Source organism: Acinetobacter sp. YH12105, from assembly GCF_013419095.1.
In the GTDB taxonomy this organism is placed as follows: Bacteria; Pseudomonadota; Gammaproteobacteria; order Pseudomonadales; family Moraxellaceae; genus Acinetobacter; species Acinetobacter pseudolwoffii.
Genome location: NZ_VPAU01000002.1, coordinates 115,343 through 173,013, shown reverse-complemented (window position 1 = coordinate 173,013; position 57,671 = coordinate 115,343). Strand labels below are relative to the sequence as shown.

General features: G+C 43.8%; 47 protein-coding genes (2 of these 47 running past the window's edge). 10 read left to right on the top strand and 37 right to left on the bottom strand.

The genetic code is table 11. From position 1 onward, the window contains the following. The 4 genes in view from FTU44_RS02755 to FTU44_RS02740 are tightly spaced (at most 37 nt apart) and all read right to left on the bottom strand, a layout consistent with a single transcriptional unit that may run on beyond the window. A protein-coding gene (locus FTU44_RS02755; RefSeq protein WP_180049431.1) for a nitronate monooxygenase family protein crosses the window boundary here: on the bottom strand, window positions 1-705 show its 5' portion. The gene continues 276 nt to the left of window position 1, outside the view; 705 of the gene's 981 nt are visible here — the first part of the coding sequence; its start codon is at window positions 703-705; the stop codon falls past the left edge of the window. A gap of 11 nt (window positions 706-716) precedes the next feature. Beyond that, window positions 717-1,505: an enoyl-CoA hydratase-related protein gene (locus tag FTU44_RS02750; protein ID WP_180049429.1), complete on the bottom strand. Its 789-nt coding sequence runs from the start codon at window positions 1,503-1,505 to the stop codon at window positions 717-719. Between the two features lie 37 nt (window positions 1,506-1,542). After that, the gene (locus FTU44_RS02745) at window positions 1,543-2,466 is read right to left on the bottom strand and encodes a glyoxylate/hydroxypyruvate reductase A (RefSeq protein ID WP_180049427.1); all 924 of its coding nucleotides are present in this window, start codon (window positions 2,464-2,466) and stop codon (window positions 1,543-1,545) included. Then, on the bottom strand, window positions 2,463-3,218 hold the full coding sequence (locus tag FTU44_RS02740) for a class II aldolase/adducin family protein (RefSeq protein WP_180049425.1): 756 nt from the start codon (window positions 3,216-3,218) through the stop codon (window positions 2,463-2,465). The genes FTU44_RS02745 and FTU44_RS02740 overlap by 4 nt, the downstream gene beginning before the upstream one ends. Before the next feature lie 110 nt (window positions 3,219-3,328). Between FTU44_RS02740 and FTU44_RS02735 the strand changes: the two genes are divergently transcribed. Beyond that, complete coding sequence (locus FTU44_RS02735) at window positions 3,329-3,766, top strand: PaaI family thioesterase (RefSeq protein ID WP_180049424.1); 438 nt, start codon at window positions 3,329-3,331, stop codon at window positions 3,764-3,766. A 114-nt stretch (window positions 3,767-3,880) separates the two neighbouring features. Here the strand turns inward: FTU44_RS02735 and FTU44_RS02730 are convergent, their stop codons facing one another. The 3 genes from FTU44_RS02730 to FTU44_RS02720 are packed head-to-tail and all read right to left on the bottom strand — an operon-like array spanning window position 3,881 to window position 7,420. Continuing rightward, window positions 3,881-5,098 (bottom strand): 3-oxoadipyl-CoA thiolase, encoded by a 1,218-nt coding sequence (locus FTU44_RS02730; RefSeq protein ID WP_180049422.1) that lies wholly within the window; start codon window positions 5,096-5,098, stop codon window positions 3,881-3,883. 25 nt (window positions 5,099-5,123) lie between these two features. Further along, the gene (locus FTU44_RS02725; RefSeq protein WP_100357185.1) at window positions 5,124-6,644 is read right to left on the bottom strand and encodes a 3-hydroxyacyl-CoA dehydrogenase; all 1,521 of its coding nucleotides are present in this window, start codon (window positions 6,642-6,644) and stop codon (window positions 5,124-5,126) included. Between the two features lie 2 nt (window positions 6,645-6,646). After that, on the bottom strand, window positions 6,647-7,420 hold the full coding sequence (locus FTU44_RS02720; RefSeq protein ID WP_005096905.1) for an enoyl-CoA hydratase: 774 nt from the start codon (window positions 7,418-7,420) through the stop codon (window positions 6,647-6,649). A gap of 454 nt (window positions 7,421-7,874) precedes the next feature. On the opposite strand from FTU44_RS02720, the gene FTU44_RS02715 reads away from it, so the two are divergent. From FTU44_RS02715 to FTU44_RS02705, 3 genes are all read left to right on the top strand, one after another. After that, entirely contained in the window at window positions 7,875-9,173 is a 1,299-nt protein-coding gene (locus FTU44_RS02715) for an MFS transporter (protein ID WP_005096906.1), read from the top strand. A 117-nt stretch (window positions 9,174-9,290) separates the two neighbouring features. Continuing rightward, window positions 9,291-10,556, top strand: a complete 1,266-nt coding sequence (locus FTU44_RS02710) for a DcaP family trimeric outer membrane transporter (protein ID WP_004646966.1) — start codon at window positions 9,291-9,293, stop codon at window positions 10,554-10,556. Between the two features lie 17 nt (window positions 10,557-10,573). Continuing rightward, window positions 10,574-11,773: an MFS transporter gene (locus FTU44_RS02705; RefSeq protein ID WP_004646967.1), complete on the top strand. Its 1,200-nt coding sequence runs from the start codon at window positions 10,574-10,576 to the stop codon at window positions 11,771-11,773. A gap of 172 nt (window positions 11,774-11,945) precedes the next feature. Here the strand turns inward: FTU44_RS02705 and FTU44_RS02700 are convergent, their stop codons facing one another. The 6 genes from FTU44_RS02700 to FTU44_RS02675 form a co-directional block, all read right to left on the bottom strand. Next, window positions 11,946-14,525 (bottom strand): EAL domain-containing protein, encoded by a 2,580-nt coding sequence (locus tag FTU44_RS02700; RefSeq protein WP_180049420.1) that lies wholly within the window; start codon window positions 14,523-14,525, stop codon window positions 11,946-11,948. A 262-nt stretch (window positions 14,526-14,787) separates the two neighbouring features. Then, the gene (locus FTU44_RS02695) at window positions 14,788-15,447 is read right to left on the bottom strand and encodes a 3-oxoacid CoA-transferase subunit B (protein ID WP_005096908.1); all 660 of its coding nucleotides are present in this window, start codon (window positions 15,445-15,447) and stop codon (window positions 14,788-14,790) included. Next, window positions 15,447-16,118, bottom strand: a complete 672-nt coding sequence (locus tag FTU44_RS02690) for a 3-oxoacid CoA-transferase subunit A (RefSeq protein ID WP_180049418.1) — start codon at window positions 16,116-16,118, stop codon at window positions 15,447-15,449. Before FTU44_RS02690 ends, FTU44_RS02695 begins: the two co-directional genes overlap by 1 nt. A 40-nt stretch (window positions 16,119-16,158) precedes the next feature. After that, the gene (locus tag FTU44_RS02685; RefSeq protein WP_004646972.1) at window positions 16,159-17,439 is read right to left on the bottom strand and encodes an MFS transporter; all 1,281 of its coding nucleotides are present in this window, start codon (window positions 17,437-17,439) and stop codon (window positions 16,159-16,161) included. 255 nt (window positions 17,440-17,694) lie between these two features. Next, window positions 17,695-18,894, bottom strand: coding sequence for an acyl-CoA dehydrogenase (locus FTU44_RS02680; RefSeq protein WP_005096909.1), 1,200 nt, complete (start codon window positions 18,892-18,894; stop codon window positions 17,695-17,697). A gap of 31 nt (window positions 18,895-18,925) precedes the next feature. After that, entirely contained in the window at window positions 18,926-20,080 is a 1,155-nt protein-coding gene (locus FTU44_RS02675; RefSeq protein WP_005096910.1) for an acyl-CoA dehydrogenase family protein, read from the bottom strand. Window positions 20,081-20,584: 504 nt separating this feature from the next. Here FTU44_RS02675 and FTU44_RS02670 point away from each other — a divergent pair. Both FTU44_RS02670 and FTU44_RS02665 read left to right on the top strand, forming a co-directional pair. Next, window positions 20,585-21,421 carry an IclR family transcriptional regulator gene (locus FTU44_RS02670; protein WP_005096911.1) on the top strand — a complete coding sequence of 279 codons (837 nt, stop codon included), beginning with the start codon at window positions 20,585-20,587 and terminating at the stop codon, window positions 21,419-21,421. A gap of 209 nt (window positions 21,422-21,630) precedes the next feature. Continuing rightward, entirely contained in the window at window positions 21,631-23,343 is a 1,713-nt protein-coding gene (locus FTU44_RS02665) for an electron transfer flavoprotein-ubiquinone oxidoreductase (protein WP_180049416.1), read from the top strand. Between the two features lie 275 nt (window positions 23,344-23,618). On the opposite strand, the gene FTU44_RS02660 is transcribed toward FTU44_RS02665, so the two are convergent. The 5 genes from FTU44_RS02660 to betI all read right to left on the bottom strand — a co-directional run bounded on the left by FTU44_RS02660 (window position 23,619) and on the right by betI (window position 30,858). Continuing rightward, a complete protein-coding gene (locus FTU44_RS02660; protein ID WP_180049415.1) occupies window positions 23,619-25,820 on the bottom strand; it encodes an OsmC domain/YcaO domain-containing protein in 2,202 nt (733 codons plus the stop codon). A 365-nt stretch (window positions 25,821-26,185) separates the two neighbouring features. Beyond that, window positions 26,186-26,956 carry a hypothetical protein gene (locus FTU44_RS02655; protein WP_100354825.1) on the bottom strand — a complete coding sequence of 257 codons (771 nt, stop codon included), beginning with the start codon at window positions 26,954-26,956 and terminating at the stop codon, window positions 26,186-26,188. A 147-nt stretch (window positions 26,957-27,103) separates the two neighbouring features. Beyond that, a complete protein-coding gene (gene betA / locus FTU44_RS02650; RefSeq protein WP_180049414.1) occupies window positions 27,104-28,771 on the bottom strand; it encodes a choline dehydrogenase in 1,668 nt (555 codons plus the stop codon). An 11-nt stretch (window positions 28,772-28,782) separates the two neighbouring features. Further along, a complete protein-coding gene (betB, locus tag FTU44_RS02645) occupies window positions 28,783-30,258 on the bottom strand; it encodes a betaine-aldehyde dehydrogenase (protein WP_005096916.1) in 1,476 nt (491 codons plus the stop codon). Window positions 30,259-30,279: 21 nt separating this feature from the next. Then, a complete protein-coding gene (gene betI / locus FTU44_RS02640) occupies window positions 30,280-30,858 on the bottom strand; it encodes a transcriptional regulator BetI (RefSeq protein ID WP_005096918.1) in 579 nt (192 codons plus the stop codon). A 270-nt stretch (window positions 30,859-31,128) separates the two neighbouring features. Here betI and FTU44_RS02635 point away from each other — a divergent pair, with 270 nt between their 5' ends. Both FTU44_RS02635 and FTU44_RS02630 read left to right on the top strand, forming a co-directional pair. After that, the gene (locus FTU44_RS02635) at window positions 31,129-33,165 is read left to right on the top strand and encodes a choline transporter (protein ID WP_005096920.1); all 2,037 of its coding nucleotides are present in this window, start codon (window positions 31,129-31,131) and stop codon (window positions 33,163-33,165) included. A gap of 28 nt (window positions 33,166-33,193) precedes the next feature. Continuing rightward, the gene (locus FTU44_RS02630) at window positions 33,194-33,802 is read left to right on the top strand and encodes a MarC family protein (RefSeq protein ID WP_180049409.1); all 609 of its coding nucleotides are present in this window, start codon (window positions 33,194-33,196) and stop codon (window positions 33,800-33,802) included. 67 nt (window positions 33,803-33,869) lie between these two features. Here the strand turns inward: FTU44_RS02630 and FTU44_RS02625 are convergent, their stop codons facing one another. Next, window positions 33,870-36,077, bottom strand: coding sequence for a TonB-dependent receptor domain-containing protein (locus FTU44_RS02625; protein ID WP_180049407.1), 2,208 nt, complete (start codon window positions 36,075-36,077; stop codon window positions 33,870-33,872). A 501-nt stretch (window positions 36,078-36,578) separates the two neighbouring features. Next, window positions 36,579-37,496 carry a LysR family transcriptional regulator gene (locus FTU44_RS02620; RefSeq protein WP_005096924.1) on the bottom strand — a complete coding sequence of 306 codons (918 nt, stop codon included), beginning with the start codon at window positions 37,494-37,496 and terminating at the stop codon, window positions 36,579-36,581. Between the two features lie 330 nt (window positions 37,497-37,826). Between FTU44_RS02620 and FTU44_RS02615 the strand changes: the two genes are divergently transcribed. Beyond that, the gene (locus FTU44_RS02615; RefSeq protein ID WP_180049398.1) at window positions 37,827-37,994 is read left to right on the top strand and encodes a hypothetical protein; all 168 of its coding nucleotides are present in this window, start codon (window positions 37,827-37,829) and stop codon (window positions 37,992-37,994) included. A gap of 165 nt (window positions 37,995-38,159) precedes the next feature. On the opposite strand, the gene FTU44_RS02610 is transcribed toward FTU44_RS02615, so the two are convergent. From FTU44_RS02610 to FTU44_RS02600, 3 genes are all read right to left on the bottom strand, one after another. Continuing rightward, complete coding sequence (locus FTU44_RS02610) at window positions 38,160-38,357, bottom strand: hypothetical protein (RefSeq protein ID WP_180049396.1); 198 nt, start codon at window positions 38,355-38,357, stop codon at window positions 38,160-38,162. 253 nt (window positions 38,358-38,610) lie between these two features. Continuing rightward, window positions 38,611-40,341 (bottom strand): bifunctional protein-serine/threonine kinase/phosphatase, encoded by a 1,731-nt coding sequence (locus tag FTU44_RS02605; protein ID WP_180049394.1) that lies wholly within the window; start codon window positions 40,339-40,341, stop codon window positions 38,611-38,613. 66 nt (window positions 40,342-40,407) lie between these two features. Beyond that, complete coding sequence (locus tag FTU44_RS02600; RefSeq protein WP_004280337.1) at window positions 40,408-41,217, bottom strand: formate/nitrite transporter family protein; 810 nt, start codon at window positions 41,215-41,217, stop codon at window positions 40,408-40,410. Window positions 41,218-41,503: 286 nt separating this feature from the next. Between FTU44_RS02600 and cynS the strand changes: the two genes are divergently transcribed. After that, the gene (gene cynS, locus FTU44_RS02595; protein WP_004646988.1) at window positions 41,504-41,953 is read left to right on the top strand and encodes a cyanase; all 450 of its coding nucleotides are present in this window, start codon (window positions 41,504-41,506) and stop codon (window positions 41,951-41,953) included. Between the two features lie 248 nt (window positions 41,954-42,201). Here the strand turns inward: cynS and FTU44_RS02590 are convergent, their stop codons facing one another. From FTU44_RS02590 to nirB, 14 genes are all read right to left on the bottom strand, one after another. Continuing rightward, window positions 42,202-42,903: an IS1 family transposase gene (locus FTU44_RS02590; RefSeq protein WP_180049392.1), complete on the bottom strand. Its 702-nt coding sequence runs from the start codon at window positions 42,901-42,903 to the stop codon at window positions 42,202-42,204. Between the two features lie 144 nt (window positions 42,904-43,047). Beyond that, on the bottom strand, window positions 43,048-44,397 hold the full coding sequence (locus tag FTU44_RS02585; protein WP_180049391.1) for an MFS transporter: 1,350 nt from the start codon (window positions 44,395-44,397) through the stop codon (window positions 43,048-43,050). A gap of 330 nt (window positions 44,398-44,727) precedes the next feature. Further along, entirely contained in the window at window positions 44,728-45,369 is a 642-nt protein-coding gene (locus FTU44_RS02580; protein ID WP_005096928.1) for an ATP-binding cassette domain-containing protein, read from the bottom strand. 1 nt (window position 45,370) lies between these two features. Next, window positions 45,371-46,054, bottom strand: coding sequence for a molybdate ABC transporter permease subunit (modB, locus tag FTU44_RS02575; protein WP_180049389.1), 684 nt, complete (start codon window positions 46,052-46,054; stop codon window positions 45,371-45,373). A 6-nt stretch (window positions 46,055-46,060) separates the two neighbouring features. Beyond that, window positions 46,061-46,825, bottom strand: coding sequence for a molybdate ABC transporter substrate-binding protein (modA, locus tag FTU44_RS02570; RefSeq protein WP_005096930.1), 765 nt, complete (start codon window positions 46,823-46,825; stop codon window positions 46,061-46,063). A gap of 47 nt (window positions 46,826-46,872) precedes the next feature. After that, window positions 46,873-48,114 carry a molybdopterin molybdotransferase MoeA gene (locus FTU44_RS02565; protein WP_180049387.1) on the bottom strand — a complete coding sequence of 414 codons (1,242 nt, stop codon included), beginning with the start codon at window positions 48,112-48,114 and terminating at the stop codon, window positions 46,873-46,875. Then, window positions 48,111-49,034, bottom strand: coding sequence for a bifunctional molybdenum cofactor biosynthesis protein MoaC/MoaB (moaCB, locus tag FTU44_RS02560; RefSeq protein WP_180049385.1), 924 nt, complete (start codon window positions 49,032-49,034; stop codon window positions 48,111-48,113). The genes FTU44_RS02565 and moaCB overlap by 4 nt, the downstream gene beginning before the upstream one ends. Window positions 49,035-49,104: 70 nt before the next feature. After that, window positions 49,105-49,647: a molybdenum cofactor biosynthesis protein MoaE gene (locus FTU44_RS02555; protein WP_004646997.1), complete on the bottom strand. Its 543-nt coding sequence runs from the start codon at window positions 49,645-49,647 to the stop codon at window positions 49,105-49,107. Between the two features lies 1 nt (window position 49,648). Next, window positions 49,649-49,915 (bottom strand): MoaD/ThiS family protein, encoded by a 267-nt coding sequence (locus tag FTU44_RS02550; RefSeq protein ID WP_004280351.1) that lies wholly within the window; start codon window positions 49,913-49,915, stop codon window positions 49,649-49,651. A gap of 2 nt (window positions 49,916-49,917) precedes the next feature. Beyond that, window positions 49,918-50,943, bottom strand: coding sequence for a GTP 3',8-cyclase MoaA (gene moaA / locus FTU44_RS02545; RefSeq protein WP_005096933.1), 1,026 nt, complete (start codon window positions 50,941-50,943; stop codon window positions 49,918-49,920). Window positions 50,944-51,173: 230 nt separating this feature from the next. After that, window positions 51,174-51,800 (bottom strand): NTP transferase domain-containing protein, encoded by a 627-nt coding sequence (locus tag FTU44_RS02540; protein ID WP_005096934.1) that lies wholly within the window; start codon window positions 51,798-51,800, stop codon window positions 51,174-51,176. Next, complete coding sequence (locus tag FTU44_RS02535; RefSeq protein WP_180049383.1) at window positions 51,797-54,574, bottom strand: nitrate reductase; 2,778 nt, start codon at window positions 54,572-54,574, stop codon at window positions 51,797-51,799. Before FTU44_RS02535 ends, FTU44_RS02540 begins: the two co-directional genes overlap by 4 nt. 180 nt (window positions 54,575-54,754) lie before the next feature. Then, the gene (nirD, locus tag FTU44_RS02530; RefSeq protein WP_180049381.1) at window positions 54,755-56,365 is read right to left on the bottom strand and encodes a nitrite reductase small subunit NirD; all 1,611 of its coding nucleotides are present in this window, start codon (window positions 56,363-56,365) and stop codon (window positions 54,755-54,757) included. A 24-nt stretch (window positions 56,366-56,389) separates the two neighbouring features. After that, on the bottom strand, window positions 56,390-57,671 hold the 3' portion of the coding sequence (gene nirB / locus FTU44_RS02525; RefSeq protein WP_218949959.1) for a nitrite reductase large subunit NirB. Its footprint extends 1,265 nt past the window's final position; the window shows 1,282 of its 2,547 coding nt (coding positions 1,266-2,547); the start codon falls outside the window, past its right edge; its stop codon occupies window positions 56,390-56,392.

The following is a 57,671-nucleotide window of genomic DNA, read 5'->3' as shown; positions in this document are numbered from 1 at the left end:
CCTGAACTGTCGATATAGCAGATGTGTCGCCCTTTCATCATTATCGACATAGAACTGCTTGATGTTTGGATGGATCGGCGCTTCCTGAGTGGCACAAAAGCGTGTACCCATATTGATGCCTTCAGCACCTAAAGCCAAAGCTGCGACCAGACCACGGCCATCAGCAAAACCGCCACTGGCCACAATCGGCACAGTAAGCTGATCAGCCGCGGCAGGAATTAAAATCAGGCCAGGAATATCGTCTTCACCCGGATGGCCCGCACATTCAAAACCATCAATCGAAATAACATTCGCACCGATTCTTTGTGCTGAAAGCGCATGACGAACGGAAGTACATTTATGAATGACAATAATGCCATGCTGCTTAAACGCCTCAATATGTTCATGAGGCTTGTTACCTGCTGTTTCTACGATCTTGATACCGCTTTCAATGATCGCCTGTCGGTATTCTGCATATGGCGGTGGATTTACAGCGGGCAATAAAGTCAGATTGACCGCAAAAGGCTGATCGGTCATTTCTCGGCAGCGTGCAATTTCCTTGACCAAGGCTTCAGGCGTCGGTTGAGTCAATGCCGTTAATGTTCCCAAGCCACCAGCATTAGAAACAGCACTGGCCATTTCTGCGGTACCGACCCACATCATGCCGCCCTGGATAATTGGATAACGAATGCCTAAAAGCTCGGTAATACGGGTCTGAATTTTCATAAATGCTCTCCTTAGCATCCGGTAAATTGTGCAGGGCGTTTTTCGACAAAAGCCTGGACACCTTCTTTATAGTCCTGACTGCTCAGAGCCAGATATTGCAGGTTTTGCTCCAGCTCCAGTTGCTGGTCCATGTTATTTTCAGCACTGCGTTGCAAGGCCTGTTTGGTTAAAGCCAGCGCATAAGTCGGCTGTTGAGCTAATCGCTGTGCAATGTCGTCGATATAAGCATCAAATTCTGTATCTGGAAGCATTTTCCAGATCATGCCCATTTCAGCGGCCTCTTTGGCATGCACCGGTTCGCCCAGAAAAGTGAGTGCCGTGGCACGTGCATAACCGATTAAACGTGGCAACATCCAGGTGCCACCTGCATCAGGAATCAAGCCAATTTTAGAAAAAGCCTGAATAAATCGGGCACTTTCCTTGGCAATGACCAGATCACAGGCCAGTGCGATATTGGCACCTGCACCGGCAGCCACACCATTCACTGCCGCAATCACCGGTTTGGGACTCTGGCGAATCAGGTTAATCAAGGGATTATAGTATTTGGCCAGCGAGCCTTGCGGTGGCAAAGGCACATTGCCGAGCTGTCCAGCACGTTCTTTTAAATCCTGTCCCGCTGAAAACGCCCGGCCATTACCGCGAATCACAATCACCCGAATATCCGGATCTGTATTCCAGTTTTTCAGCACCTGCTGCACTTCCTCATGCATTTGCCGGTTAAAACTGTTGAGTGAATCCGGACGGTTAAAGCTTAAGGTTGCGACGCCTTGCTGAACCTGAATTTGAATCGTTTCCCACATCATCAATTTCCTTATTTTTTTGCCTGTATCCCTACAATTAATAGCCCTTATTGACATCTACCTGATGACATAAATCCAGCCCGAGATTTAAGCGTCGGTCATTTTCCAGAATCTGTTCCACCACCACAGACATGGGCGCATGTGAGGCGACATGTGGTGTAACTACGATCTTTTCATGCTGCCAGAATGGATGTTCAGCAGCTAATGGCTCCTGTTCAAATACGTCGATAATTGCACCACGTAAGTGGCCGGAATCCAGTGCATTGAGTAGGTCCTGCTCGATTAAATGCTGCCCACGACCTACCTGAATAAGAGCAGCTTGGTCGGGTAATTTTTTAAATATCTGTTCAGATAAGATGCCAGTATTGTCTGCAGTTAAAGGCATTAAATTAATCAAAATCTGGCTGTGGGCCAGGAACTCGGAAAGCTGTTCTTGGCCTACATAGCTTTTGACCTGAGCAATCTCTTTTGGGGAATTGGACCATCCAGACACCTGATAGTCCATGTCGGCAAAACGTTTTGCCACATAACCGCCCATATGGCCAAGGCCCATAATCCCGATCTGGATATGATGACTATAACTTTGACGATACTGTTTCCATAGCTGCTGCTTTTGCTGCTGGATCATGCGGTCAAAATAACGCTGAAAATACAGCACACCCCAAAGCAGATAATCAAACATGCCCTTTTGATGATGTGGATCCAGTACCCGGCAGACTGACTGGTCAGCTCTAATCTCGTTTAAATTTAAATGTTCGACTCCTGCAGCAATCGAATGAATCAGACCAAGTTCTGGAAGTTGCCGGAGTTTTTCCAGATCTGGAAACCACGAAGCTGCTGTGGTCGCCTGTTCAGCTTCCGGGCTGTCCAGCGTACAAAAACTGCCCTCAGGCGCATATTTCTGAAAAGACTTCACCAGAATGGCTTCAATATTCGGCATAGTACTGGATATCACAATCATGATGCATACTCCGTATATTGATGCTCAATCAGGGATAACGCAGCCTGCCAGGCACGCTGTAAAATCGGTTCAACTAAAGGACTGGCGAACTGCTTGGCAGTTTTAATTCGTACATCTTCACTTGGATAATGCAGTTCGGCACCGCCACTTAAGGCCTTCACCTGCGCCTGACAGGCACGCTCCAGAAAATAGATTTCATGAAAAGCCCGTGCAATCGTTTCGCCAGCCGTTAAAAGTCCGTGATTGCGTAAAATCATGGCGCGATGGCCGCCTAGGTCCTGAATCAGGCGTTCCTGTTCATCTGTTGACAGTGCCACGCCTTCATATTCGTGATAGGCCACCTGCTGATAAAATTTCAGCGCATGCTGGGAAATGGGAAGAAGTCCGTGTTTCTGTGCAGAAACTGCTATGCCATCTGCGGTATGCGTATGAATGACACAGTTCAGATGAGCATGTGCTTCATGAATCGCGGCATGGATGACAAAGCCCGCCATATTCACCGGCTTGTCCTGTTCGTAGCTTTCTATGACCTGCCCTTCATGATTAATCTTCACCAGCGTTGAGGCACACATTTTTTCAAAAGCGACACCATACTGATTAATCAGAAAACAGTCAGGCTGATCGGGAACTCTTAAACTGATGTGAGTATCAATCAGATCCGTCATTCGGTAATGCGCAATAATGCGATAAAGCGCTGCGAGTTCACAACGTGCCTGCCATTCAGCATCTGTGACGAGATTTTTTATTGTCATCGTTCCATCCTGGAAAAATATAGCATTTCGATCATCATCTGTTATATCATAATTCTAGAAAAACAGAATATTATTTCATAAAGCGAAATAAATCGTTACAAGGAGTGGATATGCCCACATCACAATTAAACGGACTTGAATATCTCAGCGCAATTAAGAATGGGGAAATTCCCAGCTCAGCCATGAGTGAAATTATTCCCATGCGTCTGACCTTGGTGCGCGAAAACTATGTGGAATATGAGGTGCGTCCTGATCAGCGCCATTACAATTTACAGGGTGGAATTCATGGCGGCTTTTGTGCAACGGTTCTAGATAGTGCCACTGGCGCTGCCGTGCATACGACAGTAGATGCAGGTGTCAGTTTCTCGACCATTGACCTGAATGTCAAAATGCTGAAAGCGATGAAAAGCGGCGAAACTTATACAGCTATTGGTGAAGTCATCCGGATCGGGCGTAATGTACTGACCTCAGAAGGCCGAATTATCGATAAAGAAGGTAAAGTTTATGCATTTGGTTCAGCGACTTTATTAGTCACTGCCCGTAAGTAAATCATTACACTGATGTAATCAATCCCTGCATGTGCAGGGATTTTTATTTTGAAAGAAAAATCCCAATAAAAAAATGCCATGCATATCACATATACATGGCATTTAGGTGATGACTTAAGATGTTGCAGCTTCAGGGTTTTCAATCACCATCGCCAGGCCTTGACCCAGACCAATACACAGACTGATCACGGCATATTTTTTACCGGTACGCTGTAACTGACGTGCAACGGTTAAAGCTAAACGCGCACCCGAACAGCCCAGTGGATGACCAATGGCAATCGCACCACCATTTGGATTGACACGCGGATCATCCAAAGCGACATCCAGACCTTTCAGGCAAGATAATACCTGACTGGCAAAGGCTTCATTAATCTCGATGATATCCATATCGTCTAGCGTCAAACCCGCACGCTGTACTGCCTTTTTAATCGCTTCAATTGGGCCTGCTCCCATGATGCGTGGCTCAATGCCAGCGGCTGCAGAAGACAGGATACGAGCGAGAGGTTTTAAGCCATACAGTTCCTGCACTTTTTCACTGCCGATAATCAGTGCTGCAGCGCCGTCATTGATACCTGATGCATTACCCGCTGTTACTACACCACCTTCGAAAAGCGGTTTTAACTTGGATAAAGCTTCAAATGTTGAAGAAGCACGTGGATGCTCATCCTCAGTAATTTGTTTAGGCGGCAATTTGCGTCCTTGAGAAACTTCAATCGGGGTAATTTCACCTTCAAAGAAACCTGCTTCTTTCGCTGCCTGATATTTTGCCTGTGATGCAGCAGCAAAGGTATCAGCCTGTTCACGGCTAATACCGAATTCTTCAGCCACGTTATCACCTGTTTCAGGCATGCTGTGCGCGCCAAACTGATCCGTAAATTTACGGTTCGGGAAACGGGTACCAATCGTGGTGTCATAAATTTTGGCATCACGTGAATAAGCACTTTCTGCTTTGCCCATCACAAAAGGCGCGCGGGTCATACTTTCTACGCCACCAGCAATGTACAACTCGCCTTCGCCTGCAGTGATGGCACGTGCCGAATCAATCACAGCACCGAGACCTGATGCACATAAGCGGTTTACCGTCTGCCCCGGAACTGTTACCGGCATACCCGCTAACAATGCTGCAAAACGTGCCACATTACGGCTGTCTTCACCGGCCTGGTTGGTACTACCAAAGATTACATCTTCTACGTCTTCTGCCGGGATACCGGTTTTTTCCAGCAGGTTTTTAATGACTGTAGCTGCTAGATCATCTGGACGTACACTTGCCAGACTTCCGGCATGGCGACCGATTGGTGAACGTAAACCATCATAAATATATGCATTTAACATGAGTGTTATTCCTTTAACTTTTTAATTAATGTGTTGTATGAACAAGAGGCAGACCAAGCTGAACACGGCGACGCAACCAAGGACTTGGACGGTAACGCTGGTCACGGGTAATCGCAGTCATGCTATCCAGAATTTTCAGGATTTTTTCAGCACCCAGCACATCCCCCCATTCAATTGGGCCATATGGATAACCAAGGCCTAATTTCACCGCGATATTGATATCTTCCACCGTTGCAACGCCTTGCTGGGCAATATCACAGCCGAGATTCACAATCATCGCCAAAGCACGTTGAGCCACAAAGCCGACGCTTTCCTGAATTACGCTGGCGGTCACACCATCCAGATTGAAAATTGATTGGGCTGCTTTTACCAGCTCAGGTTGGGTCACAAAAGTTGGCATCAAGGTACGGTGTTTATGCAGACCATATAGCAGATCGATGCACACCACTTGCTGAGGTGCCACCTGATAACGGACAGCGGCTGATGTTGCATCTTCACCATAGGTGGCAATCAGGATTAAAGCCTCTGCTGAAGGTGTCTCAGTTTGCTCAATCTGGATATTGAACTGTTGCAGATATTGCTCAAGTGCCTGACGGTCTTCATCATATTCGGTGCCTAGCCAGACTGATGGATATTGACTTAACTTTTCAACCAATGCTGGAGCAACATCACCTTCTTTGCTACCCGAAGTGTAATCATAGAAACCTTTACCGGTTTTACGACCTAACTGCTTGGCAATAAAACGCTGACGGGTAATCACGCTTGGACGGTAACGTGCTTCTTCATAATACTGATGATAAATCGATTCACTCACCGGATGCGAGACATCCATACCGGTCAGATCACCTAATTCAAACGGCCCCATCTTGAAACCGATTCCGTCACGGTAGATCCTGTCAATATCATAAAATGGTGTGACATTTTCATTCAGAATTGCATAGGCTTCGCTACCAAAGGCACGGCCGGCATGGTTAATGATAAACCCTGGAGTATCTTTAGCTTTGACCGGACGATGACCCATTTTTGTAGAAAGCTGGGTTAATGCTTCAATAATGTCAGCACGGGTATTAAAGCCTTCAATCACTTCGACCACTTTCATGAGTGGGACCGGATTAAAGAAGTGATAACCGGCAACACGTTCTGGCTGCTCACAGTTGGCAGCGATTGCACTGATCGACAATGAAGAGGTATTAGATGCCAGAATCGCCTCTGGTTTTATCATTCCTTCCAGTTGCTGCATCAGTTTTTGCTTGATTTCCAGATTTTCAATAATCGCTTCAACAATCAAGTCACAATCTTTCAGGTCTTCTAGCTGCTGGGCAGTCGACAGATGAGCAATATCTTCAGCGGCTTTTTCATGGCTGAATTTACCTTTATCTGCCAAGGTATTTAATGTTTTGGCCAGTTTATCCTGTGCCTGTTCGGCTGCCCCTTCTTTGGCATCAAACAGTACCACATCATGACCAGACTGAATCGCGATCTGGGCAATACCTGCACCCATCGTACCCACGCCAATAATGCCGATTTTCTGAATCTGAATACTCATGCTTATCGTCCCTGATAATTCGGTTTACGTTTTTCAATAAAGGCCTGCATGCCTTCTTTTTGATCTTCGGATGAGAACAGCATCTGGAAAGACTTACGTTCCAGGGTAAGTCCGGCATTAAGCGGCACATCTTCAGCCAATAAAGCCACTTCCTTGATTTGCTCTAGAGCAATTGGCGGCATTTTCGCTAGGCCTTCCGCCATCTTGATAGCTGTAGCAAGGGTTTCACTGTCTTCAGTCACCTGGGACACCAGACCAATTTGATAGGCTTCCGGTGCAGGCACCAGACAACCGGTCATGATCATGCGCATGGCATGAAATTTGCCCACTGCACGGAATAAACGCTGGGTACCACCGGCACCCGGCATAACACCCACTTTTACTTCAGGCTGACCAAACTGGGCACTTTTCCCGGCAATAATAATGTCCGCATGCATGGCCAGTTCACAGCCACCGCCAAGTGCATAACCATTGACTGCTGCAATCACCGGTTTTGAACACTGTGCAATCGCCTGCCAGTAACGTTCAGTCCGACGCTGCATCATTTGAATGGTTTCTGCATTGGCCAGTTCTTTAAGATCGGCTCCTGCTGCAAAATCTGTTTCACCACCGGTAAGAATAATGGCACGAACATTTTCATCGTCATTCAGTTGCAAAAAAGCCGCCGCAAGTTTCTGGCGAACTTCTGTATTCAGGGCATTTTTCGCTTCTGGTCGATGAATTTTAACCATCGCTACATGTGCTGAAACTTGTTCTACTTGAACTACCTGTTCCATTAAAATCTCCATTTATTTTGTATAGCGAAATTTTATTTTATATAAAACTAAGGTTTCTCAAGCTATAAATCAAGGATTTTTAACTCCAGAATGCAAAAAAGTTATTTTTTACTAAAAATAGAGTAAAAACTCTTGTTCATCTGGTTGTTTTATGATTAATTGATTTCGCAATACGGAATTAAGTATTTTAAATGCAATCTGATTATTCATTTCAATGAATAATCGCCATAAGGCAGAACTTAAAATTAATTTACGAAATCAAATTTTCCAGCAATGAGATGATTTTGATTTAGCGTAAAGCGTGAAAAATCGAATGTAGCCTGATAAAAAATGCAGCGGCTGTTGTGTGCAGAGCGAGTCTGTTAAATCAGGAAAACTATGTTTCCGTGAGGAAGAAAAATGGATTTAGCGGTAGCAGAGGAAATGCTACTTTGAATATATAGAGGATATAAGAATGACAAGCGATACCATCGTAACAGGAGACAATAAAACCGATGTCTCCTCCACGGATACCATTAAACAGGCACCAAAACGTCTTTGGATGACGGCTTTTGTCTTTGCTTTTCTGATTTTGCTCTGTGACGGTGCAGATATCGGGATTCTGGCTTTCAGTCTGACCAGTCTGAAAGCTGAATGGGGCCTGACTTCTGTACAGGCGGGTGCCTTGGGAAGTTATTCTCTTTTAGGTATGGGGATCGGAGGCTTTATTGGTGGATGGGCATGCGACAAATTTGGACGTGTCCGTGTCATTGTACTGGCTACCATCGCCTTCTCGATCTTATCCGCCTACTCAGGTTTTGCACAGTCTTATACTGAATTTGCAATTTTACGTACTCTTTCTTGCTTGGGTTTAGGCTGTTTATATATTGCCTGTAATACTCTGATGTCAGAATACGTACCGACCAAATACCGTACTACTGTACTGGCAACATTGATGACTGGTTTCACTTTAGGTTCATTGGTGATTACCATGATTTCAGGCTGGATTATTCCTGAGTTCGGCTGGCGTATGCTGTACTGGATCACAATTGCTCCATTAGCTTTGGGTATCCTGATGCACTTTATGGTGCCAGAGCCAGAATCATGGAAACGTGTCCGTGAAATGAAAAGAACTGGTCAGATTGTGGATAACGATACCAAAAAAGGTAATCCATACATCACCATTCTTAAAGATAAAACTCATGGCAAGATGTTCATCTTGTGGTCTTTCAGCTCCGGTTTCCTGTTATTTGGTTACTTCGGTGTAAGTAACTGGTTGCCAAGTTATCTTGAAGCTGAATTAGGCATTAAGTTTAAAGAAATGGCACTGTATATGGTGGGTACATTCATCACCATGATTTTTGCCAAAATCATTGCAGGTTATGTTGCTGATAAAATTGGTCGCCGTATTGTGTTTGCTTTCGGCACCATGGGAACAGCGCTATTTATCCCTGTCGTGGTGTATATGCATAATGCCGATAACATTGGCGTACTGATGCTAATCTTCGGCTTCCTGTACGGTATTCCATATGCCATCAATGCAACCTATCTAACCGAAAGTTTCCCGACTGGTGTTCGTGGTACAGCGGTGGGCGGTGCATTCAATATTGGTCGTATCGGTGCAATCTTTGCGCCAATTACGATTGGTTATCTGGCGATGCATGGTTCGATCGGTACAGGTCTGTTGGTAATGGGTGCAGCATATTTCCTATGCGGTTTGATTCCTGCCCTGTTTATTAAAGACCGTTTATACGATCCGCAAAAAGCAGAATAAACCCTACTTCGGAAGGCAGGTCAAATCGCTGCCTTCCTCACTTCAAATATTTACAACACGTCAGTATAGAAAGGTCTCCTTTCATTCAGGATTAAAAATTTCTTTAGGGATTAAGAAATGAAAAAATTAGTTTTAGCGACATTATGTGGTATTGCTTCAGCACAGGCATTTTCAGCAGAAGCTTCTGAAGACCGTATGCAATTTCTTGAGTCACAGTTAAAGCAAATCCAGGCAGAACTAGAACAACAAAAAGCCGCGCAACTTGCATTAAAGAACCAGCAGGAACAAGCCAAAGCGCAAGACTCTAAAACGCTGAGTTCAATGGTAGATAATGTCGATGTTTATGGCTTGATCCGCTTTGATGGTGCAGTCGATTTCAAAAGTACTACTGAAGCCCGTGGCCGTACCATTAACCAGATTAATAAAGTACCTTTTACTGAACCGGATTCTGTACGTTCCGATTTTACTGCGGCTGCCAGCCGGATTGGTTTCCTGGCCAAAGATCTAGGAGGCAATCCGAATGTTTCTGCTCGTTTAGAAGCCGACTTCTGGACCAACAATGGTAAAGGCGATGGTGGATTACGTATCCGTCATGCACACTTAAAATACTATAACTGGACGTTTGGTCAGGCCTGGTCATTGATGTCAACACCAGAGATTAGCACTGAAGCTGTCGACTACAGCTTGTTCCTGGGTGGATCAGTCTTACGTACACCTCAGGTGAGCTATGCTTTCAAACTTGATCCGGAAAATACCTGGAATGTCGGTCTGGAGTACATGGCCGGTGGCGATCGTTCTTCTGCCTTACCTGCCTTAAGCACTAAATATGTTCATCAATCAGGCCCTCTTCATTTATTAGCTCAAGGCTTTGTCAATCAAAAGCAAGCGCAAACAGATACAGGTGATATTGAAAAAGTTGGCTGGGGTGTGGGCGTTGGTGGACGTTACCGTTTAGATGATCAAAACTCAATTCAGGGGAACTATTTCCATATGGTCGGTGATCAGCGTATTGCAGCTTTCTTGACTCAAGGTTCAACAACCGATGGTGCTGCCTGGGGTGGCGATTATTCAGTCGATCCAATCAATAATGAACTTTTATTGAATGAGTTCAATAGTATAAATATTGGCTTCACGCATAAATTTACGCCGAAACTACGTAGTAGTATTAATGCCAGCGTGGTTGATTTTGATGATTCTAGCGATTATGCCAAAGCCAATCCGGAAACCAATAAGCGCTTAACCGACTATGTGGCTAACGTGATCTATTCTCCTGTTCCAAAGATTAATTTGGGTGCAGAATATCATCATGGCAAGCGTGAAACCTTTGACAATAAGGAAGCAGATATTTCGCGTATCAACCTCTCTGCCAACTATAGTTTTTAAAGCCTCAGGAGACAAGGATGTCAGCCCAAGGGCAAATTTCACGCCGTTTCATGTTCATGATGGCAATGACCTGCGCACTCTGCGCAGGTTGTAACTATTTTAACCAGCCCTTGATTTATTCTATTGCAGAGGATCTGCAGATCAGTGTGGCTCAGTCTGGCTGGACTGTAGTACTGACCCAGATTGGCTATGCCACCGGATTATTTTTGTTTGTCCCTTTGGGTGACTTGTTCGAAAAACGGTTGTATATCTGCAGTTTGATGTTCTGTACCGGATTGGCGCTTATTGGGCTTTCAGCCAGTACCAATCTGCATATGTTGTATGGCTTTACCCTGCTCGCCTCTTTTTGTTCGATCACCACCCAGATTCTGATTCCTTTTGCCGCCAGCCTGTCGCAGCGTGATAAAAGTGCCGAAGTCGTTGGCCTACTCATGAGTGGTGTTCTGGTGGGTATTCTGTTTGCCCGTACCGTGGCCGGACTGATTTCTACTTTATGGTCCTGGCATGCGGTGTACTTGTTTAGTGGTTGTGCAATTCTTCTGCTGAGTCTGGCCATGTGGTTCCAGTTACCAAGCGCTAAGAGCCAGTTGCAGATGAATATATTGCAAATTTATCGCTCACTATTTACCTTTGCACGCACAGAACCCATGCTGATCCGGCGTAGTATGATCGGAGGTTTGGGTTTTGGCATGCTGAGTATTATCTTTACTACCATGACTTTTATTCTGGCTGAAGCACCTTATCATTTTAATGATTTCCAGATTGGCCTCATGGGCATTGTGGGGGTGGTCGGCATCTGGTCCTCTCAGTGGACCGGTAAAATGATTGGCAGGCATCGGGAAAAATGGATTGCGCATCTGGCTACGTGCGGACTGATTCTGGCCTGGATTCCTTTATTCTTTGCCCAGAATTATTTATGGATTTATATCTTGGGCTTAATTCTGGCTTATTTTGGAATTTCCTGTTTGCATGTCTTGAACCAGAATCTGGTCTATCGAATTTCAATGCAGGCTCGCTCGCGGATTAATGCCATCTATATGACCTGTTATTTTTCAGGTGCCGGTCTGGGTGCATTTTTATCGCTGCATTTATGGAAAAGCTATGGCTGGTCTGCCTGCGTCATTTTAGGTTTTATTTTTGCCGTGTTGATCTTTTTGATTAACTATTATGATTTAAACCAAGAAAGAAATTTAGCCAATATTCAGCCTGAGCCTTAGATACTGTTAAAAACCTTTGGGGTTAAAAGCTTATTTTTTTATCCCGCTTTCTGTACCGAGCATAAATTATAGAGATGATACGCTGATAAAATAGAAAAATTCTTTAAGCCTGTTTAACGTTTCCTTTCTATCTGAAGAGCGGTTGAAAATATTGATATCTTAACTTTTAGAGTTAATTCAATTTACTATTTTCCATTGCGAGATAAACAGGCTTCAATTCAGTTAAAGGTGCAGGTTTTGCATAAAAGAAGCCTTGTAGCAGATCACAACCCTGTTGATAGAGTAAACTGGCTTGACTTACGGTTTCGACCCCTTCCGCGACAACTTCCAGATCCAGCTGATGGGCTAGATGAATAATCGATTGCACAATTGCAGCATCCTGACCATCGAGGGTCAGCTCTTCAATAAAACTACGGTCTAACTTGATTTGATTAATCGGCAAGCGACGCAGATAACTGAGACTCGAATAACCTGTGCCAAAGTCATCAATGGCGACCTGTACACCTAAAGCACGCACTGCTTTCAAAATTTCTATGGTTCGATCTGCACCATTAATGATGACACCTTCCGTGATTTCAATTTTAAGTAATTCCGGCGGTAATTGACTGAGTTCAAGTGCATGTTCAAGCACCTGCAAAAAGCCTGCTCTACGGAATTGCAAAGGAGAAATATTCACCGATACCGTGATCTGGCTATTGTGTGTCTTGTTCCACTCGGCAATATCTAAACAGGCCTTTTCCAATACCCATTGACCTACACTAATAATTTGCCCAGTTCTTTCTGCAAGTGGAATAAAAATCGCTGGGGAAATATAACCCTGCTGTGGATGGCACCAACGGATTAAAGCTTCTACACCTGTTACCAGTCCAGTTTCAGGATGAACCAGCGGCTGATAGAACAGGTCAAAATTTTCTTGATTGATCGCTTCCATGAGTTCCAGACGCAGATTGGTATAGTCTATTTCTGCGACAGGCTGCATTCTGGTTTTTTCATACCACTGCCACATATTACGACCTTGTCTTTTGGCTTCCTGCATCGCCAAAACAGACTGGTAGATCAATTCAGAAGAATGATGGATCGAACTGTCATCTGCCACAATACCAATACTGGCACTTAAATGTATTTTGTACTGATCAACAATAAACAGCATGGAAAGAAGATCAAGAATTTCTCCGGCGATCGCCTCGACTTCAGTATGCTCATCTGTCCCTGAGAGCAGCAAAATAAATTCATCTTCAGCGAAGCGGCATAGCACATTATTGCCTTGAACAAATTTTTGCAGCCGCTCGCCTACAATTTTGAGAATCTGGTCACCCACCAGATGACCTAAGCTGTCATTGATATTTTTAAAATCATCCAGATCTATATACAGCAAGACTAAAGGTTGTGAGCTCTCGTGCTGTGCTTCAAAAATATTTTCCAGAATCTGTTTGAATGCATACTGGTTCGGTAAACCGGTTAAATGGTCATGGGTATGCTGATGCTGAATATATTCTTCGTGAATACGTTGCTGGGTAATATCTTCCTGAATCCCCAAAAAATGGGTGCAGGTTCCTGTCTGGTCAAAAATAGGACCTATAGTTAAACGATTCCAGAACCAGCTACCATCTTTACAGTAACTTTTTATAGTCACCTGAATTTCTTTTTGTTCTTTGACCGCTTGCTTGAGTAATGCAATCTGATCCGGATCAGTATCTGGACCCTGTAAGAAAAAACAGCTTTGTCCTAATACTTCTGCTGCTGTATAACCGGTGAGCTTTAGAAAAGCCGGATTTACATACACCATTAGCCTTTCTTCAGAGACATCGGTAATAAAAAGACTATTCGGACTGGCCTCTACCCCCCGTTTTAATAATCGTAGAGACTCCTTGTTTTCACGCGATACAGTAATATCTCGGGCAATGCCAATAATACCGGTGACTTTCTGATTTTGAATAATCGGTAAATTGGTCAGATCCAGCCATAAGATATCGCCTGCAACATTATAAATTGGAAGTTCATAATGTTGAGATTTACCTTGCGCCGCTTCTGAAAATGAAACGTTAGCAAGTTCATGGAATTCGGGCGGTATGAAGGCACAATAGTGCTGACCATGGATTTGCGCTTTAGAAAAACCTGTAATTTCTTCGCAAGCAATATTGGTATTAAGCACATGTCCCTGTAGGTCAAGTTCAAAAATAATATCTGGATGATAGGTATAAAATGAGCTGTATTTTTCATTAAGCTCATGTCTTTTTTGACGTTCTTGATCAAGCTCAATTGCCAGAGCAACTAATTTTGCCGCTTGCTGTAAAAGCTGAATATGATGTTCAGTCGGTATTTTCGGTGTTCGATAATAAGTGGCAAACGTTCCGTACAAAATATCTGAAGCATTAATAATCGGCATAGACCAGCAGCTAGACAATTTTTCTGCATTTACCAAAGCACGGTAAGACTGCCAGTTTGGGTCTTTCATTAAATTCGGACTAATGACCAACTGACGTAAGAAAGCAGCTACGCCACACGATCCTTGATTTGGCCCAATTTTCAAATCTTGAATAGCATTACAGTACTCTTTTGAAAAGTGCTGTTTGCCACTTATAACATTTAAAGTTTGGGTGTCATCCTGATAGAGCATAATGGTGACAAGCGCATCTGGAATGCGCGATTCAAGCCACTGGCTAATGACATCGAGGATAGGCTTAAGTTCAGTATGGCGACCAATCAGATTAAAAATATGAAAAATTTCTTGATCATCACAATTATTATTCATTCAGACTATCACCTTCCTTAGCTTCTTAACATTTTAGACTTATTATTAAAATAATCATTAGCAAAAGTTTGTATTTATATCTTTAAAATACGGAAATACGGAAATACGGAAATACGGAAATACGGAAATACGGAAATACGGAAATACGGAAATACGGTCAATATTACGTGTATTTTATAATAATTCTAAAATTTAAAAATCACAGCCGAAGCTGTGATCTAAAACTATACTTTTACTTAATCAGAATATTGCGGACTTATTTTTAGGCTGCTTGTTGACGACTGTCCACTAATTTACAGCCTGTCTGCTGTTGTAATTCTTCAAAGCTTAAGCCATCCACTATTTCAATAACCTGAGCTTGTAGGTCTTTTAATTCAATCACACACAAATCAGTATAAATACGGTTGACACAATGTTTACCTGTTAAAGGATAAGTCAGTTCTTCAACAATTTTTGCCTCACCGTTTTTGGTCACATGTTCCATGCAAACATAGACACAGCGAGCACCCACTGCCAGATCCATCGCACCGCCTACAGCAGGTACAGCATCAGCATTACCGGTATGCCAGTTCGCCAGATCACCATTAATAGCGACCTGAAAAGCCCCCATGATACAGATATCCAGATGCCCGCCTCGCATGATATCGAAAGAGTCGGCAGAATTCATAAAACTGCCACCTTGCAACATGCTTACGAGTTCTTTGCCGGCGTTAATCAGATCATCATCTGCCTGTTCAGGATCACTCAATGCAGCAAAACCTAAAACGCCATTTTCCGAGTGTAGAATTACTCCTTGTTCAGGTTTTAAATAACCTGCTACGCGTGTCGGTAAACCAATACCCAAATTTACAAAAGAGCCGGTTGGAATGTCTTGTGCAACTTTAGCTACAATCTGTTCACGACTACGTTTTTGAATATTCATTATTTAATATCTCCAACCTTGACCACATGCTGTACAAAAATTCCTGGCGTTACAATGATCTCTGGATCAAGTTCTCCCAGTTCCACAACTTGATGGACTTGTGCAATGGTGGTTTTTGCTGCTTTGGCCATGATCGGACCAAAATTCCGTGCTGCCTTACGGTAGGTCAAGTTGCCCCACTGATCTGCCTGATTGGCATAAACCAAGGCATAATCAGCATGTATCGGATATTCCAGCACATAATCTTTTCCATTGATATTACGGGTTTCTTTACCCTCAGCTATTTTGGTACCAAAACCGGTTGGAGTAAAAACAGCTCCTAAGCCTGCACCGGCTGCCTGAATACGGCAGGCCAGATTGCCTTGTGGCACCAGTTCCAGCTCAACTTTTCTGGCTTTATACAGATCTTCAAAGACGGTTGAGTTATTGGCCCGTGGAAATGAACAGATCATTTTTTTAACCAGTCCAGACAACAGCAGATTGGTTAGACCACGATCTCCAGAAGCTGCATTGTTGTTAATAATGGTTAAGTCTCTAGGACCAAAGTCAATTAATGCTTCGATTAATTCTACCGGCTGACCTGCCAGGCCAAAACCACTGGTCATAATGTGTGCACCATCAGGAATTTGCTTAAGTACCGTCTCGATATCCTGCGTGATTTTATTCATCATATTGCTTCCTAGCATGTTCTATCTATATTACGAGTGCAGATTAATCTGCCTTTTGTGGATCAAATAAGCGGTCTTTAATAAAGAAAGCGGGTATCAGGCCGCAAAGAAAATAGGCAATGCCCATAATCAGTAAGCCGGTACCAATTGAGCCTCCTTGAGCAAAATAGCCAATGGTAAGAGGTGCAAACACCGCACCCAGTCGGCCTACGTTATATGCCCCACCCACTGCTGTTCCACGCACTTTGGTGGAGAAGCTTTCTGTCATGTAAGTCGCATTAATACCGTATGGAATACCATAGAGAAAACCGAAAAATAACATCAGCCAGAGGATATTATCCGGCGTATTACCAAAGACAATCACAGGGATAAAAATTGCAGTACCCATAGTGCCGAAAGCAAATACCGCACGACGGCCAATCCGGTCAGCGATAAAACCGGCAATAACTTTGGTACACATCATGATCAGGAAAGTCCCGATCATATACATGGTCATTTCTTTAAACTTGATTCCCAGATCAGTCTCTAAATACGCCGGTAGCCAGTTGCTGACTCCATAATAGCCAAACTGTAAAAATGCGGTACTGAAGGACCAGAGGATAAACATGCGGCGGCTAAGTGCATCTTCAAAAATCATTTTAAAAGTATTTTTTGGTTTTTCCTGCAGAATACCACTGGCTTTTGCATCCAGGCGTGCTTTACGCGCATCTAACCAGGCTTTCGGCTCAGGCACCAAGAAGTACATCGCGAAGGCCAGTACAATTGGAATAATGGCAATATAATAGAGGTATCGCCAGCCAAATTCAGGCAATAGCCATCCAGCCAGAACAGTTGCGACCACCGAGCCTAAAGTCCAGCCAGTCATAAGCGTTGCCAATACTGTAGAGCGATATTTGGTGGGTACATACTCTGCCATGAGTGTGTTACAGGCAATATATAGAGCACCTAGTCCAATCGCAGACGTAAAGCGCAGCCATTTGAACTGATCATAACTTTCTACGAATCCTAACCAGAAGGTTAATGAAGAAAATAATGCAATGGCAATGACGATCACACGAACCCGGCCAAAACGGTCACAAGCCCAGCCACCAAAAAAACCGCCGATAGCCATGCCTGCAAGCGTCCAGCTCCCTAAGGCACCGGCCTGCATATTACTTAATGAAAACTCTTGTTTCAGACTGGTCAGACTGTAGGCTAATAACGCAATATCAGCACCATCAACCAGTAATGCTAAAAATGAGAAAATAAAGGCCAGAATCCAGACTCTTTGCTTGGGTTCGTTTCCACCTTCCACTGGGTGTTGTTGTGAACTGATCGTATCCATAATGCTCTTTCTACTTTTCGGCACTCCTGTGCCTTTTTAAAACGCATATTTCACTTAATTATTTAGGTGAAATATAGAATATTTACTGATCATTACCACACTTGAACAAAGTGGTATGAAGATGATTTTCAAAGTTCTTGATAAATTTTCTCTGCAGAAATCACGTAGCAATACATTGAAAGATGTGATTAAGCACAATTCTTAAACCCGTAAAACAATCTAGCCAGCAATGCTGGCTAGAGGTTGATGTCAGGTTTAGTTGCAAAAGGCTGCAATTCCGGTTTGTGCACGACCTAAAATCAGGGCATGTACATCATGGGTACCTTCATAGGTATTTACCACTTCCAGATTAACCAGATGACGGGCCACACCGAATTCATCGCTAATGCCATTTCCACCCATCATGTCACGGGCCAAACGGGCAATATCCAGTGCCTTGCCGCAGTTATTACGCTTAATTAAAGACGTACCTTCAACTGAAGCAATGCCCTCATCTTTCATGCGGCCAAAACGTAAAGCCACCTGTAAGCCAAGGGCAATTTCAGTTTGCATATCTGCCAGTTTCTTCTGGATCAGCTGATTCGCAGCGAGTGGTCGGCCAAACTGTTTACGGTCCATGGTGTATTGATGCGCGGTATGCCAGCAGAATTCTGCTGCGCCCATCGCACCCCAGGCAATCCCGTAACGGGCACTGTTCAGACAGGTAAATGGACCTTTTAAGCCACGTACTTCTGGAAATGCATTTTCTTCCGGTACAAAGACATTATCCATCACAATTTCACCGGTGATTGAGGCACGTAGACCCACTTTGCCGTGAATTGCTGGAGCAGAAAGCCCTTCCCAGCCTTTTTCTAAAATAAAGCCACGAATGTCACCGACATTGCCTTCAGCAGATACTTCTTTGGCCCAAACTACAAATACATCGGCAATCGGGCTGTTGGTAATCCACATTTTTGCGCCTGTTAAGCGGTAACCACCCTCGACTTTTTTAGCACGGGTAATCATGCTACCCGGATCAGAACCATGATCTGGCTCGGTCAAGCCGAAGCAACCAATATATTCACCGGTTGCTAATTTTGGTAAATACTTTTGCTTTTGCTCTTCAGAACCAAATTCATTAATGGGTACCATCACCAGAGAACTTTGTACGCTGGCCATTGAGCGATAACCTGAATCGACACGTTCAACTTCACGGGCAATCAGACCATAACTGACATAATTTAAACCTGCACCACCATACTGTTCTGGAATGGTTGGGCCTAGCAGACCAAGTTCACCCATCTCACGGAAAATGGCCGGATCAGTTTTTTCATGGCGGAACTGTTCCAGTACACGCGGCATCAGTTTGTCTTGACAGTACGCTGCCGCTGCATCGCGGATCATGCGCTCTTCTGACGTCAGTTGCTGTTCGATTAAAAACGGGTCTTGCCAATCAAATCTAATTTTTGTCGTCATTTTAATATTTCCTTATTTTAAAATTATGAGATTAGGCGGTTGCCTGTTTAATCATTTCACGCGCAATAATAATTTGCTGGATTTGTGTGGTTCCTTCATATAAACGGAACAAACGCACATCACGGTAAAAACGTTCAATTGAATATTCACTGATATAACCCGCTCCGCCATGAATCTGCAAACAGCGATCAGCTACTCGACCACACATTTCAGTGGCAAACATTTTTGCACAAGAGGCTTCAGTCGTAACATTTTGACCAGCATCACGCAGACGCGCAGCATCCAGCACCATACATTTGGCTGCATAAATCTCGGCTTTAGAGTCTGCCAACATACCCTGGATCAGCTGGAAATTCGCAATGGGCTGACCAAACTGTTTGCGTTCCACTGCATAGTTAAGTGCGTCTTCCAGCATACGCTCTGCCATGCCCACGCTATAACCGGCAATGTGCAGACGGCCCTTATCCAGCACACGCATAGCTGTTTTAAAGCCAATTCCTTCTACACCGCCAATCAGCTGATCTTTATGCACTTTACAGTTATCAAAAATTACATCACAGGTATAAGAACCATGCTGACCCATTTTCTTGTCAATTTTACCTAGGCTTAAACCAGGTGTGCCTGCTTCAACTAAAAATGCTGAAATACCGCTAGCACCTTTAATCTCTTGATTGGTACGTGCCATCACGGTAAATGTCGTGGCGCGTGGCGCATTGGTGATGAAGCGTTTAGTTCCGTTTAAAATATAATAATCGCCGTCTTTGACAGCGCTGGTTTTTAAAGCAGCAGCGTCTGAGCCTGAATCCGGTTCGGTCAAACAGAATGAACCAATAATTTCGCCCGTGGCATAACGCGGTAAATATTTCTGTTTTTGCTCTTCTGTACCATCAATTACAATGCCACTTGAGCCAATGCCGTTGTTAGTACCAATTAAAGAGCGAAAGGCAGCCGATGTATGACCTAATTCCATCGCGACCAGAATTTCTTCTTCCATGGTAATGCCTAAACCACCATATTCTTCAGGAATCGTCAGGCCAAACAAGCCCAGCTCTTTCATCTGTTCCACAATATGTTCAGGAATGGCGTTGTTCTCTTCTACTTCATGCTCAAGAGGCACCAGTTCATTTTTTACAAAATCGCGAATCGTTGACAGAAGTTGGTCTAGCATTTCCGGATCACGAATCATATGAATCTCCATGGATATAATTTAGGTAAATTCCTTTACCCTTATTTTTGTTTCGTATTACGAAATAAATAATCATATAAAATCATTTTGAGCAAGTGAAATTATTAAAAATTTTATATTTTAACTAAAAAATGAAATTTTTCTGGTATTCCAGTTAATTTATGTTTAAGATTTAATTTCACGATACGAAATATTTTGATGGATGATTGTTTTATTTATCAGTTTTTTTTGAATAGATAATTAAACCTTTTTTCTTGCTGTAATATTTATCGATCACTGACTCTTTCGGAGAAATCGAAACTTTTTAAATGTGTTGGCTACGTATTAAACCTCAAAAACTAGATGATTTTATATTGTCTTCAAAGTTGGGTAACAGGATTCTTTTCGACCACAAATAATTTCGGCACTTTTTCCTATATTTTATCTTTTGTAGAAGTGTTTTATTTTGTATCGTGAAATTATGTTGCTATCATATTCATTAATTTAACTTTAATTGCCCTGACCATGACAAAAAATAAAACTGGTGAAATTCCCAACTTTGATGAAATCCGTTTAGATCCGATTTCACATATTCATAGAGAAAATAATCCTCAATTTATTGCGTCTATTGCGCGTGGATTGGAAATCTTGCGTTGCTTTTCAGCGACCAATCAATTGCTTGGTAATCAGGAAATTGCACAATTAACCAACTTGCCCAAGCCGACTGTAGCGCGTATTACCAGCACCCTGGTTTCTTTAGGTTATTTAAAACAACTGCCAAATACCACGAAATATCTATTGGATGTTGGCGTATTGGCTTTAGGCTATGCAGCTTTGAGTAATATTTCTGCACGGACTCAGGCTTATCCGTTTATGGAAGAAATGTCACGCTATTCCCAAGCCCCTGTGGCAATGGCTACCCGTGACCGTTTGAGCATGATTTATCTGGAAGTGGTACATACAGAATCGACGCTGACCATGCGCCGCCCTGTCGGTTCGACTTTACCGATTCATAGCAGTGCCATGGGACGCGCCTGTCTGGCAGCGATGGATGTAAAGGAACGCGAATATTTATTTGACGCGATCAAGAAAAGAAACGAAGATCAGTGGCTAACCATCAAGCGTAATCTGGAACGTGCAATCCGTGATTATCAGGATTATGGCTACTGTCTGTCTCTAGGTGACTGGGCAAAAGATGTGAATTCCGTGGCAGTTCCACTAGTTCATCCCAAACATGGAATTTTAACATTTAACTGTGGTGCTCCAAGTTATCTGTTAAACCAAGAAAAACTGGAAAATGAAATTGGACCACGTCTGATTCACATGGTGAATAATATTGCGATGAATCTCAATAACATATAAAAAATTAATCATCAGAGCGACATTAAGTCGCTCTTTTTATTGAATACTCAGTCTACACATCTTCTTACTTTACCCAGAATTTGCCGCAAACCTTTTTTAATGCTGTGAAATAGATAAAGTCCTATTTCAAATAAAAAGATCAAAAATAAACTTCATAACCGATTTAGATAATGCTATAAATATCGTATAGCGAAATTGGATTTTACATTATGGAAGATATAATAAGAGAATCGATGGAGTTTGACGTCGTCATCGTAGGCGCAGGCCCTGCGGGTCTTTCTGCTGCGATCAAAATTCGTCAACTTGCAATTGAAAACAACTTAAACGATCTGTCCGTTTGTGTCGTAGAAAAAGGCTCCGAAGTCGGTGCACATATTCTGTCTGGTGCTGTGCTTGAACCGCGTGCCATGAACGAGCTGTTCCCAGACTGGAAAGAACAGGGTGCCCCGCTGAATGTTCCGGTGACTGAAGATAAAACCTTCTTCCTGCTGTCAGATGAAAAACCACAGGAAGCACCACACTGGATGGTGCCTAAAACCATGCACAATGATGGCAACTATGTCATCTCGCTCGGCAACGTGGTGCGCTGGTTAGGCCAGAAAGCTGAAGAACTCGAAGTGTCAATCTTCCCGGGCTTTGCCGCCTCTGAAATTCTTTATCATGAAGATGGCACAGTCAAAGGCATTCAAACCGGTGACATGGGTATTGGTAAAGATGGCGAACCAACACATAACTTTACCCCGGGTTATGAACTGCATGCCAAATATACGATTTTTGCAGAAGGTTGCCGTGGTCATTTAGGTAAACGTCTGATCCAAAAGTTCAACCTGGACAAGGACGCGGATCCGCAACATTACGGTATCGGCATTAAAGAGCTTTGGGAAATCGATCCTGCCAAGCATAAACCGGGTCTGGTGATGCACGGTGCCGGCTGGCCACTAAATGAAACTGGTTCTTCAGGTGGCTGGTGGTTATACCATGCTGAGAATAACCAGGTGACTCTGGGCATGATCGTAGATCTGTCTTACACCAACCCGCATATGTATCCCTTCATGGAAATGCAGCGCTGGAAAACCCATCCATTGATCAAGCAGTATCTGGAAGGTGGTAAGCGTATTTCTTATGGTGCGCGTGCTGTGACCAAAGGTGGTTTTAACTCATTACCAAAATTCACCTTCCCGGGTGGTTCTTTGATTGGTGATGATGCCGGCTTCCTGAACTTTGCCAAGATCAAGGGCTCACACACTGCAATGAAATCCGGCATGCTCTGCGGTGAAGCGGTGTTTGAAGCGATTGCTGCCGGTGTAGAAAAAGGCGGTGATCTGGCGGTGGCACGTGTAGTGGAAGGCGAAGATTTCTTTGTCAAAGAACTGACCGCGTATACCGACAAGTTCAACAACAGCTGGCTGAAAGAAGAGCTGTATAACTCACGTAACTTCGGTCCTGCCATGCACAAGTTCGGTCAATGGATGGGAGGTGCATTCAATTTCATCGACCAGAACATATTTAAAGTGCCGTTCACCCTGCATGATCTGGTTCAGGACCATGCTGCGTTAAAAACCCAGGCAGCTGAAAGCTTCAAGCCGAACTATCCAAAACCGGATGGTAAGCTGACCTTTGACCGTCTGTCTTCGGTGTTTGTATCGAATACCGTGCATGAAGAGAACCAGCCAGCACATTTGAAACTGACCGATGCTTCAATTCCGGTAGAAGTAAATCTACCGACATGGGATGAGCCTGCGCAGCGTTACTGCCCGGCGGGTGTTTATGAGATCATGGAGAATAATGATGGTTCAAAAGGCTTCCAGATCAATGCAGCCAACTGTGTGCACTGCAAGACCTGTGATATCAAGGATCCGTCCCAGAACATCACCTGGGTAACACCGGAAGGTGGTGGTGGTCCGAATTACCCGAATATGTAAGGTAATTCCTGTGAAGAAGAAAAATATATTTATTTCTCACATTCACATACCCAATCTTGAAGCAGTTAGTACTAACACTTCACTTTAATTTTTTAGGTAATCCCAGTTCCCTCGGGAGCTGGGATTAATAAATTTTTAAATAGAAAAATAGAAAAATAGAAAAATAGAAAAGATTGCATATAGGGTCACAGATAAAAATGGCCTACTCGAAACCGAGTAAGCCATCTTTAAGATTTAAAACAAATGACGAAAAATTTTAGTCATTCTTCTATGGATTATTGCTGAGCCACAAACTTGGCACGCGCTGCATGCAATTTCTTATAGCTGTCAATTAAACGTAGATGACGATCCAGCCCTTCAAGCTGCATGTTGGTTTCGGTCAAACCATAGAAACGGACTGTTCCTTCAATTGAACCTAAAACGGCATCCATACGGGCATCACCAAACATACGACGGAAGTTGTGTTCATAATCTTCCAGTTCCATTTCATCATCCAGAATGACCTCCAGAACGACATTCATGCACTGGTAGAACAGGCCACGTTCAACGGTATTGGTATTGAACTGCAGGAACTGCTCAACCAGATCTTTGGCTTCTTCAAATTGCTGCAAAGCCACATAAATCAGCAGTTTCAGTTCAAGAATAGTGAGTTGGCCCCATTCAGTATTTTCATCGAACTCGATACCGATCAAGGTTTTGATTTCGGTATAGTCATCCTCATCTGCTTCTTCCAGACGCTCAACCAATGCTTCCAATTGTTCATCATTCAGACGGTGCAGATTCAGGATATCTTCACGATATAACAAAGCCTTGTTGGTATTGTCCCAAACCAGATCTTCTACCAGATAAATTTCCGAATAGCCCGGTACCAGAATACGGCAAGCTGTTGCACCTAGATGCTGATACACCGCCATATAAACTTCATGGCCCATGTCTTCCAGAATCGTGAATAATTCCTGAGCTTCGTCCGCATTCGAATTTTGAGCGTTATTAGTAAAATCCCACTCGACAAAATCATAATCTGATTTCGCGCTGAAGAAACGCCAAGACACTACACCGCTCGAGTCGATAAAATGCTCAACAAAGTTATTCGGTTCAGTCACTGCATTGCTGCTAAAAGTTGGTTTTGGCAGATCATTCAGGCCTTCAAAACTACGGCCTTGTAACAACTCAGTCAGACTGCGTTCTAATGCCACTTCAAAGTTAGGATGGGCACCAAATGAGGCAAATACACCACCGGTACGTGGGTTCATCAAGGTGACACACATGACCGGGAACTGACCGCCTAAAGAAGCATCCTTGACCAGAACCGGGAAGCCCTGTTCTTCCAGACCTTTAATGCCTTCAACAATTTTTGGATATTTTGCCAGAACATGCTCAGGCACATCCGGAAGTGTGAGTTCACCTTCCAGAATTTCACGTTTTACCGCACGTTCGAAAATTTCAGACAGACATTGTACTTGAGCTTCAGCCAGCGTATTCCCGGCGCTCATCCCATTGCTCAGGTATAAGTTTTCAATCAGATTGGACGGGAAATAAACGGTTTCACCATCAGATTGACGTACAAATGGCAATGAGCAGATGCCACGAGCCTTGTTCCCAGAGTTGGTGTCATATAAATGTGTACCCAATAATTCATCTTCAGGATCATAAATTTCACGGGTATGTTCATCTAAAACTTCTATAGGTAGTTCGCCATTCGGACCTGGCTGGAACCATTTTTCATCTGGATAATGCACAAATTCGGCATTGGCAATATCCTCACCCCAGAACTGGTCGTTATAGAAGAAGTTGCAGTTTAGACGCTCAATAAATTCACCCAAGGCAGATGCCAGCGCACTTTCTTTGGTCGAGCCCTTACCATTGGTAAAACACATTGGCGACTGCGCATCACGAATATGCAATGACCAGACATTCGGCACGATATTACGCCAAGACGCAATTTCAATCTTCATGCCAAGGCCTGCCAGAATTGCAGACATATTGGCAATGGTTTCTTCCAGCGGAAGGTCTTTACCCGGAATGAAAGTCGTATGATCAGAAGCCAGACTTGGCATTAACAAGGCTTGAGCATCTGCATCGATGCTTTCGACTTCTTCAATCACAAACTCAGGGCCAGTCTGGATCACTTTCTTGACCGTACAACGGTCAATCGAACGTAAAATGCCCTGGCGGTCTTTTTCTGAAATATCAGCTGGCAGTTCAACCTGAATTTTAAAAATCTGTTTATAACGGTTTTCAGGATCGACAATATTGTTTTGTGACAGGCGAATATTTTCGGTCGGAATATCACGTGCTGCACAATATACTTTGACAAAGTAAGCTGCACAAAGTGCCGATGAGGCCAGAAAATAATCGAATGGACCGGGTGCAGAACCATCGCCTTTGTAACGAATCGGTTGATCGGCAATCACCGTGAAGTCATCAAATTTGGCTTCTTGGCGCAGATTGTCGAGATAATTGACCTTGATTTCCATGTGGACACCTAAATGTTCTTATGTGCCGCCATGGACAAATAAGATGCTGAATCTGAATGTACAAGCCGAATCACGCAGGAGAACTTGACTTAAAAATAAATCAGGGTAATAACGTAGTCATGAGACTACGGCGAACCCTTTAAGAATGGGCGCTATTATAGAGTCATTTGATGAAATTGATAACGTTTGTGAGTTTTTCCGCGATATTTTCTATAAAGCTAAGAAATAGGAACAACATGAATCAACACATTTAAAATTTGTGACGATCCATGTGTTGCTTTTAATATCGAATGAGCGCTTCTGATGTAGCTTTAAAATATGTATAGACAGATTAACAATAATTTCATCTTCTAAGCTTTAAGGCCTTAAAAATCATAACTTAAACCGAATAAGGCAAGATTTCGCTGCTTGTCACCGTAGCGGTCATAGCCCCCCAGCAGATATTCGCCTGACACACTTAATTGAGGCAAGATTGCATAACTCAGTCCGGCAGACGCATAACGGAAGGCATGCTGTTTTTGGGTATCACCCAGTTCTCCACCTTCATATTTGCCTTCATCATTAAAATAGCTACCTGCAGCAGTCAGACTGGCATTCACACGATCATTCAATTGATGGTTCAGATTCAGCGTATAAAAGGTATCGCCCTGATTGGCATAGGCCACATCATAAAGATAGGTCGATACGCTCGCGCCAATACTGGTTTTTTCATTCAGCGTACGGCTGACATTTAAACCCAACTCATTACCGGTGGTGTTTTCACCCCCTGGATAATAGTAGGTGGCATTCCAGAAATCCCAATCATAATGTTCCGAGCTGTGCGTATAACCGACCAGAAAATCATGCTCGAATTTATCGGTGCTATGCCCTCTGCGTCCTTGTACCTCAGCATAGGAATAACCCAATGTGGAACCCCAATAGCCCACATAAAAGTTGCCATAGGCCAAATTCAACCCTGCTTGTAGTGCAATATTATCGTCTTCCGGTGCATTGCTTAAACCGCGTGATACATATTTAGACACCACGCTCAGGTTGCCACTTGCTTGTATTTGATTGTTTTGAACGTCATTTGCAAAACTACAAATACTGGAAAATGTGACACAGCCGAAGAGCAAGGTTTGATTTAAGATTCTCATAAAATATAAAATTCTTTTTAGGTAAATAAAAGGGCTGAACACATGATGCAGCCCTACTTAAAGATTGATTAATATCAAAATATACAGCTTATTTTAACGCATAATTAATATAAGTTTATGCCTATTTCCACCTGTAAAATAGAAATTTCAAGCTTGGCTTGAGACTCGAGCTGCCTGATAAAACGGCGCAGTCGATGCAGCTAAAGCCGGATTTCCCCGAATATGATCTGCCAGTTTTTCGGCCATCATGATGGTGGTGGCATTCAAATTTCCGGTAATAATTAAGGGCATGATGGAAGCGTCAATGACTCTGAGACCCTGCATTTCATGTACCCGGCCATAACCGTCCACAACTGCCATATCATCCTCGCCCATTTTACAGCTAGAAGATGGGTGATAGGCGGTTTCAGCATGATTACGCACAAACTCGTCAATCTGGGCATCTGTCTGTACAGTTTGACCCGGACTGATTTCTTCACCCCGATAAGGATCAAGTGCCGGCTGGTGCATAATTTCCCGGGTAATCCGGATGGCATCCCGGAATTCGCGCCAATCCTGCTCGGTACTCATATAGTTAAATAAAATACTTGGATGCTCAAACGGATCTTTGGATTTGAGTTGTATACGCCCGCGGGAGGGTGAACGCATCGAACCGACATGCGCCTGAAAACCATGCTCATGAATGGCATTGGTTCCATTATAGTTGATTGCAATCGGCAGGAAATGATACTGGATATTGGGCCAGTCGAACTCGTCGGAGGAGCGGATAAAGCCACCTGCTTCAAACTGATTACTGGCGCCAATACCTGTGCCTAGAAATAACCATTCAGCACCAATCATCGGCTGGTTATACCACTTTAAGGCGGGATAGAGACTGACCGGTTTTTTACACTGGTATTGCAGGTACATTTCCAGATGATCCTGCAAGTTTTCGCCCACACCCGGCAAGTCCTGAACGACTGTAATGTCCAGACTTTTTAATAATGCGGCAGGACCCACACCTGAACGCTGCAAAATTTGCGGGGAAGCAATCGTCCCGGCACACAGCAGAACTTCTTTATCGGCAAAGACCTGAATGGGTTGTAAGGCATTTTGCCCTTCAAAATATTCCACGCCAATCGCCTGCTTCTGGCTAAACAGAATTCTATTGGTCATGGCATGGGTAATAATGGTGAGATTATCGCGCCCTTTGGCCATATCCAGATAACCGCGCGCGGTACTGGAACGACGACCTTTTGGCGTTACGGTACGGTCCATCGGCCCAAAACCTTCCTGCTGATAGCCATTCAGGTCATCAGTACGTGGATAACCGGATTGAACCCCAGCTTCGACCATGGCATGAAACAGCTCATTATTACCATTCTTAGGCGTTGCGACTGAAACCGGGCCTGAATCGCCATGATAGTCATTGCCGCCAATATCGCGGGTTTCAGCTTTTTTATAATACGGCAGACATTCGGCATAGCTCCAGTGTTCCAGACCTTTAAGGCTGGCCCACTGTTCCAGATCCATAGCATTACCACGGATATAGCACATGCCATTAATCAGTGAAGATCCGCCCAGACCTTTACCACGGCCGCATTCCATACGGCGATTGTTCATGTGGGGTTCGGGGTCGGTCAGATAGGCCCAGTTATAGCGTCGTCCCTGTAATGGATAAGCTAATGCAGCCGGCATTTGTGTTCTGAAATCTAGACGATAATCTGGTCCACCCGCTTCCAGCAACAGGACCTTTACATCCGGATCTTCAGTTAAACGCGCTGCTAGCACATTTCCTGCCGAACCTGCGCCGATAATAATATAATCGTAATTCATCCAATCCTCCCTTATGCGCTAAATACAGACTGGAAAGGACTAAGTTCAACTTGCACTGACTTGGTCTGGGTATATTGCTGTAGCGTGACAATACCATTCTCGCGACCGACACCCGAATGTTTATAACCACCCACTGGCATTTCTGCCGGTGATTCGCCCCAGGTATTAATCCAGCAAATGCCGGCTTCGATTTGATGAATAATACGGTGCGCACGTGCCAGATTTGGTGTCACGACACCAGCTGCCAAACCATACTCGGTGTCATTGGCACGACGAATCGCCTCTTCTTCTGAGTCATAACTCAGAATACTCATGACTGGACCAAAGATTTCGTCACGGACAATGGTCATGTCGTCACGGCAATCAGTAAATACCGTTGGTAGCACATAAGCGCCTTGAGCAAACTGCTCATCTTCAGCACGGCCGCCACCACACAATAAGCGTGCACCTTCGATCTTGCCCTTTTCAATATAGCCCAACACTTTTTCCATATGAGAGAAGCTGGACACTGGACCAAAATTGGTTTCAGGATCAAGTGGATCCCCCATCCGGATATAAGGAATACGCTGCAGAATCTTTTCTTCAAATTCGGCTTTCAAGGCTAAAGGTACAAATACGCGGGTACCATTGGTACAGACCTGACCGGAACTGTAGAAGTTGGCCATCATGGCTATATCTGCTGCCAGATCCAGATCGGCATCTTCACAGATAATTAGCGGGGATTTTCCACCCAGCTCCATAGTCACTTCTTTCAGGCTGGAATTCGCAGCTTGGGCCATGACTTTTTTGCCGGTCGCGACACCACCGGTAAATGAAACTTTGGCTATGTCCGGATGTGAAGTCAGATAGCCACCAATTTCACCACTACCGGTTACCACATTAAATACACCATGCGGCACACCGGCTTCAGTATAAATTTCTGCCAGTTTTAGCGCAGTTAAAGGCGTTATTTCACTGGCTTTAAAGATCATGGCATTGCCCGCTGCCAGTGCAGGTGCAGATTTCCATAAGGCAATTTGAATCGGATAATTCCACGCACCAATCCCAGCAACCACACCCAAAGGTTCACGGCGGGTATAGACAAACGAACTGCTTCTGAGCGGGATTTGCTGGCCTTCTAATGCTGGCAAAATACCTGCATAGTATTCGAGTACATCTGCGCCTGTCGCAATATCGACGGTGGATGTTTCACTGAAAGCTTTACCACTGTCGAGACTTTCTAAACGTGCCAGCTCGTCATTACGTTCACGAAGAATAGCGACAGCCTTGTTCAAAATACGGGAACGTTGAATCGCCGTCATTTCTGCCCAGACTTTTTGTCCTTGCTGTGCCGATTCAACAGCGCGATCGATATCATCTCGCGTACATACCTGCACGTCTGCCAGAATTTCTCCAGTTGCAGGATTAATCGTTTGAAACGTGCTATTGGATGTTGCATCGACATATTGTCCATGAATATAAGGACGTTGCAGTTTGAATGTTGTCAATGGAATTTCCTCGCAGGTGGGTTATTTGAGTTGTTGCCGGATATATTCACTACACAGTTCAATCGGCAGTTCTGGGTCAATTTCGCCATTTACCAAAGCACCTCTTAACCAGAATCCGTCAATCAATGCTGCCAAACCTTGAGCAGCTTTCTCTGCCTGGTCTTTACTCAACTTTTTCATGAATTCATATTTAAGGTTGGAATGTAAACGGTAATGATTAATCTGCTGTAAACGATGTAATTCAGGTTGGTGCAAACTGCTAGCCCAGAACGCCAGCCATACTTTCATCGCAGCTTTATCTGTTTGTGGTGCAGCAAAGTTGCCACGCACAATTGCCAGTAAACGTTGTTCAGGTTCGCCATCGACTTTGGACTGCATTTCTGCAACAGATTTACCCAACTGCTGCAATAAGTAACGCATTGTGGCTTCAATCAAGCCATTTTTACCTCGAAAATAATGACTTATGATGCCGGTTGAGACACCTGCCCTCTGAGCAATCTGACTAATTGAAGCTTCTGCAAAACCTAGCTCATTCACTGCAGCTAAGGTGGCATCGATCAGTTGCTGACGACGGATCGGTTGCATACCAACTTTGGGCATAGGACTAACCTGAATAACGGATGTAGCAATAAAAAATCACTCTGCTAGAGCAAATAGCTGAATGATGTAACAATTCATAAACGCTTTTTTAATTGAACGTTCAATTAATAAAAATTATAGTGCCAGCTCACCCTTGATGTACAGCGCAGTTTGTTTTGGATTTGCAAAAGTTTGTAATTAACGAAAACAAGGAAGCTTTACCGCAGGCTTTTGCTTTTAAATCACACTGCACTGTAGATCATCCGGCAACAAAACGATGGTCATGAATTTATGCAAAAGAAAAAAGAAGATATGCAAGATGGTCTGAATAAAGTAGTTTTTTATTTTTCGGCGACACTTATTCTGCTGTTTTCTATCATCACCATTTTATTTAATGAACAAGCTAATCAAGTCATTATTAATATTTTAAACTGGGTCAGTCGTACCTTTAGCTGGTATTACCTGCTGGCGGCAACGCTGTATCTGGTTTTTATCATTTTTATCGCCTGTTCCCGTTATGGCGAGATTAAATTAGGCCCCAAACATTCCAAGCCAGAATTTAGCCTGCTGAGTTGGTCGGCGATGCTATTTTCTGCCGGAATCGGGATTGACCTGATGTTTTTCTCGGTGGCGGAACCACTTTCCCATTATATGAATCCGCCTGTAGGCGAAGGCGAAACCTTTGAAGCTGCGCGCCAGTCCATGGTGTGGACCCTATTTCACTACGGTTTAACCGGCTGGAGTATGTACGCGCTGATTGGGGTCGCCCTGGGTTATTTCAGTTATCGCTACAATTTACCGCTCACCATCCGATCGGCACTTTATCCGATCTTTGGAAAAAGAATTAATGGTCCGATCGGCCATACTGTGGATACGGCTGCAGTACTCGGCACGATTTTTGGTATTGCCACCACCTGCGGGATTGGCGTTGTGCAATTAAATTATGGCCTGCATGTGCTGTTTGATTTACCGGAAAATATCTGGATTCAAGCTGCACTCATCGCTGTTGCTGTGATTATTACTATTATTTCAGTCACTGCCGGTGTCAATAAAGGCATCCGGATCCTGTCTGAAATTAATATCTATGTATCAATTGGGCTGCTGCTATTCATTCTGTTTGTAGGCAATACCGAGTTTTTATTAGCTGCCTTGATTCAGAATTTTGGTGACTATATCAGCCAGTTCCCGAAACTTTCTTTAACCAGTTTCCCTTTTGAACAACCGAAAGAATGGATGAATAGCTGGACCCTGTTCTTCTGGGCATGGTGGATCGCCTGGTCACCTTTTGTCGGTCTGTTTCTGGCCCGTATTTCCCGTGGTCGTACCATTCGTGAATTTGTCACCGGGACTTTGGTTATTCCTCTGTTATTTACCCTGACCTGGTTGTCTATTTTCGGTAACAGTGCTTTATATAGCGTGATTTTTGATGGTAATACTCAACTTGCTACGACAGTTTTAGAAAATCCGGCACATGGTTTTTATGATCTGCTGGCGCAGTATCCAGGCTTTATGTTTACTGCAGGTGTCGCCACCATTACCGGCTTGCTGTTCTATGTGACCTCAGCGGATTCAGGGGCATTGGTATTGGGAAATTTCACCACCAAATTCACTAATATTGAGCATGATTCACCGCGCTGGCTGAGTGTGTTCTGGGCCATTGCCATCGGTTTGCTAACTTTGGCAATGCTCATGGCCAATGGCGTAACAGCATTACAGAACACCACGATTATTATGGGCCTGCCTTTTAGTTTCGTCATTTTCTTTGTGATGGCGGGACTATATAAGTCCTTACGTCTGGAGGATTTTCGACAGGCCAGTACCAGTCTGAATGCGGCACCTGTGGTCGGCAATGTGGATATATTGAACTGGAAGAAGCGTCTAAGCCGGGTCATGCTGCATCCAAGCCTGTCCCAGACCCGGACCATGCTGGACAATGTCTGCAAGCCGGCCATCGAGGCGGTTGCAACCGAGTTAATTGATAAAGGCATTCAAGTCAATATTCAGGAAAAATCACTTGAGGAAGAACCTGAACTGTATCACCTAGATCTGACCATTCAGCTCGATGAAGAAGAAAACTTTGTCTATGAAATATGGCCGGTACGCTATGACACGCCAAATTTCAGTTCACGTGGTAAACGAACCAAACGTTATTACTATCGTCTGGAAAGTTATCTGTTTGAAGGCTCTCAGGGCAACGATCTGGTCGGTTATAGTAAGGAACAGGTGATCAATGACATCCTGGATAAATATGAACGCCATATGATGTATCTGCATATTAACCGGATCAGCCCAGGTAAACGTCCGCTGTTCCCGGATCGTGAAATCTAGGATCTCTCAACTACGGAAGGAATCAATAATGTCAGAAAGTTTGAATGCATTTGCCCTGTTTTTCTCCCTGCTCAATCCTTTTCTGATGAGTATTTATATGCTCGGAATTATCCGTAATTCCGACGCAAGAGTATTCAACATGGCATTGATTCAGGGCAGTCTGATCAGCTTTATTGTGTTCATCATTTTTGCAAAAACCGGTGAAGCCTTCTTTAATGAATTCTTGCATGTACGGTTTGAGTCCTTCCAGATTTTTGGCGGTATTATCTTTTTGGTGATTGGCTATCGTTATGTCTTTGAAGGTGCTGATACGATTGGCGTGATGCGTGGAGCGCCCAGTCATCTGGCGGGCACGATTGCCATGCCGTTTATGATTGGTCCGGGCACCATTTCGGCATCTGTGATCACCGGTATACAGCTCAGTTTAATGCAAACCATTCTGGTGATTTTCTTTACCCTGTTTCTGACTTGTAGTCTGCTGATCCTGATGAAATACCTGCATGATCATTTACAGCACAAGTATTCAAACTATATTGACCTGTATGTCGATATTGTAGGTCGTGTTGCAGCGCTTTTAATCGGTACCATTGCCATCGATATGATCGTGACAGGTATTACAGGAATATTAGAAACCTGATAAATCCTTTCTATCGATAAATATAAAGAGCGGGAAATATCCCGCTCTTTTTTTAATTTTTAAATAATTAAAATTTAAATGACACACCGGCATAAGTAGAAAAACCTTCACCCGGCGAAGAACGAGCTTCATCTTTCCCACCGTCGTTAAGGCCTGGAATCACGACCGCAGCATATTTCTCATCGGTGATATTTTTAAAGTTGATCCAGATTTTCCATGATTGATGTTCTGGTGCATAACCTAAGTCAATGCCCCAAATCTGATAGTCGTCACTGAAACGGCTATTGGCATAATCATGCGCCATTTTGGATGCATATTCAGTATTCAGACCAATATAGAGGCCATTATTCAAAGCATAACTCAGTTGAGCCTGATACAGATGTTTAGAGATTCCTGGCAACTGGTTCTTGCCAAACAATGGATCATTTTTATACTGGAAATCGCTAAGCGTATAAGCCTGTTGCAGACGCAGCTCGCCATATCGGGATTCATGCAATGGCGTATCCAGGCTTAGCTCCACCCCTTGATGAATCGTTGGCGTCGCATTTTCTTCTACACCGATTCTTTCCTTTGGTGTATTGGGATCAACAGTATCTCCATAATCCTTAATCATTTCAGAGGTTAACAGTTCATTTTTTACTTTAGAATAATAGTAGCTCAGTGCCCAGTCTCCAAAGCCCGATTGTCCACGTCCGCCCAGTTCAAAGCTATTGGCGGTTTGCGTGTCCAAATAGATTGGCGCACGCACTCGATTTGATGCAGCTCCATTGTCTTTAGGATAATAATAAGGTGAAGACCATGCCATCGCCCAAGGATGTGCCGGCTCAATACTGCGGCTTAAATTGGCAAACCATTGCACAGAGTCATTCGGCTGATAGGTCAACCCAAGTCGTGGTGCAAAATTCCATTCATAACGACTGACTTTAGGATCTACCTCAGGACCTGAATCTGGGTCGGGAAGAATATTTGCATAAGTAACTTCACTTTCCCGATGGGTATACACAGCTGCCAATCCCAGATCTAATTTGAACTGATCATTTAATGTAGTTTCCTGATCAAATTGCAGCACGTTGTCTGAACCACGATAGGTATAGCGGCGGGTAACTGTGTCTACCGGATACGTTTGATTACCAATTTCTGTATTAAATCTTAAAGTTTCAGTAACCCCACTGTCCGGGCGATGAGTGGTGCTACGCAAGGCAATACGCCCCTGATGCTCCAGACCTAGAAACTGATAAGGCCTTTCATACTGGAAGCGCGCTGTAATATCTTCATAATCGACATTAGTACGATAACTGCTTTCACGTAAATCCAGCGGATAATGATGATAAGCCAGACTGCCGGTCAGTTTAGCATCATCCTGTAAATTCCAGGTCGTAGTATTGGCCAACCAGGTACTGCCTGGCTGAATCCGTTTGGCATCTACCGCTAAATTAAAGCTATTCGCTGCTTCAGGATCATTTTTGAGCTGTTCTTGCGTAATACGACCTGGAGTTAAATGCTTGCTCTCACGGTAACGGGCATAAAAACGGGTTTCGATATCCGGACTAATTTGATAGCCCAAATTAAAAGCCAGACCTTTGCCATCGCCTTCAGCATGATCCTGAATCCCATCGAACTGGGTACCCGTCAGCGCCAAATAATAATCCATCTGATCCAGCTTTCGGCCGGTACTAAACTGATATTTCTGATAACCATGACTGCCCATTTCATATTTGAGTTCAGAGCCATCCTGATCAGCGCCAGTCTTGGATTTATAGTTGATTGTTCCACCTAAGGCCAGTCCACCCTGTTTAAAGCCATTGGCTCCGCGATAGACGCCGACATGATCAATCCACCAGGGTTCTAGCAGTTCATACGCTGTACCACCCGGTCCGGTAAATGGAATATCATCAATCAGGACGTGCGTACCGGATGCGTGTGCACCTGAAGTCCGGTTGATTCCTGAGCCACGGATCGATATTTTTGCACCTTCATTCCCTGCAGACTGGGCATAAATTCCTGGCTGTAAACGGAACACATCGGCTGTGGTTGCAAGTCGCTGCTGTTCTAATTGCTGCTCACCAATGAAATTCGTTCCTCCTGAAACCTGAGCCAGCTCTTTCTGATATTGCTGCTGCGGATTGGCATTTTGCTCAGCGCTGATCACAATAGTATTCAGCTGTTGAACATTGTCCGGTTCTACGGCAGTTTCAGCATAAAGATGACCTGAGACAATCGACAGAATCATGAGGCTCAGCGGGCTTTTCTTGAGAGGAATTTTTGTCATGTGCATGGCGATTTTATACAGTCCTGTATAAGTGATTCCGTTTTATGAGAGGAAATCAGTTTAAAAATTATGCTGTAGCATAGATCAACATTGTTATTTTCAGGAGTTATTTTCTGCCAAAAAATTGACTGATCAGCGTATGTTTTTTCATTTTATTTAATCTTTTTATTAAAAATCAACTTGCAAGATCAAAACCACATCCTCACAATTTCCAAGAACTTAATTTTTAAGTAACTGATATTTAATAATATGTAATTTAATTCTGTACAGATGTATTTCCACTTGGCAAAATGTGATAAGTAGAAAAATTTATAATCGACCAAACCAGTTCTTTAATTTCGAAAGTTGGCCGAAGTTGTATATTTTCTGATTTAAAGTAGACAAGATTAACCTCATCACCTTATAGAAAAATTGAAATCCTTGAGAGAAAAACAATCAATTTTTAAAAATCCTGACGATGCAGAATTTTTAAAAATAACGGACTAAATATATTTAACTATTCGCAAATTAGCTGTAATAGACCTGTCTTTTCTTGGAAAACCGATCCAGCTGTTTCAAGAAGCCTTCAAAATAATCTTTCTGTTTTTCTTCTGTGCGATAGCCGGCGTATAAAGTTCGACGTAAGCCTTCAGGCGCCACACAGTCTAAACGGCGTGATGTCACCCAGCCTTTCTGCTCATATTCATTGACCACCCAATCAGGTAATGCACCAATCCCGCGACCACTTGCCACCAACTGAATCAGCATTTGAGTCAAGTCGGTGGTGCGAATGGCTTTTGGTAGAATATTAGCGGGAATAAACAAGCGCGACATAATGTCCAAACGGTGTTTATCCACCGGATAAGTCACTAGCGTTTCTTCAGCAAGTTCCTGAACAGTAATCTCTTTCGCACGTACCAGTGGATGGGTATTGGATAAAACCAAGCGTGATTCATATTCAAAAATCGGAAAATATTCAATGCCTTTAAGCGCAATCGGATCAGCCGTAATCAGCAGATCAAACTCTCCAGTTTGCAATAATTCATGCGGATTCGATTCAAAACCTGAAGCAAAGTCCAGATCTACATCCGGATATTGCATCCGGTATTGATTGAGTAGCGGCATTAGCCAGTCAAAACAGCTATGACATTCAGAAGAAAAAACAATTCGCCCGGTCTGGCCATGCACAATACGGCTGATATCACTCTGTGCAATTTGAACTTGCGGTAATATTTCATCTGCCAGGTTTAGCAACCGTTCTCCAACATTAGAAAAGCTCACAGGGCGACTACGCCGATTGACTACTTCAACCCCGAACCATTGGTCGAGTTCACGTAGCTGATGTGACAAGGCCGATGGTGTTAAACATAAATCACTTGCGGCTGCAACCAGGGAGCCATGCTCCCGCAGAGCAGTCAGGGTTCTTAAATGGCGGAGTTCTATCATGGAAAATACCGGAAATTCAAAAGACGGATGACACTTGATCTGTCTTAAGCATAACCCATTTCTCTTATTCTATTTAGTTTTTCTCATTTTAAAACCAGAATAATGAGATATATTCACCTATTGGATTAATAGGTTTAAATTTCTATTCCCTCAATTTTTATTAATTTAGATTTCTTGGTTAACTTAAACATCATTAAAATAACCCATTAAATATCGTTTAAACTTACAGCAGCAACAAGATCGAAAACTAACTCAAGTATAAAAGTTACAGAATAATTTTGCTGCACTCATACAATAAAAATTAGAAAGTATTTTAGAGGATGAAAGACTATGTCGAATCCAATCGATCGAAATGATGAAGAACTCACTGAAGAACAACTTGATCCTCAAGAAAAACAGGACCGAGAAATCCAGCGCGGTCAATTAGGTCTTCATGACCCACAGCGACAACGTGATCGACTGCGTCAGGAAAGACAGGATGAAGAACAGAATCCATAATTTTTACGCGCACTTAAAATACAAAAAGCTCCCCATGATACAAACTATATGGGAAGCTTTTTTTGACCAGCATTAAAAAAATTATGGGTTATTTATTCTAATCAAAACATCTTTGCCACCAGATCCAGGCTGTACAGCCGAACTTTTTGGATGGATGCTGTTGTCCTATTTCGCCTCTGGATTAGCTTTTGCTTGTAGTGGCTGTGCTTGTGTTTCTGTCGTTTTTTTCTTGGCCTGAATTTGTGCCGCTATTTCCTGATTTTTCTCAACAAAACGCAAGCCACCATCTCCGGCGAGACTGGTTTGGCTCATCACCATGCTGCTGCCCAAGATTAAAATCAGCTTAAAAAATTGATTTTTCATGTCTCATCTGCCTTTTTATTCTAATGGTATTAAAAATAAGCAATTATTATTCCAATGTTTTTATGCTTACTTAGATTTTAACTGCACTTTCTATTTTATAGGGATAATCTTTGAAAACACAGAGTCAATCATCGTAAAAATATAAAAATCTGCAATAAGAATAAATAGATATTTTGACTGTATCTCAGCTTAAATCAGATCCGATTTTTTAATCCAGTCAAAAAAATCGTTCAATAGCCTATTTGAATTATTTTCATTGGCTAAAATACAGTGCAAATACCCAGAGCAATAAAAAAAACAGAATCGCTGTGCAGGATTTCCAGAAAGTGACTGGATGCTTTTCAAGCATAGGACGTGAAACTGATTTTTTAAATTTAAGATCTGGATATTTCAGATCATATATAAAGGCCGAAAGCGCCTCATAGCGCTGCTCCGGGCGAATGGAAAGCGCTTTTTTAAAGATTGCGTCCAAGCCATGTGGCAGATCCGGTCGATACTCATAGAGAGGATGATATCGAACCTGCTTTAAGGCCTTTTCGGTCTTGCAGCGCGCGAGGTCCGTCCCATAAGGCAACTGTCGGGTTAATAAATAATAACTCATCACCGCCAGCGAGAACTGATCTGATTTTACTGAGGGTGAGCGTCCAATAAAATACTCAGGTGCCATAAAGGCCAAGGTTCCCAAAGGAACATCTGCGTGTTTGGGATTCAGTTCAACCAGACCTCTGACCGCAGTCGATCCATAATCAATCAGTTTCACTTTCAAGGTATCGGCTGGTTCGAGCAGCATGACATTTTCTGGTCGTACATCCTGGTGCAGCATTTCAAGACGGTGCATGGCATTCAATGCTTTGGCCACCTGCTCAATGATCGGAAGCAACTGCTGTAAAGTTAAAGCAGTTTTATGACGGTGCAGCCATCGGTTTAGGCTTTCCCCTTGTAAATATTCATAACTTTGAAATAAAAACTTCTTGCTGCCCTTATGTGGATAGCATTGCAGCAGATTTTCATGTTTTAAGCGTTTCGATACCCAGTCTTCCAGCTGAAATTGTTCTACGGCTTTGAGATCATCCTGCACATCGACAGACAAGGTTTTAATGACCAACTGATTTTGTGTCGCTTCATCATGCGCCAAATAGAGGCTGCTGCGATGATTTTGGTGCAGGATTTTATCAATCCGATAACCTTCAAACAGATCACCATGACTTAGCTGTTGTGGAAATAAAACATGACTTTTAATCTGGAAGTATTTTTCCTCTGGTAGTTGATCCACTTTAATGATTTGAATGGTGAGATTGTCATCACTGCCCCGTTTAAAGGCTAGCTCGACTATAGACTTGGCAATGATATCCAGATGTTGTTGCTGTTGCAGCATCTCCGATATGAGCTGCATATCAATAAACTCATAGACTCCATCCGTCATCAAGATAAAGAAATCATCTTCACATAATTCAAGCTGCTGATAATCGACATCGATACGATGGTCGGCACCCAGTGCACGACTTAAATAATGTTCTGTTGATGACAGGCAAACGCGGTGATCAGCCGTCAACTGTTCAATGGCTTGTGCCTGAATTCGATAAATCCGACTGTCGCCAGCATGAAAGATATGTGCCCTATTTTGTTTTAAAATCAGTGCACTAAAGGTGCAGACATAACCTTGGTCTTTATCAAAACGCCCGCGGCTTTGCTGGGTTTGTGCATAGAGCCAGGAATTGGTCGCACGAATGACCCGTGCCGCTGAAGTTTGGGTGCTCCATGCATCTGAAGTCGAATAATAATCCGATAGAAAACTGCTGACTGCAGTTTCTGCTGCAATATGACTGACATTGCTGCTACTGATCCCGTCTGCAATTGCACAGGCAATGCCCTTACTGCTAAGCGCGTGGCCTTCAGGAATATAGATCCCATGGAAATCCTGATTCTGTGCTTTGATTCCAGTGGAAGAATATTGCCCGATACTGATCTTTAATTTTTTATTCATTTTAAATACTCAAAAAGGGATCGAATCGATCCCTTTACTCTCAAGACATAAATCATCATGCTCAGATTAGAATTCTTTTTTATCGCCAGTACGTACATGTGTGGTATAGAGCGCCAGACCTGTCAGAGCCAGACCACCCACCAGATTCCCCAGTGCCACCGGTAATTCATTCCACAAGAAGTAGTCTGTAATCGAGAAATCACCGCCCATCATCATGGCAAATGGGAACAGGAACATATTCACCACTGAATGTTCAAAGCCCATGGCGAAAAACAGCATGATTGGCATCCACATCGCGATGAATTTGCCGCTGACTGTGGTTGACATCATGGCGCCAATTACACCAAGTGATACCATCCAGTTACATAGCATGCCGCGGATAAAAATTGTCATCCAGCCAGCAAAACCATATTCGGCATAGCCCAAAGTCCGGTCTTCCCCAATATGGGCAATTTTCACCCCAACCGCATTCGGTTCAGCGGCGAAACCCATGGTATAGACCGCGGCCATCAACACGGCCACGGTTAAACATCCGGCAAAGTTACCTAAAAAAACCAGTCCCCAGTTTTTTAAAATACGTGCCCACGTTACCCCAGGACGTTTGTCTAACCAGGCTAATGGAGTCAATACAAATACCCCGGTCAGCAGGTCATAGCCCAATAGATACAACATGCAGAAACCGACTGGAAATAGCAGCGCACCGATCAGCGGCACCCCTGTTTGTACCGCAATCGTCACGGCAAATACTGCTGCCAGCGCCAGAATTGCGCCTGCCATAAACGCACGGATTAAAACATCGCGCGTTGCCATATGAAGTTTTGCCTCACCGGCATCGACCACTTTTTTTGCAAACTCTGCAGGAGCAAGATAAGCCATATTTTTATCCCCTTTATATAAATTACTTACCTGTTTGCAAATAAAAAACGCCTAAGGTCTATTTCAACCTTAGGCGTCTTTGCCTTGTATTATTCAAACAGATCAATCGTGTCATGGCGCCGTTGCCATATTTAATATAGATAAAAGCAAATAGCATGCCAATTATTTTAAATGGCTAATAAAAATCCTATAAATTATTTTAAAATTTCATCCTTATAATTATATTGGCACAATCTCTGCATTATCTATAGCGGTCATTTTTTAAATATAGCTATTGGAGAAGATTATGATTAGCCATCGTCAACAAGTGACAGACATGATTATTTCAGCGAAAGTTTTAAAGTCTATTACATGGGCAGATGTCGCTGAAACAATAGGCCTTTCTAAAGAATGGGTGACAGCCGCATGTTTGGGTCAGATGGCTTTTAATAAAGAACAGGCAGAAAAAATTGGTGAAATATTTGGATTGACTGATGAAGCCATCGCCTGGCTGCAAATCGTACCCTATAAAGGTTCTCTGCCAACTAGCGTGCCGACAGATCCGCTGATTTATCGCTGGTATGAGGTTGTCAGCGTCTATGGTATGACTATTAAAGAACTGATCCATGAAGAATTTGGTGATGGAATTATGAGTGCAATTGATTTCAATATGGATATTCAACGTGAGAATAATCCAAACGGAGATCGGGTGAACGTCGTATTATCCGGAAAGTTTTTACCTTACAAAACCTATTAATTTATCATTCTAAAAATAAAAGCCATTTTGAAAATGGCTTTTATTTTATCTGCACTCATTAAATTCATTTATTTTTTAAAATCGTTATTAAAATATATATAATTTTTTCATCTCAAATTAAACTTACAACCTATAAATAATTTTATTTTTATTCGATGAATTCAATCCTCCTGTCCTGTTTAAATAATACTTTCCCATCCTGAATATTGGGTTCATCATTTGGTGGTGTTTCAAAAAGTATGCTGGCGTTAAACAAATCCGTTATTAAGGTAAAAGAAAGTCAAATCAAAGGCTTTAAAATGATTTTCGAGCTTTTTAGAAAAGTTGCAACCTCTCCTAAATCCACGCCTGATTCGATGACGAATTCTACAATTGTTACCTTCAATACCGACGGTAAAAAACTTACCGATCACTTGCTTGCAACATTGAAATGCTGTGATAAAACTATCCCAGTGATCACTCGCAATTCGAGCATATTGAACCCCAAGCTTTTTAAGTCTAGCTTTAAGACGTTGAACCGTTGCTAAATCCCGCTTACCCCAAACATAAGCAACAATTTCTCCAGATTCTCGATGGTAGGCATAAATAAGCCATTGTTTATTTTGTTTATTCCCTACAAAAGTCCAAAGTTCATCGACTTCAAGACATTCGTAGTGGCTTTGTTTAGGCTGAATCTGATAGGTCGACTCACTTAAGGTTCGTAATACCTTGCCAATGCTGATACGCTCGACTTCAGCAATATCTCTTACACCGCTTCCTCTGACCATTAAATGTAATATCTTGCCGGTAATACCTGAGTTACACCCTTGATAGCTTAATGCATGATCACCAATAAACTGACGTTTGCAATCTTTGCACTGATGGTTTTGTTTCCCATCTACTTTGATGCCATTTCTCTTTATATTGTTACTTAGACAGGTAGGACATTTGATTTGTAGCGTTATTTTCATACCTCTATTTTATCAAAAGCCATATTGTTTTTTTCAGCATACTTTTTGAAACACCACCCATCATTTTATTAGTGAGTTAGCAAAAACAACAAAAAGGATATTGCTATCCTTTTTGTTCATTCATTTTAAATCAGGAATGTAGTGTTATTGCTGTGCTTCCGCCAGATGACGTTCATTTACTGCCTGTTCATATAACAGCTGTTCTTTTTCTTTATGTTCGACAGAGAAGCGGATCATCAACACACAACTTGCAGCAATCACCACCAAGCTACCCAGTACCATCAAAGTGGTTTGAATATCCAGCATGCCTTTTAACAGGAAACCTGCAGCTACCGCGCCGACATTGCCACCTGCTCCAATAATACCGGCCACACCACCCAAGGCATCACGGTCGATAAAGGGTACCAGTGCATAGGTTGCACCACATGCCATATGAGTAAACAAGGCAAATATAGTCATCGCCATGATCGCCAAGGTCGCGCTGTTCATTTGCGAAAATAGAATAAGAAACAGACCTTCCAGCATGATCAAGGCAAACAGGACTTTGGTTCGACCATCCAGACCTTTTTGAATCGCAACTTTGTCTGAAACAATGCCACCCAAGGCACGGGCAAACAATGCCAGTAAACCAAAAATCCCGGCAGCCATGCCTGCTTCTTTTAGGCCAAACTGGAAGTTGTCGACAAAGTACAAGGCAATAATATTATGGATGAAAATTTCAATACCAAAACAGGCTGCGTAAGCCCCAAACAGAATCCACACACGGTAATTACGTGCGGCATGTATCAGAATGGTAAGACCACCTTTTTTATCGCTACCGACAGAAATACCTTGCGCACGGAGTTCTTTAAAATTACCTTGTGGACAGTCTTGGGTGAATTTCCAGTACAGCACACCGACAATGATCATCAGAATACCCGGCACCAGAAGCGCAATTCTCCATCCCATTGCCTGTTCTACACCGAACATGACCAAAGCAGCCAGCATTAAAGGCATCAGGGCTTGAGTCGCACCGCCACCGGCATTCCCCCAACCTGCTGTAGTTGCATTTGCCGTTCCCACCACATTTGGCGCAAACATGATACTGGTATGATATTGGGTAATCACGAAGCTGGCACCGATGGCGCCAATCAATAAACGGAAAAACAAGAAAGATTCATAACTGTTGGCCGATGCCACACCAAACACCGGAATACTGCCAATAATCAGTAAGGCGGTATAGGTTTTACGCGGACCGTACTTGTCACATAACGGCCCCACGATCAGACGCACCAGAATGGTAATCGCGACTGCGGCAATATTGATATTGGCGATCTGCTCTTTGGTCAGGCTGAATTCACCGGCAATCACAGGCATTAAGGGTGCACAGGCAAACCATGCAAAAAAACAGACAAAAAAAGCGAGCCAACTCATATGGAAGGCCCGCATCGCTGAACTACTGAAGTTAAATAGACTTATTTTTGTTGCTTTATTGAGACTTGTATTTGAAGACATAGCCATTTCCTTACCAGAACTGAACGTATTTAAGTCACTGTGATGCACCAGGCATGTCAGTAACGATCAGAACGGACGTCATTGGCCGTCATACAAATGTAGAGTCTTCTTTGACTTTAATCAGGTATATGCACAGGTCATGCCAGATTATTTTTAAAATAGAATAAGATATTGTTTTATATTAACTAATTTATATTCAGGATTTTAACTTAGATGTTTCTTTTTTAAAAATAGAGAGAAAGATAGATATCTTCTGAGGCATTGTTAGAAAAACAGCGAGAGGATGACCTGCTCGGAGTCATTGCTGGTTTAAATCGGTGCAGGGCTGGATCAAATAATTTTTCCCTTTTCAAAATGCAGCAGTTGTGCCTGTAAATACGCCACTTCATCTACATGATGAGTCACATAAATCATGGGTAAATCTGTTTGATGAATCACAATTTTCAGAAAAGGTAAAATCTGGTTTTTCAGCTTTTGATCCAGTCCATTTAAAGGCTCATCCAAAAGTAATAGGTCGGGAGAAGATAAAAGTGCACGACCGATAGAAACGCGCTGTGCCTGTCCACCAGAAAGCTGATGCGCCCGATGCCGAAGTAGTGGCTTTAATTCGAGTAACTCCACAATGTCTTCAAACGTAAATTTCTGCTGACCTTTATTTTTTATATTTAGCTGTTCTGCATATTTCAAATTCTGCATGACATTCAGATGCGGAAACAGTAGGGCTTGCTGAAAAATCAGGGCAATTTTTCTTTGATGAACAGGAATATTCAGTTTCTGCTGATGATCAAATAATATTTTTTGCTGAAAATGAATAAAGCCTTGTGATGGTTTTAATAGCCCTGCAATATTTTTTAAAAAGGTGCTTTTCCCACTTCCTGAGGCTCCCACAATACCAATCAATTGTGTCTGCATATCCAGACTGGCCTGTAGCTGGAAATTTGCGTAATTAAACTGAAAATCACACTTCAGCATCTTAGCCCTCCAATTTACGTTGATACTTCTGCATGATCCAGTAATTTGCAATCAAGGCTGAAAAAGCCAGAATCAGAGATAAAATGACCAAACGCATAGCCATACTTTCTCCATCAGGCTGTTGTAACAGGCTATAAATGGCGATGGGAATGGTACGGGTTTCTTCTGGAATATTGCCAACAAAGGTAATCGTGGCACCAAATTCTCCCAGACTGCGGCTGAAACATAAAATGCTGCCGATTAAAATTCCAGGCAAAGCCAGAGGCAGGCTAATGCTACAGAATACCCGCCATGGTGTGGCGCCCAAAGATCCTGCCACCTGTTCTAACTGCCGGTTGATCATTTGAAAAGACAAGCGAATTGGTTGAACCATTAAAGGAAATGCCACAATCATTGCTGCCAGTACCGCACCTTTCCAGTTAAATATCAGCTGAATTCCCCATTTATGTAGATATTGCCCCAGCATACCCTGATGACCAAATAGCAGGAGCAGAAGATAGCCCAGTACTACCGGCGGTAGCACCATAGGCATCTGCAATATTGCCTCTACGAGAAATTTGGCCCTGAATTCATAACGCGCCAGTAACCATGCTACGGCGATAGCAAATGGCAGACACACCGCTGTGGCAAAGCCCGCTACTTTGGCTGAAAGCATCAAGGCACTCAGTTCTTCTGGTGTAAGCATGAGCAGTTAGCCTACCTTAAGCTTAAAACCATATTTCTGGAAAATCTGCCTGGCCCTTGGACTCGTCTGGATAAATTCAGAAAATTGGACTGCTGCCTGATTTTTCTGGCCCTGCCGGGTTAAAGCAATCGGATACACAATCGGACGATGTGTTCTGGCTGGAAACACCCCCGAAATTTTAACTTTTTTACTCATCAAGGCATCAGTTCTATACACAATACCGACCTGACATTCGCCACGTTCTACAAATGCGAGAGTTGAACGGACGCTATCCGTACCGACAATTCTGCCTCGAAGCTGATTCAACCAGCCCAGCCCGGTTAAGCTTTGTTTGGCATATTTTCCAGCAGGCACCGATTCCATTTGTCCGGTACATAAATAACCCTGAAAGGCTTTAGCAAAATTAAAGTCAGCTGACATTTTAAAATGATTTTTTTGCTGAATAGAACTAATCAATACGAGTTCATTCAAAAGCATAGGTCGAATCTGACCGATCTGAATTTTTTGTTTCTTGATCAGATCATTCATCCAGTCTAGGTCTGCAGAGAAAAATAGATCACTGCTCGCTCCCGCCGCAATTTGTTTCGCCAATACCGAAGACGCAGCAAAAACCGGAACGATCTGGATGTCCCGATGCTGTTGCTCATATAGTCTGGAAATATCAGTAATCGCATTGGTCAGGCTGGCTGCGGCATATATTTTAACTGTTTCGGCATACAGCATGGGGCTAGTCAACAGCACGCCAGTGAGTAGAACTTTGAATAAATCCATCTTTCTCATTCTATGTGATTCGAATATTGAGAATTGCGACAGGCATTTCAAATCAGTAAACCTTGTACCACATGCCCGGCTTGGATTTCTGTTGCTGCCGGAATACGTACCAGACAATTGGCCTGCATCAGATTACTCAACATATGCGACTGCTGTTTCGCCAGGCTTTTGAGCTTTAAAGTACCCTGATCAAATTCTGCAGCCATTCTTAAAAAACGTTCACGTGCATCCGCTTTCAAATCATGTGTCATTACCGCACTAAGCCATGCAGGTGACTGCTTTTGCCCTTGTAAGGCATTCAGTAAAGTTGCCGTATAGATTTGCATCCCGACATACACAGCAGCCGGATTTCCCGGCAAACCCAAGAGATAACAGTAACCTTGATCATCTCGACGATACTTGGCAAATAACATCGGTTTTCCGGGCTTCTGCTTCACTTTCCAGAAAATCTGCTCAAAACCCTGCTCCAGGGCAACAGGACGAATGAAATCATAATCACCCACCGAAACCCCGCCTGTGGTCAATATGAAGTCGTATTGGTTTTTAAGACGATGTATTAACGTTTGCAGCTCATACTCATTATCTGAAACATGCAGAATATCTACGTTTTGACCCTGTGATTGAAACCAAGCCTGAATCAGTGGAGCATTGGCGTCAAAGATTTTTCCGGAATTCAGGTCTTCAATGCTGGAAGCGACTTCATCTCCAGTAATCACAACAGCAATTTTAGGATAACGATAGACTGAAACCTGCTTTACGCCTGCCATGCTCAAAGCTGCAATTGCACCTACATGCAGTTTTTGACCTGCATCTGCCAGACGCTGCCCTTGTGCGATTTCCTCGCCTGCATCACGTATATCCGTATGAGGCTTTAGGTCTGTTGTAATAATGATTTGATTGGCATGGCATTTGACAATTTCCTGACGGGCGACCGTTGTAGTTCCTGCTGGAATCCTGGCACCGGTAAAAATCCGGACCGCCTGACCTGGCCGCAGTTCAATTTCAGTACTTTGCCCTGCCCGAATCTCTCCAATGAGTTCAAAAGTGCTGTGAGCACTAACATTTTCTGGACTGCAAAGCGCATAGCCATCTACAGCACTTTGTGAAAACAGCGGCAATGGAATAGCCGAATCAATCGCTTTTGCCAGATAGCGATTCAGAGTCTGAACAAGCGGCAGGCTTTCAATTGCCAAGACATTCGTCTGCTCAAGTATCATCTGTAGTGCCTGATCAACAGAAATCAGTCCCGGCTCAGCACCGCAGGCTGAATGCGATATTGCCTGATTCATTGATAGCCTCCCGAATGTGGAATATTTTTTTGCACATCAAATAAGTGCACCAACGCTGGAAGCACCGCGATCAGGGATTCTTTCGCACCCTGCCGACTTCCCGGCAGGGTCATCACCAGACTGTTCTCAATATAGCCAGCCACGCCACGACTTAATGCCGCATAAGGTGTACGTTTCTGCCCAAAACTACGTGAAGCTTCCATCAAGCCTGGAATTTCCCGTTGCAGCAAAGGTTGCAGAGTCTCAACTGTCAGGTCTTTAGGACCCAATCCAGTACCGCCCACAGTTAGAATCAGCGGATACTGATTTTTCTGCTGTTCAATCAGGGTCAATAGCTGTTCTGGGCTATCGGGAATGACCTGATAATTAATAGCGTCAAAATTAGCCTCTTGCAAAATTTCCAGTACGTTTTGTCCGGCAGTGTCCGGCTTTTTACCTGCTGCAACCGTATCGGACAGTACAATAACTGAAGCGGACAGACTCTCTTTAAGTACGCGGGTAAAATGTGATTTTCCGCCTTTTTTCTGCTGCAACCTGCATTGATCCAGCGACAAATCTTCCGGTTCACAATGCGGCTTCAGCATGTCATACAAGGTCAGACCTGCCAGACTGACCGCTGTCAAAGCTTCCATTTCCACACCAGTTGGTCCAATGGTTTCAACAGTAGCAATAATTTCGACATGTGCATCACACAGTTCATATTCCACATCGGCACGATAAATCGGTAATGGATGGCACAATGGAATCAGCTCATCGGTCCGTTTGGCACCTAGAATGCCGGCAATGCGTGCTGTTTTCAGGGCATCACCTTTTTCAGTATTGCCATTACGTAGCAGCTCAATGCAATGTGGCGGTGCATGCAGGATTCCAGTGGCAATTGCTGTACGGTAACTTTCTGCTTTCATCCCTACATTTTTCATGATTCATCCCAGGCTAATTTTTAAAATCTGTTTTAAAGTGATTCATCTTATGCATCCTCATTGGACGCATTTAATTAGATGGTGATTGGCAAGCGTGTTCTGCTACATGGTGATGGTGACAATGCGCTTCTTCTGCATGATGAGAGTGATTAGTTTCAGGTCCATGATCTTTTCGAATACAACAGCCTTCCACATACTGGCTGCTACCATCCAGATAAAACTCTTCTTTCCAGACCGGAACCTCATGCTTCACCCGTTCCACAGCTTCCTCACAGGCAGCGAAGGCCTCACGACGATGGGCCGCATAAGCCATAGCAATAATGGCTGTTTCCCCAACCTCCAGCTCACCAATACGGTGCACTACCCGTACATAAGACACCTGGTATTTGATCTGGATCTGCTGTTCAATTTCACGAATCATTTTTTCAGCCACAGGCGCATAGGCGGTATATTTCAGGGCACGCACAGCTTTCCCCTGATGATGGTTACGTACTGTTCCGACAAAGATGCCGATTCCACCACATTCCGGAAAATGCTGGATACCATCAAAATCCTCCAGACTAAAAGCAGTCTGCTGGATTCGGGCAAATTGTTTTAGTGACTTGAGTTGCATCTCAGCCTCCTGCTACCGGCGATAACAGCACCAGCGTACTGTCACGATTTAAAACATTCTGTCTGGAAATAATGTCTTCACCGATTGCACAGGCACAACGTTCCAGCATGGGCTGTATATCGGGATAGAGGGATAGCAACTGGTTCAGGACTTCAGAAACATGAATTTCAGACTCGCATTGCAAATTTAAATCTGCGGGAATTTGTCGTTCAATCGCACCGAAGGCTTCTATTTTGATATGAATTAATTTTTGCTGAGTGAGTGACATATTTACCCTCCAATGCTGTGCATGCTGATTTTTCGGATCGGCTTTTGTATTGGTGATTGCTGGATCGCATGGAAGCCGGCCTCTTTATGCCAGATATAAGCGTGGAGCTTGTGCTGAAATGTCTGTGTGGCGAAATGATCCAGCGCCAGTTGTTCGATATCTGCCTTAAGGTTCAGGCCTTGTCTGGCAAATAAACAGTTATAAAATTCACCTTGGGCATTGAGGCGCAGACGGTCACAATCACTGCAAAATGAATGGGTAATGGTGGAAATAATCCCCAAAGGCTGCCCATTGACCAAATAGCCACGGGCTGGATTGGCGCCTTGTCCTTGAGATACCTGGACATCAAATTCAGTTTTCAGTTGATCCAGGATATCCTGCTCACTGATGACATCAGACGGATTCCATTTCTGATCGCCATCGAGGGGCATAAACTCAATAAAACGCAGTTCTATAGCCTGATGCTGTGCCCATTTCACCAAAGGAATAATCTGATTGTCATTGATGCCTTTGATGAGCACACTATTGATCTTGACGGTCAAACCTGCCTGCTGTGCGGCAGAAATACCTTGAAGTACAGGCTGTAACTGTTTTTGGGTCAGTTGCTGAAACTGCTTTGGATCAAGACTGTCTAGACTGATATTCAGATCGTCCAGTCCTGCCTGTTTAAGCGCTTGAGCATAATCTTTTAAATAATGGCCATTACTGGTCATGGAAATACGTTTCAGGCCAATTGCTTTCAATGTCTGTAAGCAGGCAATAAAATGAACAATACCCTGACGCATCAACGGTTCGCCCCCCGTCACGCGGATCTGCTCAATCCCGTGTCGCACCATAAACTCGCAAAAAGCATACAGGGCTTCAAAACTGAGCAATTCTTTTTTATTTATCCATTGCGGATGTTCAGGCATGCAATAGCTGCATTTAAAATTACAGCGGTCAGTCACCGAGATCCGCAACTTACGTTTCTGGCGTCCAAACTGATCCTGAAAGATACTGCGAGGTGCTAAAGCTGTCATGCTGTTCATTGCTGCGGTCCATGATGAGATCTGCACGGTTATTTAACAGTCTTGAGTTACTGCCCTATTTCTTCACAATGAATGAGCAAAAAGTGTTCCAACTTTGCACAAATTTATGTTTAATGAATATTAATGGGTAATATTTGTTCTTTTTTAGTCCAAAAGTTCGCTCGAAAAATAAAAAAAGCAATATTTTGGTGAACCAGGATATGATAATTCGACTTTTAGCATTTTAAACGCTAGAGAAAGTTAAGCTGTTGATGCTGCTGTAGCTCGTCAAATGAATTAATACTGTGAAAAAACAGGGCACGATTTTTAAAGCTTGCCCGCTGCATGTGCATGTCAACAAAACAGAGTTTTAAACTGTGCTGATCATTTTCAAGATGTTGTATAAGAGTGGGTAAGCTGCTGTGTTTCATCAGACAGAATGGAAACAATGCCTTTTCATTGATTTCAACTACCGCCACTTCACATAAGGGATGTCGTTGCAAGGCCTGATGTAAACGTGAAATGACCTTTTTGGGGATATAGGTCACATCACAAGGCACGAACAGCACATAATCAGATTCCACATGTGACCAGGCACTCTTCATGCCCATCAATGGTCCCTGAAAGCCGGGTTCATCGTCCTGATAAAAATCAATCGAAGGAATCATCCGTTTATAAATAGAGTGATCCCGATGGCTATTGACCCAGACTTTGCTTGCCCGGGACTTCAGTTGCTGATGGATTTTAATCAGCTGGATTTCATCATCAAATTTGTGCAGCAATTTATTGATGCCATTCATGCGCCGCGCTAAACCTCCGGCCAGAATCACCACGTCGGTTTCCGGATAAGACACCGTCTTCATCACTCTTCTTTTCATTCTATGCACTCCGTCTGGCAGGCCTTAATCAGGCCTCTAATTTCTGGCAAACACGAACCGCAATTTCCTCCGGCTTTTAGACATGCAGTCACCTGTTTTTCATGCGTGATATTTTTATCTTTAATGGTTTGAATAATTCGGTTCTTGCCGACCTTAAAACAGCTACAGACCAATGCTCCTTCACTATTTCCCATCGACATGGCCTGACCTGCCAGCAATGCTTTACGATGTAATGCACTCAGACGTTCACGTCTAAACAGGCCAGCCACCCAGTCACGATCTGGCAATAATGCCGCCGGTGCGATATAAAAACTGGCAATTAACTGGCCATCCTGAAGAACCACACTATGACTGATATGCGCCGTTTGATCTTCGAGATTCAGCCATTCAAAGCTTTCATCATTAAAGTCTAAGAGACTCTTGATCTGCCCGGTGATGTCAGAAAACCTGCGCCGGTCTGCCAGTTCATAACGGATGGCCTGAGTGGTTTGAATTTTGCTCCACCACACCGTATTTTTAATCATGGTCTGGATCTGTTGTTTAAAGCCTTCCTGTACATACAGCACGCCCTGCCACTGAGTATAAAATGGCTGGATCATCACCGGAGTATGCTTAAACTCTGGCTCGCCGGAAATCGGGTCAACCACCGGATTCACCACTTTGCCAATCCGCGCATCGGACGCAAACTGGTCGTTCCAGTGAATCGGTGCAAAAATCTGGCCACGTCGCATATTTTGTGAAAATTGCACACGGAGTACACAACTTCCCCAAGCGGATTTCACCTCGACCAGCTCGCCATCTTTCAGGCCATATTTCAGCCCGTCTTGCGGATGCAACTCACAATAAGGCTCGGCACGATGCTGGGATAAACTGGCAGATAATCCGGTACGGCTCATGGTGTGCCATTGATCGCGGATCCGTCCGGTATTTAGGATCAGCGGATATTCAGTAGAAATAGCATGTACCGGATCGGCTGCAACTGTTGGCACCAATCTGGCTTTGCCATCTGCATGGCTAAACTGGCCTTGGCTAAATAGTTGACCAACCTGATGAACTTCTTGCTTATCCCAGACTGGCCACTGGATCGGTGCCAGATTATGATATTCTGCAAAACTGAGATGAGTTAAACCTTGCAGGTTGAAATAGCGGAAATTTGGCGTATCTGCGCGTTGCGAAAGTGAACCATTCTGATAGGCAGATAAACGGGCATGTTCCAGAAAAATGTCATGGCTATTGTTAAAGTCAAAACCGCGAAAACCTAAGACCTGAGCCACCCGGGAAATGGCCCACCAGTCTGCTTTGGCTTCACCCGGAGCCGGCAAAAAGGCCTTTTGCCGTGAAATACGGCGCTCCGAATTGGTGACTGTGCCATCTTTTTCGCCCCAACCCAGTGCCGGTAACAGTACATCGGCATATTGCGTGGTATCAGTGTCGAGACAAATATCAGAAACCACTACAAATTCACACTTTTCCAGAGCGCGTTTAACCTGATCTGCATTGGGCAAACTCACGATCGGATTGGTGGCCATAATCCAGATGGCCTTGATTTTTCCGCTTTCCACCGCTTGAAATAAATCTACTGCTTTTAATCCGGGCTGCCGCGCGATGACCGGGCTTTGCCAGAAGTCCTGCACCAGTTGCTGATGCTGCGGGTTCTCCAAATCTAGATGGCTGGCCAGCATATTGGCCAGCCCACCGACTTCCCGTCCGCCCATCGCATTCGGTTGTCCAGTCATGGAAAAAGGTACCGCACCGGGTTTGCCTATTTTCCCTGTCAATAAATGACAGTTGATAATGCTATTGGCCTTGTCTACTCCTTGAGAGGATTGGTTTACACCCATGGAAAACAGGCTCATGATTTTTTCGGTCTGGGCAAATTTCTGAAAAAATAAGGTTAATTTTTCAATAGCAATACCAGTACGCTTTGCCACGCTTTCAAGTGATGACTCTGTCGAGCTGCTGGCAAGTGCCTGCTCCAGACCTTGGGTATGTTGTGTAACAAAATCCAGATCAGTATAGCCATTTTGCTGAAGATACTGTAACAGGCCATTAAACAGCGCGACATCCTGACCTGGTAAAATAGGTAAGTGTAAATCTGCCGCTTCACAGGTTGCAGTAAAGCGTGGATCAATCACTACCACAAATAAATCCCGCTCTTCCTTGGCTTTCATGATGCGCTGATAAAGCACCGGATGGCACCAGGCGGTATTGGAACCGACCAGAACCACCATTTCTGTCTGCTCAAAATCTGTATAGCTGGCCGGCACCAGATCTTCGCCAAAAGCCCGCTTATGTGCAGCCACAGCAGATGACATGCACAGTCTTGAATTGGTATCAATATTGGCAGTACCAAGATAGCCCTTTAAAAACTTGTTCACCACATAATAGTCTTCAGTCAAAAGCTGGCCGGAGACATAAAAGGCGATGCTGTCGCGTCCATACTGATCAATACATTGCTGAAATTTATTGGCAATACTAGAAATGGCATGATCCCAAGTGCTTATTTGCCGCTGTTCTTTTCGACCTGTCATCGGATGCAGAAGCCGGCTTTTTAAGCCAAGTGTATCGGCAAGATGACTGCCTTTAATACACAACTTGCCCAAGTTCGCAGGATGCTGAACATCGCCTTCAATCTGAACCTTTTCACCCATCGGGGTTTGGCTTACGTGCGCGATGACACCACAGCCTACTCCACAATAAGGACAGGTCGTCTGAGTGGTTTTTATTTGGGATTCAGTAGAGCTATGTAGTTCCATAACCGGAATACTATTCATTGCTGCTGCGCTCCTTAATCATCCAAATTCACTTGTTTCACCAAAACGCTGATATCTAGCTTTTACAGGTTTGATTTAAATTTTTTCTATGTCTCAAAAGCTTTAATCCTCCCCAACCCTCCTTTAATAAAGGAGAGAGGTTCCCCTCTTGTTTTAAGAGGGGTTGGGAGATTGATCCGATTACCCTGCCTTTTTTAATGCAAAATCCCGACCAAAAAGCAGTTTGCTGCGGATATTACTAATTGGTGTCTGGTCTGCAATCAGTTCTGCATACCAAGCCCCATCTTCGGTATCGCCAAATAGCACAGCACCAATGACCTTGTCCTGTTGAATGATGATCCGTTTATAAATCTGACGCTTCTCATCATTCAGCACGATATCTTCGAAATCATTAGTCGGTTCAAAATTACCTGCCGAGAATACGTCACATCCACTGACCTTCAGTTGGGTCGGAACAGTCGGTGCCTTAAAGGTCAGTCGGCCATGTTCAGCCAGATGCGTCGCACAGATAAAGGCCTGTCCCCATAATGGCTCAACCAATCCAAAGGTCTGGCCACGATGCTCAATACATTCACCTACCGCATAAATACTTGGGTCATAAGTCTGCATGGTGTCATTCACCAGCACCCCACGATTGCAGCGCAAGCCAGCCTGTTCAGCCAAAGTTTTATTTGGTCGGATTCCAACTGCAAAGACCACGAGCTCAGCATCCAGCACCGTCCCGTCTTTTAAGCGCAGTTGATTCACGTGGCCATCACTACCGAGTAGTTCTTCGGTGTTGGCTTCGGTGATGATCCGGATACCTTTATCTTCAATTGATTTTTTCAGCATTTGACTGGCTTTCATATCCAGCTGACGATCCATAATACGATCCATCAGGTGCAGCACAGTCACATTCATCCCCTGCTGCTTCAGTCCATAAGCTGCTTCTAGACCCAGCAACCCACCTCCAATCACGACGGCGTTTTGCCTGGTTTTGCAGTAATCCAGCATGCGGTTAACATCCTGAATATCCCGGAAGCTAATTACGCCTTCAAGTTCAGCACCCGGAATTGGCGGTACGAAAGGTTTGGAACCGGTCGCGAGGATCAGACGATCATAAGCAACTATCTCACCTTTTTCGGTATGAACCTGCTTACGTGAACGGTCGATAGCGATAGCAGCATCTCCAGCAATAAATCGAATGCCTTTTTCGGCATACCAGTCAGCTGAATGCAGCATAATTTCGGCAAAGCTTTTCTCACCAGACAATACCGGTGACAACATGATCCGGTTGTAATTTCCCCATGGCTCTTCCCCAATCACGGTAATGTCATAACGATCTGGTGCCATATCCAGCAAGTCTTCCAGACAGCGCATACCCGCCAGCCCATTCCCGACCAATACCAATTTTAAGCACTCTGTGTTTTGACCATTACTGGAAATATAAGTCTTTTGCGGAGTCGGACTCACCAGAACTTTGCCATTTTCAATTCGGGTTGGAAATACCAGTAATTTCTGGTTTTGTTCTTCCAGACAACGGCCGGTCACCAGACTGAAATGCTGCTTGTAAATTGGGGATGCGACTACACGCTCACCTTGCAGATCACCCAGAATGCCACGTGCCATGACATTGGCCAGACTAAACGGATCCTGATTGCTGAGTGCATAAACCCGCTGTTCCTGACCCACGCGAAAAATTGCAATCTGCTGATCTTCAATCAAGGCTGCAACACCGGTATTCGGGATGATCTCATCCAGATGACAGACTTCGTACCAGTTCAGTTCGTTCATGTCTTTTAAAATTGTCATTTTCATTCTCCCTGACTGTGGTATTTAGGCTTCAACCACTGGAATACGGTTTAAATCACGTTCAGCTTTTGTCTTTGGACGAATCTGGCCACGTACAGGCGCAAACTGAATATGCGGGTCATTCTGCTCGGCTACTTTGGCATTAATAAAAGTCTTAAAGCGTTTGCGCACTTCAGGATCTTCAATCGCAGTGCGCCATTCATCCTGATAAGTGCCAATCACATGCTGCATACGGCTTTCCAGTTCAGCGGCAATGCCGAGCGAATCATGCACAATGACATCTTTCAGATAGTCCAGCCCACCTTCCATATTGTCACGCCACACACTGGTGCGCTGCAGACGGTCTGCTGTCTGGATATAGAACATAAAGAAGCGGTCGATATATTTGATGAGTGTGGGAGTATCCAGATCCGAGGCGAGCAGTTCAGCATGGCGCGGTTTCATGCCGCCATTTCCGCATACATATAGATTCCAGCCTTTTTCCGTGGCAATGACACCGACATCCTTGCTCTGTGCTTCTGCACATTCACGGGTACAGCCGGATACTGCCATTTTGGTTTTATGGGGTGAACGCAGGCCTTTATAACGATTTTCCAGGAAAATCGCCAAGCCGACAGAATCATCGACTCCAAAACGGCACCAGGTACTACCCACGCAAGATTTCACCGTACGTAAGGATTTGCCGTAGGCATGTCCGGACTCGAAACCGGCATTGATCAGTTTCTCCCAGATTTCAGGCAGTTGATGTACCTGTGCACCAAACATGTCAATTCGTTGTCCGCCCGTGATTTTGGTATATAGACCATAAGCTTTGGCGATCTGACCGATGGTAATCAGGCCATCCGGAGTAATCTCGCCGCCTGCCACACGTGGCACAATCGAATAGGAACCATCTTTCTGGATATTGCCGAGGTAGTAGTCGTTACTATCCTGCAAACCGGCATGACTTGGTTTCAGAACAAAATCATTCCAGCAGGATGCCAGAATATTGGCTACAGTCGGTTTGCAGATATCACAGCCCATGCCGTGCCCATGTTGCTGAATCAGGTCAGAGAAAGTCTTGATTTCATGCACGCGTACCAGGTGATACAGTTCCTGACGCGAATAGGCAAAATGTTCGCACAGGTGATTGTTCACCGTGACACCCTGACGTTGTAATTCAGATTTGAGAACCTGCGTTACCAGTGGCGCACAGCCACCGCACGCCGTTGCAGCCTGGGTGCATTTTTTCAGTGCACCCAATGAAGTTGCACCGCCATCAATGGCTGAACAGATATCAGCTTTGGAAACGTTATTACAGGAACAG

Coding starts and splice junctions, on each gene's coding strand:
- FTU44_RS02750 (WP_180049429.1), bottom strand. CDS start 1,505: ATGTGGGAAACGATTCAAATTCAGGTTCAGCAAGGCGTCGCAACCTTA.
- FTU44_RS02745 (WP_180049427.1), bottom strand. CDS start 2,466: ATGATTGTGATATCCAGTACTATGCCGAATATTGAAGCCATTCTGGTG.
- FTU44_RS02740 (WP_180049425.1), bottom strand. CDS start 3,218: ATGACAATAAAAAATCTCGTCACAGATGCTGAATGGCAGGCACGTTGT.
- FTU44_RS02735 (WP_180049424.1), top strand. CDS start 3,329: ATGCCCACATCACAATTAAACGGACTTGAATATCTCAGCGCAATTAAG.
- FTU44_RS02730 (WP_180049422.1), bottom strand. CDS start 5,098: ATGTTAAATGCATATATTTATGATGGTTTACGTTCACCAATCGGTCGC.
- FTU44_RS02725 (WP_100357185.1), bottom strand. CDS start 6,644: ATGAGTATTCAGATTCAGAAAATCGGCATTATTGGCGTGGGTACGATG.
- FTU44_RS02720 (WP_005096905.1), bottom strand. CDS start 7,420: ATGGAACAGGTAGTTCAAGTAGAACAAGTTTCAGCACATGTAGCGATG.
- FTU44_RS02715 (WP_005096906.1), top strand. CDS start 7,875: ATGACAAGCGATACCATCGTAACAGGAGACAATAAAACCGATGTCTCC.
- FTU44_RS02710 (WP_004646966.1), top strand. CDS start 9,291: ATGAAAAAATTAGTTTTAGCGACATTATGTGGTATTGCTTCAGCACAG.
- FTU44_RS02705 (WP_004646967.1), top strand. CDS start 10,574: ATGTCAGCCCAAGGGCAAATTTCACGCCGTTTCATGTTCATGATGGCA.
- FTU44_RS02700 (WP_180049420.1), bottom strand. CDS start 14,525: ATGAATAATAATTGTGATGATCAAGAAATTTTTCATATTTTTAATCTG.
- FTU44_RS02695 (WP_005096908.1), bottom strand. CDS start 15,447: ATGAATATTCAAAAACGTAGTCGTGAACAGATTGTAGCTAAAGTTGCA.
- FTU44_RS02690 (WP_180049418.1), bottom strand. CDS start 16,118: ATGATGAATAAAATCACGCAGGATATCGAGACGGTACTTAAGCAAATT.
- FTU44_RS02685 (WP_004646972.1), bottom strand. CDS start 17,439: ATGGATACGATCAGTTCACAACAACACCCAGTGGAAGGTGGAAACGAA.
- FTU44_RS02680 (WP_005096909.1), bottom strand. CDS start 18,894: ATGACGACAAAAATTAGATTTGATTGGCAAGACCCGTTTTTAATCGAA.
- FTU44_RS02675 (WP_005096910.1), bottom strand. CDS start 20,080: ATGATTCGTGATCCGGAAATGCTAGACCAACTTCTGTCAACGATTCGC.
- FTU44_RS02670 (WP_005096911.1), top strand. CDS start 20,585: ATGACAAAAAATAAAACTGGTGAAATTCCCAACTTTGATGAAATCCGT.
- FTU44_RS02665 (WP_180049416.1), top strand. CDS start 21,631: ATGGAAGATATAATAAGAGAATCGATGGAGTTTGACGTCGTCATCGTA.
- FTU44_RS02660 (WP_180049415.1), bottom strand. CDS start 25,820: ATGGAAATCAAGGTCAATTATCTCGACAATCTGCGCCAAGAAGCCAAA.
- FTU44_RS02655 (WP_100354825.1), bottom strand. CDS start 26,956: ATGAGAATCTTAAATCAAACCTTGCTCTTCGGCTGTGTCACATTTTCC.
- betA (WP_180049414.1), bottom strand. CDS start 28,771: ATGAATTACGATTATATTATTATCGGCGCAGGTTCGGCAGGAAATGTG.
- betI (WP_005096918.1), bottom strand. CDS start 30,858: ATGCCCAAAGTTGGTATGCAACCGATCCGTCGTCAGCAACTGATCGAT.
- FTU44_RS02635 (WP_005096920.1), top strand. CDS start 31,129: ATGCAAAAGAAAAAAGAAGATATGCAAGATGGTCTGAATAAAGTAGTT.
- FTU44_RS02630 (WP_180049409.1), top strand. CDS start 33,194: ATGTCAGAAAGTTTGAATGCATTTGCCCTGTTTTTCTCCCTGCTCAAT.
- FTU44_RS02625 (WP_180049407.1), bottom strand. CDS start 36,077: ATGCACATGACAAAAATTCCTCTCAAGAAAAGCCCGCTGAGCCTCATG.
- FTU44_RS02620 (WP_005096924.1), bottom strand. CDS start 37,496: ATGATAGAACTCCGCCATTTAAGAACCCTGACTGCTCTGCGGGAGCAT.
- FTU44_RS02615 (WP_180049398.1), top strand. CDS start 37,827: ATGTCGAATCCAATCGATCGAAATGATGAAGAACTCACTGAAGAACAA.
- FTU44_RS02610 (WP_180049396.1), bottom strand. CDS start 38,357: ATGAAAAATCAATTTTTTAAGCTGATTTTAATCTTGGGCAGCAGCATG.
- FTU44_RS02605 (WP_180049394.1), bottom strand. CDS start 40,341: ATGAATAAAAAATTAAAGATCAGTATCGGGCAATATTCTTCCACTGGA.
- FTU44_RS02600 (WP_004280337.1), bottom strand. CDS start 41,217: ATGGCTTATCTTGCTCCTGCAGAGTTTGCAAAAAAAGTGGTCGATGCC.
- cynS (WP_004646988.1), top strand. CDS start 41,504: ATGATTAGCCATCGTCAACAAGTGACAGACATGATTATTTCAGCGAAA.
- FTU44_RS02590 (WP_180049392.1), bottom strand. CDS start 42,903: ATGAAAATAACGCTACAAATCAAATGTCCTACCTGTCTAAGTAACAAT.
- FTU44_RS02585 (WP_180049391.1), bottom strand. CDS start 44,397: ATGTCTTCAAATACAAGTCTCAATAAAGCAACAAAAATAAGTCTATTT.
- FTU44_RS02580 (WP_005096928.1), bottom strand. CDS start 45,369: ATGCTGAAGTGTGATTTTCAGTTTAATTACGCAAATTTCCAGCTACAG.
- modB (WP_180049389.1), bottom strand. CDS start 46,054: ATGCTTACACCAGAAGAACTGAGTGCCTTGATGCTTTCAGCCAAAGTA.
- modA (WP_005096930.1), bottom strand. CDS start 46,825: ATGGATTTATTCAAAGTTCTACTCACTGGCGTGCTGTTGACTAGCCCC.
- FTU44_RS02565 (WP_180049387.1), bottom strand. CDS start 48,114: ATGAATCAGGCAATATCGCATTCAGCCTGCGGTGCTGAGCCGGGACTG.
- moaCB (WP_180049385.1), bottom strand. CDS start 49,034: ATGAAAAATGTAGGGATGAAAGCAGAAAGTTACCGTACAGCAATTGCC.
- FTU44_RS02555 (WP_004646997.1), bottom strand. CDS start 49,647: ATGCAACTCAAGTCACTAAAACAATTTGCCCGAATCCAGCAGACTGCT.
- FTU44_RS02550 (WP_004280351.1), bottom strand. CDS start 49,915: ATGTCACTCACTCAGCAAAAATTAATTCATATCAAAATAGAAGCCTTC.
- moaA (WP_005096933.1), bottom strand. CDS start 50,943: ATGAACAGCATGACAGCTTTAGCACCTCGCAGTATCTTTCAGGATCAG.
- FTU44_RS02540 (WP_005096934.1), bottom strand. CDS start 51,800: ATGAAAAGAAGAGTGATGAAGACGGTGTCTTATCCGGAAACCGACGTG.
- FTU44_RS02535 (WP_180049383.1), bottom strand. CDS start 54,574: ATGAATAGTATTCCGGTTATGGAACTACATAGCTCTACTGAATCCCAA.
- nirD (WP_180049381.1), bottom strand. CDS start 56,365: ATGACAATTTTAAAAGACATGAACGAACTGAACTGGTACGAAGTCTGT.